Source organism: Pedobacter sp. GW821-FHT01D05, from assembly GCF_059422505.1.
The window spans coordinates 979,542-1,037,212 of sequence record NZ_JBWKXA010000001.1 but is presented as its reverse complement, the minus strand read 5'-3'; the positions used below and the strand labels follow the sequence as shown (position 1 = coordinate 1,037,212).

47 protein-coding genes (1 of these 47 only partly in view) are annotated in these 57,671 nt (G+C 38.7%); 16 read left to right on the top strand and 31 right to left on the bottom strand.

The window, feature by feature from the left end:
- From AC07VK_RS04145 to AC07VK_RS04120, 6 genes are all read right to left on the bottom strand, one after another.
- Window positions 1-999, bottom strand: the 5' portion of a protein-coding gene (locus AC07VK_RS04145) for a SusE domain-containing protein (protein ID WP_492958551.1). The gene continues 135 nt to the left of window position 1, outside the view; only the first 999 of its 1,134 coding nucleotides appear in the window; the start codon lies at window positions 997-999; its stop codon lies off the left edge, out of view.
- Between the two features lie 22 nt (window positions 1,000-1,021).
- Complete coding sequence (locus AC07VK_RS04140) at window positions 1,022-2,830, bottom strand: RagB/SusD family nutrient uptake outer membrane protein (RefSeq protein ID WP_492953400.1); 1,809 nt, start codon at window positions 2,828-2,830, stop codon at window positions 1,022-1,024.
- Between the two features lie 18 nt (window positions 2,831-2,848).
- Window positions 2,849-6,154, bottom strand: a complete 3,306-nt coding sequence (locus AC07VK_RS04135; protein WP_492958549.1) for a SusC/RagA family TonB-linked outer membrane protein — start codon at window positions 6,152-6,154, stop codon at window positions 2,849-2,851.
- Between the two features lie 194 nt (window positions 6,155-6,348).
- On the bottom strand, window positions 6,349-7,485 hold the full coding sequence (locus tag AC07VK_RS04130; RefSeq protein ID WP_492958547.1) for a FecR family protein: 1,137 nt from the start codon (window positions 7,483-7,485) through the stop codon (window positions 6,349-6,351).
- Between the two features lie 76 nt (window positions 7,486-7,561).
- Complete coding sequence (locus AC07VK_RS04125) at window positions 7,562-8,140, bottom strand: RNA polymerase sigma factor (protein WP_492958545.1); 579 nt, start codon at window positions 8,138-8,140, stop codon at window positions 7,562-7,564.
- 112 nt (window positions 8,141-8,252) lie between these two features.
- Window positions 8,253-8,936 carry a DUF4142 domain-containing protein gene (locus tag AC07VK_RS04120; RefSeq protein ID WP_492958543.1) on the bottom strand — a complete coding sequence of 228 codons (684 nt, stop codon included), beginning with the start codon at window positions 8,934-8,936 and terminating at the stop codon, window positions 8,253-8,255.
- 167 nt (window positions 8,937-9,103) lie between these two features.
- Here AC07VK_RS04120 and AC07VK_RS04115 point away from each other — a divergent pair, with 167 nt between their 5' ends.
- Window positions 9,104-9,415, top strand: coding sequence for a hypothetical protein (locus AC07VK_RS04115; RefSeq protein WP_492958541.1), 312 nt, complete (start codon window positions 9,104-9,106; stop codon window positions 9,413-9,415).
- Window positions 9,416-9,469: 54 nt separating this feature from the next.
- Here the strand turns inward: AC07VK_RS04115 and AC07VK_RS04110 are convergent, their stop codons facing one another.
- Window positions 9,470-10,294, bottom strand: a complete 825-nt coding sequence (locus tag AC07VK_RS04110) for an ion transporter (RefSeq protein ID WP_492958539.1) — start codon at window positions 10,292-10,294, stop codon at window positions 9,470-9,472.
- A gap of 35 nt (window positions 10,295-10,329) precedes the next feature.
- Entirely contained in the window at window positions 10,330-11,181 is an 852-nt protein-coding gene (locus AC07VK_RS04105; RefSeq protein WP_492958537.1) for an SDR family oxidoreductase, read from the bottom strand.
- 194 nt (window positions 11,182-11,375) lie between these two features.
- Here AC07VK_RS04105 and AC07VK_RS04100 point away from each other — a divergent pair, with 194 nt between their 5' ends.
- Window positions 11,376-12,725, top strand: a complete 1,350-nt coding sequence (locus tag AC07VK_RS04100) for an alpha-L-fucosidase (RefSeq protein ID WP_492958535.1) — start codon at window positions 11,376-11,378, stop codon at window positions 12,723-12,725.
- A gap of 196 nt (window positions 12,726-12,921) precedes the next feature.
- Here the strand turns inward: AC07VK_RS04100 and cobA are convergent, their stop codons facing one another.
- Window positions 12,922-13,686 (bottom strand): uroporphyrinogen-III C-methyltransferase, encoded by a 765-nt coding sequence (gene cobA / locus AC07VK_RS04095; RefSeq protein WP_492958533.1) that lies wholly within the window; start codon window positions 13,684-13,686, stop codon window positions 12,922-12,924.
- A 242-nt stretch (window positions 13,687-13,928) separates the two neighbouring features.
- On the opposite strand from cobA, the gene nirB reads away from it, so the two are divergent.
- The 7 genes from nirB to AC07VK_RS04060 all read left to right on the top strand — a co-directional run bounded on the left by nirB (window position 13,929) and on the right by AC07VK_RS04060 (window position 24,567).
- A complete protein-coding gene (gene nirB, locus AC07VK_RS04090) occupies window positions 13,929-16,442 on the top strand; it encodes a nitrite reductase large subunit NirB (RefSeq protein WP_492958531.1) in 2,514 nt (837 codons plus the stop codon).
- A 37-nt stretch (window positions 16,443-16,479) separates the two neighbouring features.
- The gene (gene nirD, locus AC07VK_RS04085; protein ID WP_029276048.1) at window positions 16,480-16,827 is read left to right on the top strand and encodes a nitrite reductase small subunit NirD; all 348 of its coding nucleotides are present in this window, start codon (window positions 16,480-16,482) and stop codon (window positions 16,825-16,827) included.
- A 60-nt stretch (window positions 16,828-16,887) separates the two neighbouring features.
- Entirely contained in the window at window positions 16,888-17,283 is a 396-nt protein-coding gene (locus AC07VK_RS04080; RefSeq protein WP_492958529.1) for a hypothetical protein, read from the top strand.
- 38 nt (window positions 17,284-17,321) lie between these two features.
- Window positions 17,322-18,689: an MFS transporter gene (locus AC07VK_RS04075; RefSeq protein WP_492958527.1), complete on the top strand. Its 1,368-nt coding sequence runs from the start codon at window positions 17,322-17,324 to the stop codon at window positions 18,687-18,689.
- Between the two features lie 43 nt (window positions 18,690-18,732).
- Window positions 18,733-22,284 (top strand): molybdopterin-dependent oxidoreductase, encoded by a 3,552-nt coding sequence (locus AC07VK_RS04070; protein WP_492958525.1) that lies wholly within the window; start codon window positions 18,733-18,735, stop codon window positions 22,282-22,284.
- A 294-nt stretch (window positions 22,285-22,578) separates the two neighbouring features.
- Complete coding sequence (locus AC07VK_RS04065; protein WP_492959842.1) at window positions 22,579-23,082, top strand: nitrate reductase associated protein; 504 nt, start codon at window positions 22,579-22,581, stop codon at window positions 23,080-23,082.
- 3 nt (window positions 23,083-23,085) lie between these two features.
- Window positions 23,086-24,567: a rubredoxin gene (locus AC07VK_RS04060; RefSeq protein WP_492958523.1), complete on the top strand. Its 1,482-nt coding sequence runs from the start codon at window positions 23,086-23,088 to the stop codon at window positions 24,565-24,567.
- Between the two features lie 258 nt (window positions 24,568-24,825).
- Here the strand turns inward: AC07VK_RS04060 and AC07VK_RS04055 are convergent, their stop codons facing one another.
- Entirely contained in the window at window positions 24,826-25,410 is a 585-nt protein-coding gene (locus AC07VK_RS04055) for a molybdenum cofactor guanylyltransferase (protein ID WP_492958521.1), read from the bottom strand.
- Window positions 25,411-25,536: 126 nt separating this feature from the next.
- Complete coding sequence (locus AC07VK_RS04050) at window positions 25,537-26,220, bottom strand: Crp/Fnr family transcriptional regulator (protein WP_492958519.1); 684 nt, start codon at window positions 26,218-26,220, stop codon at window positions 25,537-25,539.
- Between the two features lie 198 nt (window positions 26,221-26,418).
- Here AC07VK_RS04050 and AC07VK_RS04045 point away from each other — a divergent pair, with 198 nt between their 5' ends.
- Window positions 26,419-26,619: a hypothetical protein gene (locus AC07VK_RS04045; protein WP_492953385.1), complete on the top strand. Its 201-nt coding sequence runs from the start codon at window positions 26,419-26,421 to the stop codon at window positions 26,617-26,619.
- 161 nt (window positions 26,620-26,780) lie between these two features.
- On the opposite strand, the gene AC07VK_RS04040 is transcribed toward AC07VK_RS04045, so the two are convergent.
- Genes AC07VK_RS04040 through AC07VK_RS04030 form a run of 3 tightly spaced genes read right to left on the bottom strand, consistent with a single transcriptional unit; the run spans window position 26,781 to window position 31,755 of the window.
- Entirely contained in the window at window positions 26,781-28,079 is a 1,299-nt protein-coding gene (locus tag AC07VK_RS04040) for a PepSY-associated TM helix domain-containing protein (RefSeq protein WP_492953384.1), read from the bottom strand.
- A gap of 40 nt (window positions 28,080-28,119) precedes the next feature.
- A complete protein-coding gene (locus tag AC07VK_RS04035; protein WP_492958517.1) occupies window positions 28,120-29,367 on the bottom strand; it encodes a DUF4374 domain-containing protein in 1,248 nt (415 codons plus the stop codon).
- 30 nt (window positions 29,368-29,397) lie between these two features.
- Entirely contained in the window at window positions 29,398-31,755 is a 2,358-nt protein-coding gene (locus AC07VK_RS04030) for a TonB-dependent receptor (protein WP_492953382.1), read from the bottom strand.
- A gap of 271 nt (window positions 31,756-32,026) precedes the next feature.
- Between AC07VK_RS04030 and AC07VK_RS04025 the strand changes: the two genes are divergently transcribed.
- Complete coding sequence (locus AC07VK_RS04025; RefSeq protein WP_492958515.1) at window positions 32,027-32,608, top strand: DUF4142 domain-containing protein; 582 nt, start codon at window positions 32,027-32,029, stop codon at window positions 32,606-32,608.
- Between the two features lie 119 nt (window positions 32,609-32,727).
- On the opposite strand, the gene AC07VK_RS04020 is transcribed toward AC07VK_RS04025, so the two are convergent.
- Complete coding sequence (locus tag AC07VK_RS04020; protein ID WP_492958513.1) at window positions 32,728-33,405, bottom strand: competence protein CoiA family protein; 678 nt, start codon at window positions 33,403-33,405, stop codon at window positions 32,728-32,730.
- Between the two features lie 190 nt (window positions 33,406-33,595).
- Between AC07VK_RS04020 and AC07VK_RS04015 the strand changes: the two genes are divergently transcribed.
- The 3 genes from AC07VK_RS04015 to AC07VK_RS04005 all read left to right on the top strand — a co-directional run bounded on the left by AC07VK_RS04015 (window position 33,596) and on the right by AC07VK_RS04005 (window position 37,276).
- On the top strand, window positions 33,596-33,814 hold the full coding sequence (locus tag AC07VK_RS04015; protein ID WP_029276033.1) for a DUF6965 family protein: 219 nt from the start codon (window positions 33,596-33,598) through the stop codon (window positions 33,812-33,814).
- Window positions 33,815-33,990: 176 nt separating this feature from the next.
- On the top strand, window positions 33,991-36,078 hold the full coding sequence (gene pta / locus AC07VK_RS04010; RefSeq protein WP_492953379.1) for a phosphate acetyltransferase: 2,088 nt from the start codon (window positions 33,991-33,993) through the stop codon (window positions 36,076-36,078).
- Between the two features lies 1 nt (window position 36,079).
- Window positions 36,080-37,276, top strand: coding sequence for an acetate/propionate family kinase (locus AC07VK_RS04005; protein ID WP_492953378.1), 1,197 nt, complete (start codon window positions 36,080-36,082; stop codon window positions 37,274-37,276).
- A 66-nt stretch (window positions 37,277-37,342) separates the two neighbouring features.
- Here the strand turns inward: AC07VK_RS04005 and AC07VK_RS04000 are convergent, their stop codons facing one another.
- Both AC07VK_RS04000 and AC07VK_RS03995 read right to left on the bottom strand, forming a co-directional pair.
- Window positions 37,343-37,726, bottom strand: a complete 384-nt coding sequence (locus AC07VK_RS04000; protein WP_492958511.1) for a VOC family protein — start codon at window positions 37,724-37,726, stop codon at window positions 37,343-37,345.
- A 115-nt stretch (window positions 37,727-37,841) separates the two neighbouring features.
- Window positions 37,842-38,318, bottom strand: a complete 477-nt coding sequence (locus AC07VK_RS03995) for a DinB family protein (protein WP_492958509.1) — start codon at window positions 38,316-38,318, stop codon at window positions 37,842-37,844.
- A 115-nt stretch (window positions 38,319-38,433) separates the two neighbouring features.
- On the opposite strand from AC07VK_RS03995, the gene AC07VK_RS03990 reads away from it, so the two are divergent.
- The gene (locus AC07VK_RS03990; RefSeq protein ID WP_492953375.1) at window positions 38,434-39,507 is read left to right on the top strand and encodes an aminotransferase class V-fold PLP-dependent enzyme; all 1,074 of its coding nucleotides are present in this window, start codon (window positions 38,434-38,436) and stop codon (window positions 39,505-39,507) included.
- On the opposite strand, the gene AC07VK_RS03985 is transcribed toward AC07VK_RS03990, so the two are convergent.
- Genes AC07VK_RS03985 through AC07VK_RS03965 form a run of 5 tightly spaced genes read right to left on the bottom strand, consistent with a single transcriptional unit; the run spans window position 39,504 to window position 45,545 of the window.
- Window positions 39,504-40,478 (bottom strand): L-histidine N(alpha)-methyltransferase, encoded by a 975-nt coding sequence (locus AC07VK_RS03985; protein ID WP_492958507.1) that lies wholly within the window; start codon window positions 40,476-40,478, stop codon window positions 39,504-39,506. The two genes, AC07VK_RS03990 and AC07VK_RS03985, sit on opposite strands and share 4 nt — an antisense overlap.
- Before the next feature lie 7 nt (window positions 40,479-40,485).
- A complete protein-coding gene (gene egtB / locus AC07VK_RS03980) occupies window positions 40,486-41,637 on the bottom strand; it encodes an ergothioneine biosynthesis protein EgtB (protein WP_492958505.1) in 1,152 nt (383 codons plus the stop codon).
- Entirely contained in the window at window positions 41,637-43,208 is a 1,572-nt protein-coding gene (locus tag AC07VK_RS03975; protein WP_492958503.1) for an ABC transporter permease/substrate-binding protein, read from the bottom strand. Before AC07VK_RS03975 ends, egtB begins: the two co-directional genes overlap by 1 nt.
- Entirely contained in the window at window positions 43,201-44,160 is a 960-nt protein-coding gene (locus tag AC07VK_RS03970) for an ABC transporter ATP-binding protein (RefSeq protein ID WP_492958501.1), read from the bottom strand. The genes AC07VK_RS03975 and AC07VK_RS03970 overlap by 8 nt, the downstream gene beginning before the upstream one ends.
- A 2-nt stretch (window positions 44,161-44,162) precedes the next feature.
- Window positions 44,163-45,545, bottom strand: a complete 1,383-nt coding sequence (locus AC07VK_RS03965; protein WP_492958499.1) for a mercuric reductase — start codon at window positions 45,543-45,545, stop codon at window positions 44,163-44,165.
- A gap of 196 nt (window positions 45,546-45,741) precedes the next feature.
- On the opposite strand from AC07VK_RS03965, the gene AC07VK_RS03960 reads away from it, so the two are divergent.
- Window positions 45,742-45,876 carry a hypothetical protein gene (locus tag AC07VK_RS03960; protein ID WP_280739890.1) on the top strand — a complete coding sequence of 45 codons (135 nt, stop codon included), beginning with the start codon at window positions 45,742-45,744 and terminating at the stop codon, window positions 45,874-45,876.
- Between the two features lie 311 nt (window positions 45,877-46,187).
- Here AC07VK_RS03960 and AC07VK_RS03955 read toward each other — a convergent pair whose 3' ends face one another.
- The 9 genes from AC07VK_RS03955 to AC07VK_RS03915 form a co-directional block, all read right to left on the bottom strand.
- Window positions 46,188-48,749 (bottom strand): M1 family aminopeptidase, encoded by a 2,562-nt coding sequence (locus tag AC07VK_RS03955; protein ID WP_492958497.1) that lies wholly within the window; start codon window positions 48,747-48,749, stop codon window positions 46,188-46,190.
- Between the two features lie 11 nt (window positions 48,750-48,760).
- Window positions 48,761-49,945, bottom strand: coding sequence for an NRAMP family divalent metal transporter (locus AC07VK_RS03950; protein WP_492958495.1), 1,185 nt, complete (start codon window positions 49,943-49,945; stop codon window positions 48,761-48,763).
- Entirely contained in the window at window positions 49,942-50,703 is a 762-nt protein-coding gene (locus tag AC07VK_RS03945; RefSeq protein WP_492958493.1) for a 5-oxoprolinase subunit PxpA, read from the bottom strand. The genes AC07VK_RS03950 and AC07VK_RS03945 overlap by 4 nt, the downstream gene beginning before the upstream one ends.
- A complete protein-coding gene (locus tag AC07VK_RS03940; RefSeq protein ID WP_493052996.1) occupies window positions 50,700-51,698 on the bottom strand; it encodes a 5-oxoprolinase subunit C family protein in 999 nt (332 codons plus the stop codon). The genes AC07VK_RS03945 and AC07VK_RS03940 overlap by 4 nt, the downstream gene beginning before the upstream one ends.
- Before the next feature lie 2 nt (window positions 51,699-51,700).
- Window positions 51,701-52,441, bottom strand: coding sequence for a 5-oxoprolinase subunit PxpB (pxpB, locus tag AC07VK_RS03935; protein WP_492958489.1), 741 nt, complete (start codon window positions 52,439-52,441; stop codon window positions 51,701-51,703).
- A gap of 305 nt (window positions 52,442-52,746) precedes the next feature.
- Window positions 52,747-53,520, bottom strand: a complete 774-nt coding sequence (locus tag AC07VK_RS03930) for a GDSL-type esterase/lipase family protein (RefSeq protein ID WP_492958487.1) — start codon at window positions 53,518-53,520, stop codon at window positions 52,747-52,749.
- Between the two features lie 52 nt (window positions 53,521-53,572).
- Window positions 53,573-54,886, bottom strand: coding sequence for an ATP-binding protein (locus tag AC07VK_RS03925; RefSeq protein ID WP_492958485.1), 1,314 nt, complete (start codon window positions 54,884-54,886; stop codon window positions 53,573-53,575).
- A 63-nt stretch (window positions 54,887-54,949) separates the two neighbouring features.
- Complete coding sequence (locus AC07VK_RS03920) at window positions 54,950-55,804, bottom strand: FimB/Mfa2 family fimbrial subunit (RefSeq protein WP_494939779.1); 855 nt, start codon at window positions 55,802-55,804, stop codon at window positions 54,950-54,952.
- A 195-nt stretch (window positions 55,805-55,999) separates the two neighbouring features.
- Complete coding sequence (locus tag AC07VK_RS03915) at window positions 56,000-57,616, bottom strand: Na+/H+ antiporter (RefSeq protein ID WP_492958481.1); 1,617 nt, start codon at window positions 57,614-57,616, stop codon at window positions 56,000-56,002.
- Window positions 57,617-57,671 lie beyond the last annotated feature (55 nt).

The window sequence follows — 57,671 nt, the reverse complement described above, 5'->3', positions numbered from 1 at the left end:
ACTTGCCGGACTAGAAGATGTTGCCCTTACATTATCCTTAACCGAGCTACCCCAGTTTTTAACCGTTACTGTGCCAGCTGCATCTTTTTCAGTAACCCTAAATTTATAGCGTTCATCTTTACCCCAGGATTCTGTTTTCCAAACAATGGGTACATCTGTCGCTTTCCAAACTCCTGCGGCATCGTAAGTTAAAGTGTTCTGAATTTTATTATAACCCGAAAACCATAACCCAACCGACTGAATTTCGGTAAAGGTTGCTGCTGATTTATTGAAATCGAGATTGATGCGGTACACTGTTTTAGCGGTAGCCGGACTGACCACTTCTGTTCCTTGTTTTATCACACCGGCATCGATAACGAAAGTTAATGCTGATCCCGTAATCTTATCAACCAATTTATAACTGCCGGCATTTAAGGCTGTATAGATTTCGAACACACCATCTGATATTTTTTTGAAAGGCTGTGCTTTGGTTAAATCTGTTCCTCCCTCACTTGCGGCACCCGATATAAAAACAGTAGCAGGGTTTTCTGCAAAACCAGCCGGACGTTTCAGTTCGATTATACCAGCACCAGAAGTAGCTGCAATAACACCATTAGAAGCGATAACCTGCCATTTAACCTTACCGCTGGCTAATTCGACAATACCAGCCGCAGCCGCAATTTTGTTCATTTCTTTGTGAGATAATGACAATTTATTATCGACGCCTACCTTTGCGGGAATCCCTGTATAAACTGGTTTTGAAAAATCGCCGCTTTCTTTATCGAAAACAACTTTATAAAATGCTAAGGTATAATTCCCCGTTGTTGCCGCGTTCCATTCAAACGTAACTACCGCATTGCTCGAGGGACTCAGGTTTATTACCATATTATTTGCTGGCGCACTAAGTGTTGGCTGTGTGATGGTTGTGGTTACATTATCTATCCGATCCTTTTTACAAGAGAATAAGAATAACAGGCAAAGCATGCCCATAGCATATTTGTTTTTAAATATTCTGTTCATTTTATGATCTATTAAAATTGGATTACCAGCCTGGGTTGCCTACAAGTTTTTTGTCTTTGTTCAATTCTGATTGAATGATGTTCCATAGGTAGTTTTTCTTCAAGAAGACCCTATTCTCAAATACTACTCTTTTTTGAAAATCAGCAGAGGTTGTGGCATTAACATCCATTCCATAAAAAGGTCCGCCATCTGTTTGATCCGCTATTTTCCACCTACGGGTATCAAAATACCGAAAACTCTCAAAAGCGAGTTCAACCCTTCTTTCTTTCCGAATGGCATCTCGCCAGGCCGCCTGGTTTGTAGGTTCCGGCACCTGATTGGCTGCCGAACCATATTGAGGAATTCCTGCACGTTCTCTGATTAAGTTAATGTATTTTTTAATATCGGCATTTCCTGGGGTATACTCGTTCAGTGCTTCAGCATAATTAAGGTAGATTTCGCCTAACCTGAAAATGATTTCTGCTCTGTCCGCAATTTGATCGGGTCCTACTTTGCTGTTTGGATTAACCATCTTACGAACAACATAACCTGTTCTAGACCAGTTACGCCCTGTGTACTGACCACTATTCCCTCCTTTATACAATTGAATCGTTATTGGCGATGGTCCCGTTCCGCTATTGTTATTACTGGCATTATTGATCCATTTGCTCAAGTTGAAAGTAATGTTGACATAAAAACGAGGTTCTCTGTTCACATACATGTTTGAAGTGCCTGCTGCATAGTAATTATTCGCAGTGGAAGTAGTTCCAACTTCGGTATAACCTGAAGCCGGATCATCTATCGATCTTCCGTTTGCTGTAAAAAATGCATCAACCGCCTGTTGTGTGGCTCCCCAGGACGACCATCCGCCCAGAATATAAGGCGAACCGTTTTTATCAATAGAATACAGTTTATCATCTACCAACCGGCAAAGGATAACTTCCGAATTCCAATCTTTAAGCCAAAGATTTTTAAGCGATTCGTAAGGTTTAATATTTCCACCTGCATCCAGTTCTTTATACAAACTATAATCAGGCATATCTATTAGCTCTTTTGATGCATCAGCAGCTCTTTTCCATTTATTCGCATCAAATGTCTGGTTGATCAACACCTTTCCATCCAAATTCTTAAAACCGGCATAATCGGTATTCCCATTATACAAAGGGCTTGCTGCATACAACAGGGTACGTGATTTAACAGCCAGGGCCATTCCTTTTTTCCATCGACCAAACTCGCGGGTATTGCCCTGCGAAACGGGTAAATCTGCAATGGCTTTATCCAGTTCTGAAACAATATAATTGACACATTCATCATAGCTATTTCTTGGAAAACTAAAATCTTCGATAGATGCATCTGGTGGAATAGGCAGATCTGGTAATATGATTACAGGCCCATATTGAGCAATGAGACAAGAATAAAAATAGGCCCTTAATGCCCTTGCTTCGGCTACATACTGTTTAATTAATTGTGGTTCGATTTCGGGATTTTCGGGTACACGTTGCATAAAATAAGATGCCCTGCGGATCCCCTGATAATAATAGATCCATAAATTATAATCTCCACGGTTTTTATCCCAGTTGCCCAAATTCATCGAATAAGTTGGATAATCGTTGTAGGTTACATCAGCCTCATCCGATAAACCTTCCCATGGACTTCCTAGATTCCAATCACTGTTTGATTTGATATAGGTGTAAATTCCAGCCAGATATTTCTCAGATTCAATTTTCTTTTTGAAAACATCATCAATGGTCTGTTTGTCATCAGGTACCTGATCGAGGAATTTTTTACAGGCGGTTAAAGAGCAGATCAACACTAAAATGAGAGCTGCTTTTAAAAATATATTTCTTTTCATATCCTAAGGATTTTAAAATTAAAAAGTAGCACTTACACCTAAACTGTAGGTTTTGATATTGGGATAGGAAGTCCCAGAACTTCTGGGTCCGGAATCTGTACCACCTCCTAACTCAGGGTCCCAGTATTTAAAAGGACTTATGGTAAAGAGGTTATAACCGATGAAATACAGCCTGAGTTTCTGCAAGCCCATAAATGAAATGGCTTCCTTTTTAAAGGTATAGCCGAAATCCAGGGTTTTAAGTCTGAGGAAACGTCCATTGATTAAAAAGTGGCTGTTTGTAGCATAATTTTGGTTGATATCTGCACCGTATGAAAGACGCGGGTAAAAAGCATCTTGCCTTGGGTTTTGAGGGGTCCAGCGATCTAATACATTGGCATACAAACTTCCTTTTGCCGAACCGTTTCTAAATGGCATAAACTCATTCGCGAAATAAAAATCAACTGATCCCGTACCCTGAAAAAACGCGCCTAACGAAAAGCCTTTATAGCCAAATGTTCCACCAAAACCATATAATATCTGAGGCACCTGATCTTTACCAATGAATGTCCGATCGTCGGCATTGATGGCCCCATCACCATTTAAATCTCTGAATTTCAGATCACCGGCTTGCACTACGCCAGTAGTTCTGGCTACTGCAGGGTTATCTATTTCTGCTTGTGTATAAAATCCATCGGCAATGTATCCTGTTCTTGTAAAAACAGATCGGCCTCTTGATTCCTGCCAAGGAAATGCTGGGACAGGCGAATCATCTTCGATCACTTTATTTTTATTATAGGTAAACGTACCTTGCAAAGACATTGAAAAAACACCGAAATTTTTATCAAAATTCCCTGTAAAATCGATTCCTTTTGCCTCTGTTTTACCTAAATTACCCAACAGGTTATTTCTAACGCCCACAAAATCAGGAACACCTTTTCTCACGGTAAAAATATTATCACGTTTACGGCTAAATACGTCAAACTGTAGGCTCAGCGCATTGTTCCAGGTTTTAAGTTCTAAGCCCAGATTTAAATCTTTTTCAGTTTCCCAGGTGGCATCTACCGGGTAATCGGCAATATCTATTCCCTGAAGCACATTATCCCCTCTAACCTGACCATATTGATATGCACCAGTTGTATTACCTACTGTTCCTATGTAAGAAAAACGCCTTCCTCCAATGTTACTGCTTCCTACAGTTCCATAAGAAGCTCTCAGTTTTATCAATTGGAAGATCTGGTTAGCATTACCATAAAACTTTTCGTTAGAAATTACCCATCCAACCGCATAAGAAGGAAAGAAACCATAACGTTTATCAGGAGCAAAATTTTCGGCTCCGTTATAACCAAAGGTAACTTCGGCCAAATAACGGTCATCATAAGAATAAGTGGCCCTTCCCACTCCTCCTAAACTCCGGTAAGGGATAGAGCCGATTAAATCTCCAGCCGTAGCACTCACCTTATCACTTTGGTAATACAGGGCAAGTCCACCTAATTTATGTTTTCCAAAAGTACGGGCATAATTTATAGCGCCTTCCAAATAGAACTGGCGACTACCCCCATTTGATCTTGAAAACGAAAGATAATCCTGACCAGGGTTAATGCTGCTATAAACCAGATCACCAGCTGCATTTCTTGAAGTTGCATAATAAGTTGTCGGCGTTTTCCCCCTGGCAAGTGTATTGGTGTTGGTCGCATCAAATGAGTATAATAAATGCGACGACAAACCCTTAACAAGGCTACCCAAATCCTGCGTAACTCTAATATCAGACATGATCTGATTCTCATAGGTGGTAGAATAACCTCTGTTGGTAAGTAACCCGTATGAACTGTATAATCCACCACCAGTAGATAAAAAGGGTTCTCTATTATCCGGATACATTACCGGATACAAAATTGGATATGTTCTTAGCGAATTCGCAAAAATATCACTAGTACCTGTACCAGGATAATTCCCGTTAGATAACCAGCCTTTAATTCCTAAATCAATCGTGGTGCTCTTGGTTGCTTTTAAGGTTAAAGCTGAACTGAAATTCACCCTCGAATATTTAATAGAAGAGTTGTATTGCTGTAATCCATCTGTTTTAAACAAACCTGTTTCATCATAATAACCTGCAGAAACATAATAGGTAGATTTTTCTCCTCCGCCTCTAATACTCAAGTTTGCTTTGCGGTTGTGGCCAAAATCATTAAAAATTTCGTCAAACCAGTTCACATTTGGATATAAATAGGGATCTACCTGTGTAAACGTTTTGTTGATGAGGTCTTCAGAATAAATGGGATTTCCACCTCTCGTAGTATTGGCCTCATTGGCCATTTGCATATAGGTTACACCATCTGCTGTTTCTGGTACACGCGTAAATTGGGTAAGTCCCTGGTAATAATCTAAATTAATATCTGTGCGTCCGGCTTTACCTCTTTTGGTTGTGATTAAAATTACGCCGTTTGCACCCCTAACACCATAAACAGATGTAGAAGATGCATCCTTCAGAATGGAAAAGCTCTCTATATCATTCGGATCGATATTGCTAAAAGCCCTTTCTACACCATCAACCAAAATAAGCGGCGTATTATTGCCCGTTGTAATTACGCCCCTGATCCATAAATCGGCCCCATCTCTGCCTGGCTCCCCACTTCTTTGAACACCTACCAGGCCTGAAACACGGCCTGCTAAAACGGTAGAGATATTGGCTACGGGCTGCTTTAAAGATTCAACATCTAAGGTAGACTGGGCACCCAAGGTTTCAATCTTTCTCTGTTTCTGTCCGAAAGCTACTACCACAACCTCATTTAAAGAATTGTTTACAGGCTTTAAGATAATTGTTAAATTTTTTCTTTTTTCGACGGGCACTTCTTGCGAATCGTAACCAATAAAACTGATCAGCAAAGTTGCATCTTCCTGCGCTTTGATTGTAAATTCTCCATTTGGATTGGTAGCAACTGTTAGTGTACCGCCTTTAATTTTTACCGTAGCACCCGGAATGGCCTGATTGGTTTCATCCAATACCTTACCTTTTATGATAATTTCATCTTTTTCGGCTAGCGGATTCGCATTTCTTTTACGTAATACGATTGTTCTTTGTTCGATTACATACGTAAAAGGCTGTCCTGCAAAACATTTCTCCAAAACTTTTAAAAAAGGTTCGTTTATGGCGGTTAGCGTAATGGGATTGGCAGATTTAATCAGCGCATCTTCGTAATAAAAATTATAATTGCTCTGCAAATGCAGGGCCTTTAAAACTTTATCGATAGAGGCATTATTTACGCTTAAATTGATGTTTTGAGCATGGGTACTTGCATTGAGCTGTACCGCAAAAGCAAACATTAAAATCAATATAAATTTCATGCGGATGAGAAATTTAAATGACATGAGGGGTTGCCCACAGCATGTAGTTGTGTTAAAAAATTTATACATTTGGTTAGTAAGTTAAATGTAACTTGTGTCGAAATAGGTTTATTTGATTTGCATTTTTGGCTTGTCCAATCGACCTGAAGTGGCTCAAAACACTTCGGGTCTTTTTTAAGCCGGTTAAGTATGGCTTATTTCATAACAACGACCCTCCTCCCTACAATTTTAAATTTCACTGAACCGGTTAATTCCATTGTTCTTAGTACATCGGTAACTTTTCCAAACCGCGAAATCGTTCCGCTATAATATTGCTTGTTAAAATCCCCCTCATAATCAACTTCGATATCGTACCACCTCGAAATCTGGTTCATTATGGAGTATAAGTTATTATGATTGAACAAAAACAAACCGTTTTTCCAGGCGATACTTTCAGCAGCATCCGTCATTGTACTCAGCTCTAAAATCCTCGATTGATTAAAGTTGACCACCTGCTCGCCCGGTTTCATCATTTTACTTTCAGCACCTTTGCTCACCAATACCTTTCCTTCTAATAAGGTGGTTTTAGTTTCTGTTTCATCAGGGTAAGCATTGATATTAAAATGCGTTCCCAATACCTGAACATCTTGTGTTTGGGTATGCACCACAAAAGGCATTTCTTTATTTTTATAAACTTCGAAATAAGCTTCACCACTTAGTTCTACATTTCTTTTCTTACCATCAAAAATTACAGGATATTTTAAAGATGATGATGCGTTTAACCAAACATTAGTACCATCAGGCAGTATAATCTTGTACTGACTGCCACGCGGCGTTTCTATCGTGTTAAAGGCATTTAAATTGGTTTCGTTTTTTTCAACATCCAACACTTCGTAAACCAGTTCTCCTTTGGCTGTTTTTTTGATGCGTATCCCAGCAAGGCTATCTAAAACTAATGTGGATGCATTTTTATCGAGAATAATCTTACGCCCATCGGCCAAGGTTAAAATCGCTTTATCGGTACCTGGCAAAATCTTTTCCGCAGGATCGGCTATTTTCGCAGTAAATTCATTTTTTGGGCGGATAGCAAAATAAATTGCAACAGATGCCACAATTACCAATACTGCCGCCGCAGCAATCATCTTTTTAAATAATGAAAAGACTTTGGGTTGCTTCTCTTTTGGCAGGTTGGCTGCTATTGCCGCCAAATCATCAGCTATTTCATGTTCAGTTAAAGGAAAGCCATCGGCATGATAATCCAGATAGGAACTTTCTACCAAGGCTTTTTCTTCTTCGGTACATTCCCCTGCGAGATATCTTTTAAGTAAATCTTGAATTTGGTTAGTTTGCATTGGTTTATTGAACACCTTTCTTATGCTCATTAAACTATAGACGGGCGACTAAACCCTATGGGGTAGAAAAAAACAATTATTTTTCGAATAAAAAAATTAAAGCCAAAATAACGCTTAGTTTAGGGCGCATAATTTTAAGTGCGTTCTGGATCTGTTTCCGCACCGTTTGCTCTGAAATACCGAGTTCGGCCGCAATTTCTTTATGGCTTAAATGTTCTTTCCTGCTCAATTCGAAAACCTGACGCATTTTTTCTGGCAAGGCAGCAATTTCTTGCTCAATAAGCTGCATTAATTGTTTATGCCTGATTAAATGATCAGTTAAATCATTTGTTTCGAGTGTGTAGTTTTCTAAATAAGATACATAGCCAGAAGCAACATTTTGATGTGCAACATGATCCAAAACGCGGTTTCTAAGCGCAGTATATAGGTACGCCGATGGAGCAGTTTTTATGATAATATCATGCCGTTTTACCCAAAGCGTAGTAAATAAATCCTGCACTAAATCTTTGGCCAATTCTCTATCGCCTACCTTTTTATAAGCATGTGTATATAATAATCTGCTGTACTTACCATAAATTTCTGCGTATGCGGCATGGTCATCCTGTTGTAAACGGATGAACAATTCTACATCTGCATCATGGTTTATTGGAGACATATATTTGGTTAGGGATAAGCAAATATATTAATTATTTAAACTTATCAAACCAATATAAATCGATTTAGAAGAATATAAAGGCAAGTTTACAATGCTAAATAGCGTAAAGCTATTATTTAGCCAGGGCTTTAATATGTTTTAAATGTTTTTTCAATATTGGTAAATATTTATTTGCATATGCTTTAACATCACTATCGGTAGATTTCGATGCTTTCTCAAATAGTGCAACTGCATTTTGATGATCAATAACCATCATCTCGATATAAGCTTTATCAAATGAGGCCCCGCTTAAATTATTTAATTTTTCAATCGCATTCGTCACGCCAGTTTCAGTAGCACCATTCGCATTTTTTTTAGCCAGACCAGTATTACCTGCCTCACCTTCGGCATTTTTGGTTCGCGAGGTATCTTTCATGTTTTCTGGTGATGAATCTACCCTGCCATCTGGTCGTATTTCACCTTCCGGCATACTCATTGGCAAGTTTACTTTCTTAAGTTTCGCCAATGACCTTAATTCTTCATTGGCCTTTGTATGATCATCAACCATTATCTGGCCAAACGCCTTTATCTTTAGATCTGTTGCTTGCTCTGCCGCAAGTTTCCCGGTCGATACCTCTTTCATTCCGGCAATAGCCGCCTGTTGCAAAAATTGCGGAGTGGTTAAACTATCTTGTTGATTAATGTAATCAAATGATCTTGCATAATGCCAGTCTGCTTTTGCAACAGCATTAAAGGAAGCAGCCGAAATAATCATTCCCACTATTGCTATTTTCCTGGTATTGCCATGGTTTTTCATAATAAGTAATTAAGGTAAATGCATTAGTAAAACCCCTCTAACATTTAAAAAGTTTGAGCAAATCATATCCATCTTTTAAAAATCTTACAACACCAGTGGTTTAAGATTTAAAATTTTCTCTAAACTTAATCTGATCTGAATCTGTTCTACTATAAAAGACTTTTACTATGGAAAATCTAGAAAACAATCAACCAGAAGAAGAAATTCAAAACATCGAACAGTTCCAGATCAACCGTTCTGAAGGAAATGCGGCAGATGGTCACGCTACTCCTGAGCCATCTGAAGACGATGAATATACAGATGATGAAGTGCAATATGCTGATGGCGAAGGCACACAATTAAATGAGGAAATAGAAGGTCCGGAAGACGAAGAAGATGAGGATGATGAAACAGAAACCGATGACTATAACGAATCGGATATAGAAGAACTGGATAAAGATCCGAATGCATACGATGATGAAGATAGCGAAATGTTATAAGCCAATTTATTTCCGTTATATAAAGATGCCAGGTTAATAATTATCTGGCATTTTTTATTTAAACAAAGAAGACCCACAATATTTACAAAACAAGGCATCGCTATCATGCCCCTCCCTACTACAGCTCGGACAAGATTCTGGTAATTCTTTTTTCTGCCTGGCCGCAACAGCAATATCGTGGGTAATGATCCCGGTAGGAACAGCGATAATGGCATAACCGATCAGCATCACTACAGAGGCCACAAACTTACCCAATGGCGTGATGGGCGAAATATCACCGTAACCAACGGTTGTTATGGTAACGATGGCCCAATAAATGCTTTCGGGGATGTTCGAAAATCCATTTTCGCGCTTTTCTACCAAATACATAATGGAGCCAAGAATTACAGTGATGGTTAAAACGGTTAACAGGAATATGCTGATTTTTCTTACACTGTTTTTTAACGCCTGGGTTAAAAAATTAATCTCTGTTAAAAAATGTCCGAGTTTGAATATCCTGAAAACGCGAAGTAGCCTTAGTGCCCTAAAAACCAGTAAAGATTGAGCGCCAATAAAAAAGATGCTCAAGTAAGACGGTAACAATGCAATCAGATCGATAATGCCTAATGGACTGATCACATAACTGATCGGTTTTCTGATACTCACCAATCTTAAAATATATTCGACTGTGAAAAGCGCAGCGAAAATCCATTCCATAATATTAAACAGTTTGCCATATTGCTGATGGATACCAATCACACTATCGAGCATTACTACAATGATGCTCGAAAATATGGCAATCAATAAACCGACATCAAATGCTTTACCAGCAGGTGTATTCGATTCGTAAATAACTTCGTGAAGCTTAAAACGCCAATCTTTAGGTTGATCTGATGCCATGGAAATGGTTTAATATGATTACGAAGGTAAAGAAATTAACCATTTACCACTTCTCCACCATTTACATGGATTACCTGTCCGGTAATAAATGAAGCATCGTCTGAAGCCAGGAATACATAAGATGGCCCAAGTTCTGAGGGTTGCCCTGCCCTTTCCATGGCCGTTTCAGATCCAAATGACTTAATCTTTTTTTCGTCAAAAGTAGATACGATGAGAGGTGTCCACACGGGGCCGGGTGCCACAGCGTTCACCCGGATACCAGTTTTGGCTAAATTTGTAGCGAGCGAACGTGTAAAAGAAGTTATTGCTCCTTTTGTTGAAGAGTAATCGATCAGATTTGGCGAAGAACGATAAGCCGTTACCGAGGTGGTATTGATAATGGTATCACCTGCGTGAAAATACTCCAATACCTCGTGCGCAAAATAAAAATAGCCAAATATGTTAGTACGGAAGGTATCTTCCAACTGTTTATCGTCGATCTTTTTTGGATCTTTCTGCGGAACCTGCATGCCGGCATTATTTATCAAAATATTGATCTTTCCAAACTTTTTAACCGTTGTTTTTACTGCTTTTCTACAAAATGAAGGCTTTTTAACATCCCCTTTGATCAACAAACAAGTTTTACCTTCAGCTTCAACCATTTTCTGTGTTTCTTTTGCATCAATATCTTCATCCAGATAAACAATAGCAACGTTGGCACCTTCCCTTGCAAAATGAACTGCTACCGAACGTCCAATGCCACTATCTCCACCGGTAATCAGGGCAACCTTATCATTCAGTTTCCCTGCTCCCTTATAGTTTGCTTTGATTACTTCAGGCCTTGGATTCATCTTCGCCTCTATCCCTGGTTGTTTGTTTTGTTTGGCAGGAGTTTTTTGAGTTTTCATCGTTTCTTTATAAAATTAAGTTTTACAACACTACCAATTAAACAAGAATAATATCTTCAAAGTTTTAATCCCCTCGACCTTGTCCGTTAAAAACTTAAACCAATTTAACTTAATATTTTGCTCATATTCCACCATTTTACAAGGATATACCTCAGTAAATTAGCATATTATATACTAACCAAAAGAAACCGAAAATGAGAAAAACAATTTTATCAGCTTTGTTCATACTGGGCATAACCTTGCCTGGTTTTGCTCAAAAACGCTTAGGCAATGAAACCGCTGCCCAAAAAACCAAAAGAATGGAATGGTGGACTGATGCACGCTTCGGCATGTTTATCCACTGGGGCCTGTATGCATTGCCAGCCCGTCACGAGTGGGTTAAAAGCAATGAACACATTACCAGCGAAAACTATCAGAAATACTTCGATCAGTTTAATCCTGATTTATTTAACCCTAAAAAATGGGCCAGAGAAGCTAAAGAAGCAGGCATGAAATATGCCGTGCTAACTACCAAACACCACGAAGGTTTTACTTTATTTGATAGTAAATTCACTGATTATAAGGCAACCAATACACAAGCTAAAAGAGATTTGGTTAAAGAATTTGTTGAGGCTTTCCGTGCCGAGGGTATAAAAGTAGGCTTTTATTATTCGCTAATTGATTGGCACCACCCCGATTTTCCCGTTGATAGGTACCATCCTCTAAGACCTGATAAAGACGATGAGGATCAATATGCGGTATTGAATAAAAACAGGGATATGGCCAAATACCGCAAGTACCTATACGATCAGGTAACTGAGCTACTTACTAAATATGGCAAAATCGACATTCTTTGGGCAGATTTCTCTTATCCGGGCAAACATGGTAAAGGTCGTGATGATTGGGGTTCGGTAGCACTACTTAAGCAGATTAGAAAGCTACAGCCGCAAATTATTGTAGATAACCGCCTGGATCTTAATGATTATGAAGATGGCACAGATTTCGAAACACCAGAACAGGTTAGTCCGAAGGAATTGGAAAAATACCGCGGTAAAGTTTGGGAAACCTGCCAAACCTTTTCAGGCTCGTGGGGCTACCACAGGGATGAAAACACCTGGAAAAGCAACAGGAAGTTATTAGATCTGTTGATTACTTCAGTAGCCAATGGAGGAAATTTACTGTTAAATGTTGGGCCCACTGCGCGTGGTGAGTTTGATAACAGAGCAAATATTGCTTTAGATAGTCTAGGCCTTTGGATGCACGCCAATTCGAAATCCATTTACCACTGTACTTTCGCTCCAACCGAATTTAAAGCGCCTGAAGGAGTAAAACTCACTTACAATAACGACACCAAAAAACTGTATGTGCATTTGTTCGAATATCCAAATACAGGCTACATTACACTGGATGGATATAAAGACAAGGCAAAATACGCGCAGTTTTTATATGACAACTCTGAAATACAGATTGATGCCCAAAAATCGACCGGTAATACCCTGGTATTAAAACTACCAAAGAAAAAACCCGACTTCGAAATCCCGGTAATCGAATTGACCTTAAATTAATCTACCCATATTAATTATTGGCCTGCAAGTTAAACCTTGTGGGCTTTTTTTTTACGTTTAGACAGTAATCTATTTGGCTGACGATTAAGATTTAAGGGAGTTAAGATTTTAGTTATCGCATATGCAATCAACTGTGAATCTATAAACTATTAACCAATGCAGTAATGATCAGGGACCAATGAACTAATGAACCCTTCTACGCTGATAAAAGTTCTCCTTGATTTAAGTTCGCATAAGCTTTAGCCTGCACTACATTACCTATAATAATAATAGCAGGATAAGTTAAGCCAGCTTGTTCAGCAGATTCCTGTAAATTTTGCACTGAACATACTACTTGTTTTTGGTTTGGCAGGGTAGCGTGCTGAATAACTGCCGCAGGCATATTACCCAGGCCTGCATCACAATAAGCTTTGGAGATTTCGCCAACTTTTTTCATACCCATATATATAACTACTGTGGCCGAACTTTTCATGGCACACTTTAAATCATTGGTTAAATTTCCATCCTTCTTGGTTCCGGTAAGTATCCAAACACTTTCACTGATTCCACGGTGTGTTAAAGGAACATCAATAAAACCTGCGCCCTGCATACTACTTATACCTGGAATATAATGACATTTAATACCTCTAGCTTCCGCATAAATCAATTCTTCGAAGCCTCTGCCAAAAATAAAAGGATCTCCACCCTTTAAACGCACCACTACCTGATAATTTTGGGCATTTTCGACAATTAATTCATTTATTTTCTCTTGTGGCGTGTATTTTCCATAAGGTTGCTTGCCAACATAGATCATTTTGCAATTTTTCGGTGCAATTTCCAGCAACTTCTCATTACTTAAGTTATCATACAGAATAACTTCTGCTCTTTTTAGCACATTAAAAGCTTTCATAGTGATCAATTCTGGATCTCCAGGACCTCCACCCATTATAAAAAGTCCAAAATCGTTAGTTTTTTGATTCATAATTTTAATGATTTAACTATTTAAACATAAAAGTGATGAAAATTTATTAAAAAATTAAATTTTTTATGATAAAAATCACACAATAGCAACTTTTAATTTAATTATAACCTATATTTGAATATCAAAAATCATATAAATATTAAAAAATGTATTTTTGAATCGATTATTATCAAGAAAAAACAACAAAACAAATAATTCGAAACAAAAAACAACCAACAAAACACAAAATACCTTTAAGATTTATGAAAGAACCACAAATAATCGTAATAGGAAATGGAATGGTGGGATATAAATTCTGCGAAAAGCTGAGATCAAAAACCTCTTCTTTTAATCTTATCGTTTTTGGCGAAGAACCCCGTAGAGCTTATGACCGCGTTCATTTAAGTGAATATTTTAACGGAAAAACTGCAGATGATCTTTCTCTTTCAACTGAAAACTGGTATCAAGAGCAAAACATTACACTTTTCTTAAATAATCCAATCGTTAAAATAGATCGCGAACTTCAAAAAGTTTACACCGCCAATGGCCTTGATTATCATTACGATATTCTTGTATTTGCAACCGGCTCTGGTGCTTTCGTACCCAACATCCCTGGTATCGAAAAAGAAGGTGTTTTTGTCTACCGTACCATTGAAGATCTTGACCTAATTAGCGGTTATGCCAAAAAAGCCAAAACAGCGTCAGTTATCGGCGGTGGTTTACTCGGATTGGAAGCTGCCAAAGCATTAATAGATCTAGGTATCGAAAAAACGAGCATTATCGAATTTGCACCGCGCTTAATGCCAAGACAAATTGACGCTGCAGGTAGCGATATGCTTAAATCTAAACTCGCAGATCTTGGTTTACAGATCTACTTAAATAAAAACACGACAAGTATTGAAGGCGATGGCCGTATTACCGCACTAAAGTTTAGCGATGATACTGCGTTAGATGTAGATATGCTGGTTATCTCTGCTGGTATAAAACCACGTGATGAACTGGCAAAAGCCTGCGGTATTGAGGTTGGTCCTCGGGGCGGTATTGTTGTTGATGAAAAAATGCAGACCAACGATCCAGCTATTTTTGCCATCGGTGAATGCGCTTTGTACGATGGAATGATTTATGGGCTAATCGCCCCTGGGTACGAAATGGCCGAAGTATTGGCTGCAAACCTTTGCGAAGGCGATAAAACCTTCACAGGATTTGATATGAGTACTAAACTGAAGCTGATCGGTATCGATGTAGCCAGTTTTGGTGATAATTTTATTACCGAACCCGACTGCCGCACCATCATCTTCGAAAACAAACACAAAGGCGTTTATAAAAGAATAAATGTTAGTAATGACGGGCAATACCTTTTAGGAGGTATATTAATTGGAGATGCAACAGCTTATAACCTGCTGTTGCAGACCTCTAATAACCGGATTGTATTACCAGAAAACCCTGAAGAACTGATTCTGGGTGCACGTGGTGGAAGCGAACCTGCTGGCGGAGCCGGAATTACAAGTTTACCTGACGGCGCATTGATCTGTAGCTGTGAAGGCGTTAGCAAAGGCGATATCTGCTCGGCAGTTGCAGATGGCTCTTGCGAAAACATTGATGACTTAAAAAAATGTACCAAAGCAGGCACAGGCTGTGGTGGCTGTTTACCAATGGTTAAAGACTTGATGACATATACCTTAAAATCACAAGGTAAGTATATCAAAAATGTAATTTGCGAACACTTTAACTATAGCCGACAAGAGCTTTTTGACCTTATTCATATCCACGAACTAAAAAGTTACGATGAAGTATTAGATGCCTTAGGCAAAAACGACGGTTGTGAGGTATGTAAACCATTGGTATCATCGATTCTGGCAAGTCTTTGGAACGAAATGATCCTTAAAAAAGGAAATGACGTAGCTCAAGATAGTAACGACCGTTTTCTGGCCAACATTCAAAAAGGCGGCTCATACTCCGTGGTACCAAGGGTTCCGGGTGGCGAAATTACACCCGATAAATTGATCGTAATTGGCGAAGTAGCTAAAAAATATAACCTCTACACCAAAATTACCGGAGGTCAGCGTATTGATATGTTCGGTGCACATCTTAACGATCTTCCTATTATCTGGGAGGAATTAATTGCTGCAGGTTTTGAAAGTGGGCATGCTTACGGAAAAGGATTAAGAACAGTTAAAAGCTGTGTTGGGAGTACCTGGTGCAGATTTGGCTTGCATGACAGCGTAAGTTTCGCCATCCAGATTGAAGAAAGATACAGGGGCATCCGTGCACCGCACAAGTTCAAATCAGCTGTAAGTGGCTGTATCAGAGAATGTGCAGAAGCACAGAGTAAAGACTTCGGCATTATAGCTACCGAAAAAGGCTGGAACTTATATGTATGTGGCAATGGAGGTAGCAAACCTCAACATGCCCTTTTACTGGCAACAGACTTAGATAGCGAAACCTGCATTAAATACATCGATAGATTTTTGATGTTTTACATCCGTACTGCTGATCCACTTACCAGAACAGCAACCTGGCTGAACAAAATGGAAGGCGGAATAGATTACCTGCGGAATGTGATCATCAACGATAGTTTAGGAATGGCCGCCCAATGGGAAAACGAAATTGAAAACTTAATTGCCTCTTACAAATGCGAATGGAAGGAAGCTGTAGAAAATCCTGCGATCAGAAAACGCTTCTCTCATTTTGTAAATGCACCAGAAGACAAAGATCCAACCATAGAATTTGTTGAGATGCGCGGACAAAAAAGAACCGCCGAATGGAAAACAGTTTAATCAATAATCTTTACAAACCTTATAAAACCCAAAAATCATGAACGAACAATCAAATTGGCTAGCAGCCTGCCGAGTCGAGGATGCCATTGAGAACGGTGGCGTTTGCGTAAAACATGGTGAAGATCAGATTGCACTTTTCTATTTCACCAGAAGAAATGAGTGGTACGCCACACAAAATGAATGCCCGCATAAAAAACAGATGGCATTAAGCCGTGGAATGATTGGATCCACTACCGATGAACCTAAGGTAGCCTGCCCTTTCCACAAAAAAACATTCTCATTGAGCACTGGCGAATGTTTAAGCGGCGATGAATGCGCAATAAAAACCTATCCTGTAAAGATAGAAAACGGAACTGTTTATATTGGTACAACACCAAAATCTTAACCTGACCCAGTAAGATTTAAACTTTTCCTGATTAAAAAATTTAACCCAAACCAAACCGACATGAAGATTTCTAATTATGTAGCCGCAACAGGCTGCCTTGTACTTACCTTGTTCTTTTTTTCAGCTAAATCGCAAACTAAAGCCGTTTTATTCGATGGCACTATCGTTGCCGGATATGTTGATCACGGCGCTTTTATAAACTGTACAGGCCCGAGCATCAAATTCAGCAAAAAACCTTACTCCGTTTTATTGGGATTGTTACCCAGTTTAAGAATCAAAGAAGATAAAGTTGCTGCCGGAGCGCCAAAAAATGCAGCCCTCACCCCTAACCTTGGTTTTGGTTTAACAACAGCCTTTCGCCATGTAGCCTTACAGGTACCGCTATACTACAACCCTAAAACCGCAGTCAAAAATGGCGAATGGAACGTCGGCGTAGGCTTAGGCTATAAATTTTAAAAGAACCCATTTATTTATTTACGCTTAAACAGACCGTTATGACACTAAACTCCATTACTAAACCGCTAGATAAATTAAATATATTTTCGCTCAAAGGTGTTCAGATGAAAACCTTTCACATCACCTGGCTAACTTTTTTCTTTTGCTTTTTCGCCTGGTTCGGCATGGCCCCCTTAATGAAAATTGCAAGAGAACAATTACACCTTACTAAAGATCAGGTGGGCAACATTCAGATTGCATCTGTATCAGCCACCATAATTGCCCGTTTACTCATCGGAAGATTGATTGATAAATTTGGTCCAAAACTCATTTATACCTGGCTTTTGGTATTATGTGCCATACCGGTACTGTTAATCGGAACCAGCCATTCTTATACTTCATTTTTGCTTTTCCGCTTGGCCATTGGCGTAATCGGCGCTTCATTTGTAATTACCCAATTCCACACCTCCATTATGTTTGCTTCTAACATTAAAGGAACCGCAAATGCAACAGCAGGTGGCTTTGGTAATGCAGGTGGCGGTGCTGCCAATTTATTTATGCCATTAATTGCATCTGGCATTACCGCTTTGGGCTTTTGTAGTACTGAAGACAGCTGGCGTTATGCTATGATTTTTCCTGGTGTTATGCTTTTGGTCTGTGCTTTTTTATATCACCGTTATACTTTAGATACCCCACAGGGAGATTTTAAGGATTTAAAAGACGAAAACATAAAAAGCAACAAAAACACATTTTTAATCGCCGCAAAAGATTACCGCACCTGGATTTTAACCATTGCTTACGCTGCTTGTTTTGGTGTAGAAATTACTGTAGATAACTTCGCACCGATCTTTTTTACCGATTCATTCGGCGCAACAATTGCCATAGCCGGAATGGTTGCAGGTATTTTTGGCTGGATTAATGTTTTCGCCAGACCGTTGGGCGGAATTGTTGCTGATAAAATCGGCAAAACCTGGGGATTTGATGGCAAAACACTTTTACTTGCACTGTTACTTTTGATAGAAGGAATCGGTCTGATCTGGTTCGCAAAATCGGGCAATATTGGAATGGCTATTTTTATGATGTTCATTTTTGGTCTAAGTTTAAAAATGGCCAACGGAGCAACTTACAGCCTTGTTCCTTTCATTAATCCACTTGCGGTTGGCAGCGTGGCAGGCATTGTAGGTGCCGGTGGAAATATCGGCGCCATGCTTATTGCATTTATGTTTAAAGCCAAAGCTGGTCATGCTACTAAAAATGTAATCGAAAATGGGCATTCTATTCAAAAAGACCTGATCGATTATACCAGTGCATTTACCTTTCTAGGCTTTATCATTCTCGGAATTGGCATTGCTGTCTTTATTTTCAGAACCGTCATGGCACAGAAAAGCGCAGAAATAGAAGATCTTGTACTTACACCAAGCAAATAGTCAATACAAAAAGTAAAAATCTACCTACAATACCGTTGATCATTTGAAAGAAGAAAAGAATATATCGCTAAATAATACAACAACATGCTGCTATTGCGGCGTAGGTTGCGGTATTGTGGTAAATAAAGATATCCATGAGCGGATAACTGTTGAAGGAGACAAAAGCCACCCTGTAAACAAAGGCATGTTGTGCAGTAAAGGCATGAATCTTCATTACACAGCGAATGACAAAAGCGACAGACTGCTTTACCCCGAAATGCGTTACAACAAAAACATGCCACTCCAAAGGGTAAGTTGGGATACCGCACTAGAAAGAACAGCGGCCGTTTTCAAAGCACTGATTAAAAAACATGGACCCGATAGTGTGGCTTTTTATGCAAGCGGACAATGTTTAACGGAAGAGTATTATGTAGTAAACAAACTGATTAAAGGTTTTATCGGTAGCAATAATATCGATACCAACAGCCGCTTATGTATGAGCAGTGCGGTTGTTGGTTATAAAATGAGCTTAGGTGAAGATACCGTGCCCATTAGTTACGATGATATTGAAATTGCCGATTGTATTTTTGTTGCGGGCGCAAATCCAGCATGGTGCCATCCTATCCTTTGGCGCCGTGTTGAAGCCGCAAAGCAAAAAAATCCAGACCTAAAAATCATTGTAAGCGACCCTCGAAAAACGCAGACCTGCTCCCTTGCCAATGTCCATCTGCAGCTCAATCCGGGCACCGATATTACCCTTCACCACGCCATCGGCAGATGTTTAATTGAAGATGGAAAAATCGATGCTGATTTTATCATCAACAGTACCAATGGTTATGAAAAATACCATGCGGCCGTTTTCAAAACCTCAGTAGCCGAAGCAGCAGTAATTTGTGGCATCGAAGAAAGTGATATCCGCTTGGCTGCATCTTACATTGGCAATGCAAAAGGTTTTATCAGCATGTGGACTATGGGGCTTAACCAAAGTGTGGTAGGTACCAATAAAAATCTTTCATTAATCAACTTAAACCTGATTACCGGCCATATTGGCAAACCTGGGAGCGGACCATTTTCACTCACCGGGCAACCAAATGCCATGGGTGGACGAGAAGTTGGCGGTTTAAGTAATTTATTGCCTGCACACCGTGTTTTAGCTAACGAAGGCCACCGGAATGAGGTCGAAAAATTTTGGCAGATCCCATTGGGTACCATACAATCTAAACCGGGCTTAACCGCAACAGAGATGTTCGATAAACTGAATACCGGAAAGCTCAAAGCGGTATGGATTTTATGCACCAATCCGTTGATCAGCCTGCCAGATGTCCGTGTAGCCGAAGAAGGATTAAAAAAAGCGAAGTTTGTGGTTGTTCAGGACATTAGCAACAAAGTAGAAACCTTAAAATACGCTGATGTGGTTTTACCTGCAGCTGCCTGGGTAGAAAAAGAGGGCACTATGACCAATGCAGGCCGCTATATTTCCTATCTCAGTAAAGTAACCGACGCACCTGGAGAAGCCTTACCAGATTCGGAAATTATCTGCCGGTTTGCAAAAAAAATGGGCTATCACGGTTTCGATTTCAAAAGCGCTTCCGAAATATACAACGAGCATGCAGCCCTTACCGAAGGAACCAATATCGATATCAGCGGGCTTAATTACGAGATTTTAAAAGAAAAAAGAGCCGTTCAATGGCCTTATCCGAAGCAAGAAAAAGCATTCGGAACAGTCAGGTTATTTACCGATCATCAGTTTTATACACTAGATAAAAAAGCCAATATTTTATCATTTGATGATCAAAACCAATCGGAAGCTCTAACACCGGAACATCCATTGATTTTAACCACCGGAAGAATCAGAGATCAATGGCATACCCGAAGCAAAACAGGCAAGGTAAATAAATTGAACCAGCATATTAGCGAATCTTTTTTAGAGATTAACCCGATTGATGCCGAAGCTAGGAATATTAAGGACAACGATATTATTGAAATTTCCAGTTTACGTGGAAATGTTCGTGTAAAAGCAAAATTTTCGGAAGATATTAAACCTGGTGTGGTTTTTATGCCGATGCATTGGGGCAAAATCTTAAAAAGCGATCTAAACCGGGTGAATAACCTCACCAATAACCTGGTTGACCCACAAAGCAAAGAACCCGATTTTAAATTTAGTGCTGTAGAAGTAAAACTACATCAAAAATCCCGGCAAAAGATCATTGTTATTGGTGCTGGCGCTGGTGCCTGTGGTTTTGTTAAAAGTTACAGGGCTTTAAATACCGAAGATGATATTGAGATCTTTAGCAAAGAGAATTTCCCTTTTTATAACAGGGTACTTCTCCCCGATTATATTATTGGCACTTTACCCTGGCATAACCTCATTAAAATGAGCGACAGTGAGGAAAACGATTATAGAATTAAATTGCACCGTGGGTTAGGTATCGAAAAAATAAACAAAGAAAACAAAACCGTTACCGATAGTAATGGAGAAACCCACCATTACGATGTTCTGCTCCTGGCCACCGGAAGCAGGGCTTTTATGCTTAAAGATATCCCGAAACTAAACGGCATATTTACTATGCGCAGCCGTAATGATGCCGACAGTTTTAAAAAACATGTGGATACCACAAATGGGAAAGTAGTAATTGTTGGGGGCGGTTTATTGGGAATCGAATTGGCTACATCTTTAGCTGAAACAGGATCAAAAGTGACGATTATCCAACGGATATCGAGATTAATGGGCCGCCAGCTGGATGCATTGGGCAGTCAATTACTACATGAAGAACTGACCAGCAAAGGTATTGAGGTTTTTTACAATGATGAAGTAGACCGGATTATCGGAGAAAAAAGCATTTCGGGCATCCGTTTAAAAAGTGGTTTATTGATCGATTGCGAATCTTTGGTGATCGCAATAGGCACCGTTCCGAATACCGAACTGATTAAAGAAGCAGGTATAGAATGTAAAAGAGGTGTTGTAGTTGATGAGTACCTGAGAACCAGCGAAAAAGACATTTATGCCATTGGCGAAATTGCCGAATTTAAAGGTCAGATGTATGGCATTACCGCAGCTGCAGAACAACAGGCCGAAATAGTAGCGAGATTTCTTTGCGGAGATATTGCTAAATTTTACCAGGGCAGCCTGCTCATGAATATCCTTAAAATGCACAGTTTAGAGCTCTGTTCATTAGGCTTGGCCGAAATACCGAACAACGACCCTACTTATGAGGAAATTGTTTTTATAGATAAAGCCAAACGTTACTACAAAAAATGCATTGTACACAACGATAAATTGGTTGGAGCCATATTAATTGGCGATAAAAGTGAGTTTTTGGAGTTCCGCAATCTGATCGAAAACAAAATGGAGTTGAGCGAAAAGCGGCTTCAATTGCTAAGAAGTGGCAAAACAACCGAACCTATTATAGGCAAAACCGTATGCAGCTGCAACAATGTTGGCGAAGGCAACCTGATTAACAAAATTAAAGATGGCTGTAAAGATCATTTGCAGCTTTGCCAGCTCACAGGTGCCGGAATGGGTTGTGGTAGCTGCAGACCTGAGGTGAAAGCCATATTAGATTCTTTTGTAAATGTATTAAAAACGGAACCTAAACAGGTTTTAGTAGAGAAATGATAGATTTCTGCAGTTAGTGATCCCTTGCAGTCAGTTTTAAGAAAAAGATAAAGGGCTTCTGATGACAGGTTTTTCTAGGGAGGTCGTCATTGCGAGAAGGCTTTTTCAGCCGACGAAGCAATCTTTATCGTAGGTTGGCAAGATTGCTTCGTCGTTCCTCCTAGCAATGAAGATCGATTTTTGAAAATTGTTATTAGTAAACGACCAGGAATCGTAATACAATAAGCTTTAAGATTCCCGCCTGCGCGGGAATGACGACAGATTGCTAAAGAACATTTAAAATTAAACAAAGTGATGAAAGTAAAAATGGAGCCTTCAGAATTTAAAAACCTTAAAGGGATTGAATATTTTAAGTTCGAAGAAGATTTTATTGAAGAAAATATGCGCTGCATCCCCATGATCGTACGTTTTAAAATGGATGCAGCAGGAATAAAACTAAAATTGGCAGAATGGAGCAAATTTCATCAATCAGAAAGAATCCAATTGGCTTTACTACCGGTTTCAACTCAGGAACAAACAGATAAGTACCATCAATTTCTGATTGGCCTGATTACCAAATATACCGGAAATCAAGCTACCACGCTGGCAATCGACCCCCTGCCTGATTGGGGAAACTTACATCAAATCCCTACGATGCTAAAAGAAAAGGCCACAGAATTAGCATTACAGCTCTCCATAAACCAGTGGCGAAAACTCACTAATATCCAAAGGTTTGCGCTTTTAAAATTATGCAGACCAGGGCATGAAAACAAAAACTTTCCAAAGGCAGTAGTAGAATTTGGACTTCTAAATAGCTAAACCATGTATCAAACCATCATCATTAACTTTCCAGGCGGAATCATATCACCGGGCAACCTGTATAACATCTTGGTTGCAGCAACAAAAGCACGGATCCAATATGTTCGTTTTGGCCTCCGCCAGCAGTTATTGATTGATACCACAACCTACAATATTGCCATATTTACAGGTGAAATGGACAAGCTTGGGATCGATTATGAAGTAGATACCAATAATTTTCCGAATATTATCAGCTCTTATCCTGCTGAAGAGATTTTTATCCGCAAAACCTGGCTTACTGAAGGGGTATACAAAGATGTTTTAGGCGATATCGACTTTAAACCTTCCGTTAAAGTCAATATCTGCGATAGCGATCAAAGTTTTACCCCCATGTTAACGGGTAATATCAACTGGATTGCCTCTTCACAATCCGAACATTATTGGCATTTGATTATCCGGTTTCCAAAAACAAATGTAACCTATGAATGGAATCAGCTTTGTTACACCAACCATATTGCGCAGGTTACCAAAGTGCTGGAGGGTATTATCAAAAACAATCAGTCACAGTTTGTAGATAATCCACAAGCCAATGGTGAAGAACTCTTTGCATTTTTAGATCAGGACAATTTCATTCTTAAGCCTGCAGAAAACACCGTATCGCTATCTTCATTTAACCTACCTTATTACGAAGGCTTAAACCGTTATAACAACAAATATTGGTTGGGTATATACAGGCGTGATGAATTGTTCAGCATTCCATTTTTAAAGAAACTCTGCCAGCTTTGTTTAGATACCAAACTTGGTCAGCTGTGCTGTACCTCCTGGAAAACCATTATTATAAAAGGAATTGATGAAAAAGATAAAAACCTTTGGAATGGCCTGCTCGAAGAATTTGAGATCAATATGCGGCATGCGGCCAACGAACTTAACTTTCAGGTGGAAGACAATTGTAACGAGGGTTTAGCGTTAAAAAATTTCCTTGTTAAACATTTAAGCATTGATGATACCAGGACGTTTGGAATCTGCTTTGGCATTAAAACACGCAAAAAAAGTGAGGTTTTCAGTAGTATCCTGATCCAAAAACGCCACTTGATTAATATTTTGGGTTTAAAAATACTCCCCGTTTACGATATCCTTTGTGCTAAGGATTTTAACCCCAACGAGCGTACCGGCGAAATTTTTAGCAGGAGTAATCCTAGTTTTTTATTACCAGAACAAGTAAGGCGTTCGATATTTAAGTTTTACAAATACCGTTTAAATGCGATAAAAACCGGTAATCAAAAACAGAGCTTTCAGACTGAAGAAACAATAAAAAAAGATGGTGAGTTTTTATACCAGTGTAACAATTGTTTAACGGTGTACAACGAGCGCATTGGCGAAATTGAAAATAACATTAACCCAGGTACGGCATTTAAAGATTTACCTGAAAGTTATTGTTGCGTGCTTTGTGAAGGAGAAAAAGACAATTTCACTAAGATTGATCAATCGGCATTACAGCTTTTGTAAATCTGAATTTGATGACTTATATTGACTGTTTAAGTTCAATGTTAGGTTAGTGTGGTCGTCACCCTGAACCGAGCCTTAGCGAGCTCACCGAAGGTAATTTATTTTATTAGCAGTTTTTATATTATTAAAGGCCTAATAGCTACTTCGTGGTCAGGGCCTTTCCTGCCAAAAACAATGCTAAAAAAAGTTCAGCATGACGATGAGATTTAAGAATAACCTGAAATCTTCAATCTTTACAACTCACTTGTCGAGCGCCGATTATAAGCCATTTATTTCGGCATGGGAGTTAAAATTACTGAAATAACGATAATCCTGGTCTTCAAGGGCAATTTCGCAAACCCGCAAATTACTTAAAACGTATTTCATGCTGTGTTTGGCCAAACCATTGGTTTTCAGCAGGTGTACAATTTTTTTCAAACCCTCAATTTTATAAATCCCGCATAGGGGTTCTTGCTGACCATCTTTGGTAAAAATATAAGCTTCGAAAGCATCATCAGCTTTAAACGAATGCATTAGCTTTTCCAACAACCTGGTTTCCATCAACAACATATCGCAGGCCAATAAGAAAAGATCCTCCTCAGGATTTGATAAATGAGTAGAAAGCACCCCTAATGATGGCCCTTTGATATCAAGCGAAGGATTGTCGATAATCAATTGCTCATTCCCGAAATAACTCGCATAGATTTCTTGCTGCGATGGATTAACTGAGAATTTTACCTGGAGATCGAGCGCACTTAATTTGTCAGCCGCCACCTGCACCCATAGTTTATCCTGATGGCTGAGCAAAGCTTTGTCAGTGCCCATCCGTAAACTCTGCCCTCCACATAAAACGATTCCTAACATATAATATCAATAATTAAAAAACTATTTATCAGTTAAGCCGAGCGAAATATATGTTTTGAAAAGACACTTCGACTACGCTCAGTGTGACAACAACAAATTTTAAATAATTAAAATTATAAACCTTAATTATTTACTACTCAAATCTGTTAGTCCGGCCTCGTTTAAAATACCAATTTGCTTTCCTTTCACGATTATTAACTTTTCTGTTAACAGCTCGTTCATCGTCCTGAAGACCGTTTCATAAGTGGCACCGGTAAAAGCGGCCAGATCCTGACGGCTTAGTGCTAAATTTAAAAATCCTTCGGCATCTAATCCAAACTGATCTCTCAATCCTAAAATAGCCACGGCAAGTCTTCCTTTAACCGACATTAAAGCTAAATTACGCATTTTCTTTTCCGAGGCGTGCAACTCGTCGGCATAAAACATTAATAAACCGTAAGCAAATTCCTGGTTTACTTTTATCGTGGATTTAAAAAAATCGATATCTACAAAACAAAGTTTAGTGGTTTCTAAAGCAGTTGCCGATATTGGATAAGTAGAAATACTGCTGCTGATTCCCCTATGTCCAATGATGGCTCCGTCGTTAGCAAAACGTAAAATCAATTCTTTATCGCCCCATTGTTTATGCACTTTTACATTGCCCGAAGTAACAAAATAAACACCACTAACCGGGTCGCCCTCTCTAATAATTACTTCCCCTTTTTTAGCGATAAAATTTCGTTTATGGCTCTCGATAGCAGGGTGCCACTCTTTTAGTGTGAGTTGGCACATAAAACAGGTTTTAAGATCGCAGGTATTATTTTTCTTCATCTTTTATTGGGGATCTTGGGTAAAAATAGCAAATCATTGCACAATTATCTGGTATCGTAAGCAAATTCGGTGATTCTTCACTATTGTTGAAAATTTCACAAGAATAAAACTCACTGAAAGAGAACACATAACGTTTTTTACAGGCATTCTTATCGCAAAGAAGTTTAAAGATATGCCATCAAATCATAATTTTGCGTTATGGCAAATACAAACGTTAGAAAATCAATCCAGAATAAGATCGAATCATTAGGCAAGGAAATTGAAAACCTACAGGCAGAATTAAAAAGATGGGAAAAAATTGCATCCGATTATGAAACCAACTCGGAAAGCATTGATTTGATTTTATCGATACAATTACCTGAAAAACCAGAACCAAAAACTAAAAAGGTAAAATTGTAAGGCATTTAAACGAAAAAAACCGAGCAATGTCCGGTTTTTTTCGTTTAATAAAATCGTCGTCATCTCGACTGAAGCTTAGCTGAACGGAGAGATCTATCTCGAGATAGATTTAGCTTCGCTGAGCACTACGTGGTTCTCGACTTCGCTCGAAATGACGAACTTTAGAAAACTTCTTCCACTTTTTTTACCGGAATTTTAGCGCTCGGCTTAAAACCAGCAGGCTTATTATTGCCTTCGGTTAAAACGGGCGCCTTTTTTGCCGCTTTCTTCTTGAATTTCCTACCATACCAGATTAGAAAGCCAGTTATAGGTAAACTTGCCCCTATTAGTGACGCTAAAAAAGCCATCACTTTACCAGGGAAACCCAAAATACTCCCAACATGGATATCGTAATTCATTTTGCGAAGTTTACCACCAAAACCAGCCGCTTCATAAGCAATGGAATAAACACCTTCGCGTTTAAATTCTTTTAAAGTATGCTGATCGAAGGTATACCCTTGGTTATTGTAAAACTGACCTGTATTGGGATAAACCGTAATGTTGATCGTGGCTTTTGCTTTTGAAGTATCGGGGAAATTATAGTAAAAACCCTGCGATTTTGGATGACGGCGAATTACTTTTTGCCAGGCCAGATCCATCGCTTTTTGTGGCGTATAGAATTTTCCAACAGCTAAAGAATCTGATTCCAAACGTTGGAAATCGCCTAATTTATCACCACCAGAGGTTACCCAATATAAACCTTCGCTGTACCATTTAATGCCATAAACCATTCCTGTCAAGGCGATAAAAAGCAAAAAGATTAAAGAATAAAAGCCCAGTACATTGTGTAAATCGAGATTTACCCTTTTAAATGAAGCACCCCATTTAATTTTGAAACTCTTATCGCGGGTTGATTTGTTCCATTTTTTAGGATACCACCAGATTAATCCCGTAATCAACAAAACCACAAATATCATGGTTCCGTAGTTTACAATTGGTCTTCCGATGGCATAAGGTAACCACAAGAAACGGTGACCGTTGAGGATAAACCTAAAAAAATCGACCTCTCCTTTTTTATGTACCACTTTACTGATTACCTCTCCTGTATAAGGATTAATTTTTAAAATGGTTCCTCCTCCACGCCGTCCTTCATCCTTTTTTCCCCTTAAGTTTAAACTGATCGCCCTTCCCTGTTGGTATTGTGCATACGAAGGAATCTTTTCCGGATAAAGCTTAAACGCAATTGCACCCAGTTGCGATGGTGTAATCACAGGTTTATCCTGCTTTTCAATTTTGGTCTCAGGCTCCAATAAGCCTGTAATTTCTTCATTAAAAACCCAGATACAGCCGGTTATACAAACAATAAGAACAATGACGCCCGATATTAGGCCGAGCCAGAGGTGAAGCCATTTATTGATGCTGTTAAACAGCGAATCTTTATTTTTTTTCTTTACTGGAGTAGTTCTATTTACCGTTGCCATTGTTCTGTTTTGCTTAGTTTTTTGAGGTGATAATTTGTTGTTATTTTAAATGCTGAACGGCAGTGATTACTCCGCCCTCTACTTTTAAGCCTCTTGTAGCCGTTGCTGTAGCAGCATCAATTTTATACACGTAGCTTGTACCATCACTTAAATTGAAGCCCAGGTAAGCCAACTTTCCATCTTTTGGCGTATAGTTATTTGTAGTGATGCTAGAGATAGCAGTTTCGGCAGGAAGCCCGGTAACTTTTTTGAAGGTTTTATCAACTACATTTAATACGCCTATGGTTTTACCTACTGTGTAAGCGCCTTTGTTGGCTTTTAATATCGCATTTACAATGAAATTATTACCACCGATATAAATCCAATTGGTAATTACATAACCACCGGATACAGATTCAAAATCTAGAAAATAAGTTAAATCGAATTCGGTTGTGCCTGCTTTGATTTTGGTAATTGCTGAAGGTTTGGTAGAGGTTATTTTCGAATCGGTAAGCACATCAGTGGTTTCAGTATTATCGTCAACAGCTACTGAGCTCGAGAATGCATAAACGTCTCCATTTTCTACTACGCCCAACCCATCAGTAAAATACCTTCCGATAAAACTTGTACGGTCATCTTTAATTACTTTCTCTAATTTCATTTCTGGATAAGAATAAACGGCTATCCAGGCGGTGTTAGGATATTTTGTCCAGAACCTGCTGCCGTTGATACAGAAAAACGGCGCATACACTTTATTTCCTACCTGTTTAATCCAGCTGAAGTGCGCGATTTCTCCATTGTCTGCAGGAGCTGTGGCATCTAACGTTCCTTCTCCGGAGATTAAAAGGCTATTGGTATTTACTTTATACCAGCTTGCTGTTGGAGCAGCTAAATTTCTCGGGATTTTAATCAATAACAGATCGTCGTTAACTGGCGCAAAAGCCTGAACGGTTTCAGTCTGAAAATTAGAAACCTTATTTAGTTTGCCGGCTAAAATATTGTAGGTAGTTACCGCACCTGGATTTCCCTGCCCGTAAAGCATGCTGAAAAACTTATTGTTGTGCGTAACATAATAGCGATAAGTTCCATCTTGTTCTACTCCGTTTCCAGCGGTAGAGATTGTGCCTTTATCCAGATCACTGGCAGTAAGCAAATAATCGGCAACACCTGTAGAAGCTACTGGCGTAACGGCGAGGATAAAGTTTCCTGGATTTTCCGGAACACTTTCGCCTTCTTCTTTTTTCGAACACGAGGTTAGTACTGCAGCGAAAGCTAAAGCTATAAACGCTTTGGTAAAGTTTGTTTTCATATTACTTTTTTTATGTATTAATTATTGATTTTAATTGATGAAATACCTCAGGTTTAGGTAGAAAGCCCTACCTGGTTTTTGAAGGCTAAAGTTGTCGAAGAGGTCAGCATTGGTGATATTTTTGGCTTCAAATCCAATATTGTAGCGACCTTGTTTTAAGCTGTAAACGAAGTTTAAATCGTGATTGAACTGCTGTGGAATCACCTTTTTATCTCCAACTGCGCCCTGACTTGGCCAGTACAACCAAAAAGCATGCACATACAACAAGTTATAACCAATAGATAAATTATTGCCTTTACGGCCCAGATCTTTTAATGAAACCGAAACATCTCCATTGCCATATAGGTATGGAATATTAGGCATCTGATCCAGGTATACATTGCTTACATTGGTGAATTTTTCGCCCGTACTTGGATTAACTTCATATTTCTGAAGATTTTTGAGATTCTGATAGGTAACTGTGGTACCAACACTTAACCAATTTTTATACGAATACCTGATTTCGGCATCACCACCTATTGTTCTTACCCCATCGCGGTTATCGGCAACAAGTTTCGATTGATTTTGGTTCAATCTGTTATAGATAAAATTGGTCGCATTGCGGTAAATACCATTGGCCGTAAAAGAGAAATTATGTTCCCGGTTAATAGAAAAACCGTAGCTAAGGCCTAAATTAAAATTGTTGCTTTTTTCCGGCTTTAAGCTTGGGTTGGCATCCTGGTTTTCTACATCACCAAAAATCTCCTGAGCCTCAGGCATACGGTTGGTAAGCTCGTATGAAGCTTTTAACTGCGTGTTCCGGTTAATAAAATAAGTAGCTGCAGCGCCATAACCCAACCTATCGATACTATTTTTACCGGCAGTGCTGCCACTTCCGTTAACATTGCCCTGATTGATATATTTCCCGAAAACTGTTGCGCTCCATCGGTCTTTTACATCGAAATTATAACCTAGCCCCAAAACATTTTTATTGGTCTTCTTTGGCCTTTCGTAATCTGCATTGGTAGGATTTAATTCATCGCTCCCTTTTCGGTTAAAAGTGGTAAATACATTACTTACCGCTACCGATTGATTGTCGTCTATTTTGTAGTTCAACATGGTTGTTGCCAAGCCATTGTTGTTTTTGTATTTGTACAAACTCCTGGAGCGTTCGCCATTCGTTCCATTCGGTTTACTGTTTCCGTACCAGTCGTACCGAACGTTTAAAGTATCTATATTCTGCTCGTTACCTAAATTGTAGTTTGCATTAATGGTTACATCTAAACCTTTGATCAGGTTTTCTTTCTTATATTTTAAGGTGGGCATTAAGATGTTACCCCTACGGTGCCAGCCTCCGAAAACCGAAACCATCCTGGCACCGGTTTGTATTTCTTTATAATTCTGACCAACAGTAATCCCAAACAAAAGTTTATCGGCATAACTTTTATCCACCACACCCACATTTGCGATTAAAGTTTCATTGTGATATTTATCGTTAAATCTCCTTAAAGATGCGATAGGCGCATAAGCTCCGGTGTAAATATCAGAAGCTTCTACATTTACCCTATAATCATTGTCCGAATAATTCTGAAAGGCATTTAATTGAAAGGTTAGCCCATTTGCTGAAGTAGCCGCTGCATTGATTACACTTCTATGTGTATTAAATGATCCGAATGAATAAGAGACGTCAACGTAATTGCGGTAACGATCGCCAGTTACAATGTTGATTGCACCGCCTAAGGCATCAGAGCCCAGCCACATGGGTACCACACCTTTATACACTTCGATCCTATCGGCAATGTTGATGGGAATATTGTTGATCTGAAACGATGATCCAAAATTATCCATCGGGATACCATCAATAAAATACCTCACGTGATTACCTGAAAAACCATTTAAAGAAAGGTTAAAGTTTGAGCCAACCCCTCCCGACTCCCTTACCCTAATGCCCGCTACCCGATCTAAAGCACCAGAAATATCAAGAGTTGTATTGTAAAGTTTCTTGGCATCAACTGAAGTTACATTAAAAGCCTGCCGGTTAACTTCCTGATTGGCCGTTCTCCCAATTACATTAACGGTTTCCATCTCTTCAGAAGATTCTGACAAGTTGAAGTTTAAATTTCCAATCTGACCATCAGCAACATTGATTTCCTTTTTCTGTGTTTTAAAACCAATTGCAGATACCTGTATGGTATATTTTCCCAGAGGAATATTGGAGAGTTTAAAATTTCCACTTTGGTCTGTTGATGTACCATAATTGGTTTTGTGGATTTTAATGGTAGCCCCGGGAAGAGGATTTCCATCATTGGATTTGATTTGCCCCGAGATGCTCAACAATCGGTTTTGGGCAGAAGTAAAAATTACACAGGCACATAGCATGCCCAATAGCAAAATTTTCTTAATTTGCATGGCTTTTAATGGAGATTAAAGGTGAGCCGGATTTCCGGTTTAGCCACACGGGTCCGAACCGTGTGGCATTTTTATTTTCGGCAAATATAGCCTCTATTTAGATCAAGTCCAAATAAGAATTAGTAAATCTTAAACCTGATCCATCGCTTCTATCACCATAACCGGCTTACTCAGCTGAGCATCTGGCCTTTACTACACCCGATTATTTTAAAAGCTTAAAACCCTTTTAGTTTAAAACATGTTTAAGTAGATACAACAAAAAACAAAGTATATGAAAAAGTTAATCTATTTATTGGCCATTTCTGCATTAGCATTCCAAGCCTGCAGCGGAGGAAATAAGGATGCCAAAGAAAGTGCCGACAGTTTAAACATGGCTAAAGACAGTTCTACTAATGCGGTTGCCACCGGTGGAATTGCAGTAGATGAAGCTGATGCGAAGTTTACTACCCAAGCAGCGGTTGGGGGGATGGCTGAAGTAGAACTAGGAAAACTGGCCCTCGAAAAAAGCAGTAATCCGCAGGTTAAAGAATTTGCAACCATGATGGTAAAAGACCACGGCATGGCAAACACCGAATTAATGGCCATTGCAAAACAAAAAAACATTACCCTACCAAGCACTGTAGACGATGAGCACAAGAAAAAAATGGATGACCTGAGTAAAAAAACAGGTGCAGATTTTGACAAAGCTTATGTTGATGCCATGGTAAATGGCCATAAATCTACGCTAAAATTAATGGAAGATGAATTAAGAGATGCTAAAGATGCAGATCTTAAGGCATTTGCCACTAAAACAGCACCAATAGTTCAAAGCCATTTGGTGATGATCAACAAAATTAACGACAGTATGAAATAATGCAGTTAGCGTATTAAATTTCTTAAGATAAAGGGATTTAATACGCTACTTTTTCTTTCACTTTTGACTTCTCCTGATCTTATCCTTAATTACCGAATTTATTTTTTCGAAGGTCATAATTAAAGCTCTGGCGGGGTATGCCAATCGATAAAAGTTTTCCTACTTAACGTTTTCAGGTATGGATAATTTCCGTTTAATTGTTTACGCTGCTTTAACTCATATAAAAAATGCCCTCCCAAGTCTACAATTATTTTTGCGGTAGCTAAATACCATACACTATGTGGCTGTTTCCAACAAAAAGAATAAAGGTTTGAGGTAAGATTAACACCCTGAAGTTCAGGATGATAAAAATTAAGTATTTTTGGATTGGGCAGCCCCTGCATTACCTCTGATTTCCTAACCATTGAAAGGTGATCGGAATGACAAAATTCATAATCCTTGAGCTTTGGATCATCCACATCAGGCAAATGTTTCAATATTTTAAATCCCTTAAATTTTTTGCCATTCAATACCCATACTAAATTTGGATAAAATGCCTCTCTGCTATTAAGCTCGGCCAATGTGATCGGAGAATTTTGAAATTCGATGGTATAACCGGATGGGGTAAATACATCAGCACGATGGATCTCGGCATTGGCTGCATCATAAAAAGCAACTTCTCTAAATGATGGCGGGAAAGCCAATTTCCAATCCCGGTGCCACGCAGTCTCTTTTCGGCAATATTCTTTTTTAAGTGATGAAATACCCTGAATCATATCTGAACGGGAGATATCTCTTTTTATTTCACTATTGTTCATGCTCGTTCAATGCGATTAGAATACTAAAACAATTATTAGGGAAAACAAATTTAAACTAAAATTCTTAGTAAAGGAATAAATTTGAGATAAACGGACAATTTTAAAAATCATTATGATTGAGCATTAGGCAGATACCAACTGCTAAAAAAATTATTTCAATCTGCTCAAAATAGAATGATAACTTTGCGGTATGACCATCCAAGAAATACAGCAGTTAGAAGATTTTTTTACTCAGGCCGGAAAACAAGAGGTTCCAATTTATCTGAATCAGGCTACCGTAATTACCGATTATGCCCATTTTCTGGAAAGTCATTTTATGCCTTTAAAGCTTAATCCTGATGCAAAAGTGAACCTGCCACTTATACACAGGCTAAAAATGTTAAAGTTATTGATTGAATCAAATGCGTAAAAACGATTCAGTTTGTGATACATCCAATTCATACCCTTCCTATTTATGGCTGTCGAAATAGCCGACTCCGGTTTTCTAATCAGGCAATTAAAAACTTAACCTCTTTTAGTTTTTAAAATAGATATTTCCAACTATATTGGGCGCAATTGGTTATTCGTATACATTGCCCCTTATTTATGACTAAAAATATATTCATTGCTTCAGCCGAACCCTATACCGGAAAATCAGTAATTGCTTTCGGAATGATCAATATGTTATTGGCTAAAACCCAAAAAGTAGGTTACTTTAAACCCATTATTGCGCAAGACGATCAGAATAAAAAAGATGAACATGTAGAAGCCATGTTGGATTATTTCTCACTCCCTGTTAAGTATGAGGATGCTTTTGCCTTTACCCGGCAAGAAATGCTGCACCAAGCAGAAGATAGTGGCGCAATTATCAATACCATTATCAGTAAATATAAAAAACTGGAAGATAATTACGATTTCACGGTAATTGAAGGAAGCGATTTTTTAGGTGAAGGCATGGCATTTGAGTTCGAATCGAATGCCTTAATGGCCAAAAACTTAGGTGCACCTGTTTTAATAGTGGTATCGGGAAAGAACAAAACAGCAAGTCAGCTTTTTAAATCGGCCATCAACATTTACCGTAACTTCCTGTTGCGAGATGTACAGGTATTAGGCGTGGTGGCCAATATGGTGAATCCAGAGGAGGCAGACCGTATTAAACAAGCTTTAACAAATCAATTGCCACCCGAATTACTTATCGCCGTTATCCCTACTGAAACAGGCCTGCAAAGTCCAACCATGAAAGAAATTACTTTGGCACTAGGTGGTGAGGTACTTTTTGGATCCGAACTATTGGATAACCAGGTTGATAATTTTGTGACCGGCGCTATGATGCTTCCTAATTTTTTAAGGCACATAAAAGATAACCTGCTTATTGTTACCCCCGGCGATCGTGGTGATATCATTATTGGCGCACTACAGGCCAACTTATCGGCCAATTACCCAAAAATTGCAGGTATTGTTTTAACCGCAGGCAGTTTACCTGATGAGCCTATTATTAAATTGATTGAAGGTTTGCAAACCATTATTCCAATAATAGCGGTTAAAAAAGGAACTTTCGAAACCACAACAACCATTGGTGGTATCCACTCCAAAATTACAATCGAAAACAAGAAGAAAATTGCAGTCGCAATAGAACTTTTCGAAAAATATGTCGACATTAAAGCGCTTGATGATAAAATTATCACTTTTAGCTATCAGGGAATTACGCCACATATGTTTCAATACCAACTGGTTAAATGGGCCAAGCGTGATAAAAAACATATTGTTTTACCGGAAGGAAATGACGAACGCATTTTAAAGGCTGTAGAGAAACTCATTACCCAGGATATTGTAGACATCACGCTCTTAGGCGATCCAGCCGAAATTACCAACACGATTAAAAGACTTGGATTAAATCTGGATACCAATACTTTAAAAATACATAATCCAGGCCAATCGGCTCATTACAATGACTATGTAAATACCTTACATGAACTGCGGAAAGCCAAAAATGTAAACCTCGAAATGGCCAGAGATATGATGACCGATGTTTCTTATTTCGGAACCATGATGGTATATAAAGGCGATGCCGATGGGATGGTTTCGGGTGCGGTTCATACCACTCAGCACACCATCAGACCTGCTTTACAGTTTGTTAAAACCAAACCAGGTGTATCAGTGGTTTCATCCATTTTCTTTATGTGCCTGCCAGAGCGGGTGGCCATATTTGGAGATTGTGCGGTTAACCCCAATCCTACTGCCCAACAACTGGCAGAAATAGCAATTTCATCAGCAGAAAGCAGCGCCAAATTCGGCATTGAGCCACGCATTGCCATGTTATCTTATTCTTCTGGTACATCAGGCGAAGGTGAAGATGTAGAGCGCGTAAGAGAAGCCACTGCCATCGTTAAAGCAAGGCATCCGGAATTAAAAATTGAAGGGCCGATACAATATGATGCTGCTGTAGATCCACTTGTAGGTAAACAAAAATTACCAGGCTCTGAGGTAGCAGGAAGAGCAAGTGTATTGATCTTCCCGGATTTAAATACCGGCAACAACACCTATAAAGCCGTACAGCGCGAAACCGGCGCACTGGCCATTGGCCCAATGTTACAGGGCTTAAACAAACCTATAAATGATTTAAGCCGTGGTTGTACAGTAGATGATATTTTTAATACCGTTGTAATTACAGCGATCCAATGCCAAGACATTTAATATGAACATTTTAGTAATCAACTCAGGAAGCAGTTCCTTAAAATACCAGCTTTTTAACATGCCAGAAAAAGCTCCTGTTTGCAGCGGTCTGGTAGAGCGTATTGGCATTGAAGGCTCCTTTATTAAACATACCGTTTATCGCAACAACGAAAAGTATAACATTGAACAATCAGGTTTTATTGCTAACCATGGCGAAGGCTTAAAACAGGTTTTAGTTTTACTAACTGAGGGAGAATACGCGGTAATAGCCAGCCCTGAAGATATTGCAGCTGTTGGCCATAGAGTAGTACATGGAGGTGAACATTTTTCCGGGCCGACTATTATTACCGATGATGTAAAACATCAGATCAAAAAGCTGTTTTCCCTTGCCCCACTACATAATCCGGTTAATTATAAATGTATTGAAGTAGCCGAACAGACTTTTGTAAACGCTAAACAAATTGCCGTTTTCGATACGGCATTTCATCAAACCATACCAGAACAGGCCTATCGTTATGCCATTCCGGAATGGTATTACAAAGAACATGGTATCAGGGTGTATGGATTTCATGGCACCAGCCACAAATATGTAAGTGAGCAGGCCAACAAATGGTTAAATAAAGTTGATACAAAAATCATTAGCATCCACCTGGGCAACGGTTGCAGCATTACTGCCATTAAAAATGGTAAATCGATCGATACCAGTATGGGATTTGGTCCCTTAAGCGGATTAATGATGGGCACACGTTCTGGAGATATCGATCCATCAGTTATTTTCCATTTAATGGAGCATTCTGGATATACCTTAGAGCAGTTGAGTACCCTGGTTAACAAACAATCAGGACTGTTAGGTGTAGGTGGTTCGAGCGATATGCGCGACATCAGAAAAATGGTAAGCGAAGGCAATGCGGCTGCAATTTTAGCACTAAAACTGTATGCCTACAGGATCAAGAAATTTATTGGTGCTTATGCGGCCATTTTAAATGGTATAGATGCAATCATATTTACCGCTGGTGTAGGCGAAAACGACAGTAATATGCGTGAATCTGTATGTTCGGAGCTGAATTATCTGGGTATTGAATTAGATCCAAATCAAAATACAGCCTATAATGGAGAATTGAAAGAAATTAACAAGGCAAGCGCTAAAGTAAAAATCCTCGTTATTCCAACCAACGAAGAATATGAAATTGCCTATCAATGTTTTGAGCTTTTAAGCTAATAGCAAAACTTCCGAAGTTTGCGCCAATGGCAATACGCCTGGCTAACTTCGGAAGTATTGCACGGCCTAATTGGTTTCCAAAATAGACAGAATATTGCCTGCAGGATCTCTAAACCAGGCAATGTTTGGCCCTCCGTTTCCCCGGGAGATGCCTTTACTATCCGTTTTGAAGTATTCTTCATTGTAAATCTCAAACTTTATTCCTTTAGCAATAAGTTCGTCGGCCGCTTGATCTATATTTTCAACAGGAAAATTAAGTACTGTAAAAGTTGCCGGAACATGATTTGGCTTTGGGTAAAGTAATACATTTGCTGATCCGGAAATAACCAATTCTATTACGCCCATCGGGTTATCTTTAACTTCGATACCCAATATGCCTTGATAAAAATCTTTTGCTTTCTGTACATCGTCTACAGAAAATGAGCTGAATGCTTTTGAGTTTTGTAACATAATTTCTTTATTTTAATCAATTATCATAAGAACGCATAGTTAAATTTAGCGGATTAAAACAATAGTAACGGGCCGTATAAGCGGCAAAGTACAGGCCCAAATAAGACAACTTCCCTTAACTTTTCCAGGCGCCCAATAAACGCCTGATGACTACAATTTCGGCAATGTGGTAAGCATTATGATCGGCAATCTGTAAGGCTTCGCGTAATATACTTTGTCCATCGCCATGGGGAATGGGCACATATAAATCTGAAGAATCTAACAAAGCAATAAATTCTTTCAAATCAGCATCAATCTGTTTTAGTGTATTGTTCCAGGCAAGTTCATCCTTAGGCGCCAGTTCTTTAGGCCAATATTCGTCTGGCCATTTTGGCGATCGATGTGATCCATCTTTACTAAATTCGAGCATATCCCACTGGGCAATTTTGATGTGTTCTACTAATTGCCAAATACTATAGGGTAAATTATAGGGCTTTTCGCCAAGAAGATTAAACGGCAAATTGGCAACAGCATCTTTAAATGCTACATGTGCTCCACCCCCATTTAATAATTTTTTAAGTTCCGTAACCAGTATTGATGTTTGATTTTCCATAATAACATTAGCAGATTGTATAAATCTAACAAACATGATTCTCATAGGTTTGTATAAAATTCAATTTCGGTGGCAGCATTTATTTTTTTAACGCACAATTCTTTTAAATTTGGACATGAACCTATCTTTTCCGATCCTCACAGCATATACCTATCTCAATACTGCTAATTCCGGCATTTTATCTACCAATCTGGCAGAATGGAGAACTAAACATGATCAAGACTTTATAGCCGGAGGAAGTATTTTCAGAATGGAAAATCTGCCGATCATTACCGACCTCAGAAATAACATTGCTAAACTTTTCATTTCAAAATCCGAGAACACCTATCTGGTTCAGAATTTTTCAGTAGGTTTTAATACTTTATTGAGTGGCTTGGACAAAAACCATCGTTTTCTATTATTGGAAGAGGAATATCCATCTGTGAGTTATCCTGTAATCAGTATGGGTTTTAAATACCATAGCATAGCCATTGATGAAAAGTTAGAAGAAAATATCATCATTGCCATTGAAAAATTCAAACCTACCGTGCTGGCATTTAGTATGGTACAATACATTAGTGGATTAAGGATGGATGATGAATTTATCCAGAAATTAAAAGCTACATATCCTGATCTTTTGTTGATTGGTGATGGCACTCAATTTTTAGGTACAACAAATTTTAACTTTGAAAAATCTGGCCTGGATGCTTTGATCGGAAGCGGTTACAAATGGCTTTTGGCTGGATACGGAAATGGTTATGCATTTCTTTCCGATCGTATGAAAGATGCAATATACAGCAGAAATAAACTGGCCGAGTTGCCTACAGCCCCATTTTTAAAGGGCAAAGACCACCTATCTATGTGTTTCGAACCGGGGCATTTAGACACTTTAAATTTTGGCACATTAAACGAGAGTTTAAATAAGCTTGGCTCAATTGGTTTCGATTGGATTGAAAAAACCACACAGGCAATTTCCAATAAAGCCAGGCTAGCATTAAATTCGAGAGGCTTAATTCCAGATTGGACATTGGAGCGAAAATATCAATCTACCATTATGAGCATGCCATTGGATCAAAAAACAGTAGATAAACTCGCATCAGCCAAAATCCTTTGCTCACCGCGGGGAGCAGGCACAAGGATTTCGTTTCACTTTTATAATACAGAAGAAGATTTAAATCAACTGCTCCAGGTTTTGGATAACCGCAGCTAGTCAACCTTCCAAATGGCATCTACAAAATACTGATGTTGATCGAAGAAACGTTGAAGCGGTTTAAATCCGGTCTTTTCTGCAAGCTGATCGATATCATTAAGCGAATATTTTTGTGATATTTCCATAAAAATATGCTCGTTTTCTGCAAAATGAATGGCATTTTGACCAATATTCACAATCTGTTTTTTTAAACTGATGAGGTAACTTTTACAGGCTCCAGATGCTGGATCGTAACTGGCATAATGCTCAAAATTGTTCAGGTCGAAATTGCCCTCTAATTCTTTATTGATGCGATGAAGCAAATTGAGGTTAAATGATCTGGTAATTCCTCCTTTATCATTATAGGCAGAAAGAATCTGCTGAGGATTTTTTTTCAGGTCGAATCCAATGATCAACAAATCATTAGGAGAAAGCAGTTTTTTTAATGACGAGCAGAATTTTCCGGCATCGGCTATACTCATGTTTCCGATATTTGCGCCCATAAAAAGTACAACCTTTCTGCGGCTGGATAATTCTGTGGCCTTTTTAAGCATATTAAAATAATCGCCATTTAAACCTTTCATATCCAATCCAGGAAGTTTTTTAGGCAAATTTTCTTCCAGATCTGAAATTACATGCGCGGAAATATCAATCGGAAAATAACTAAATTCCAACTGACTATCCAACAGTGATTTTAGCAGGTGAATGGATTTTGTTGCATCTCCGGCACCCAGTTCAATTAAATCAAAAGCGCTTCCATCGGCTGATATCGCCTGAGAAATCTGATTGGCCTGGTATTGCAGAATTTCCATTTCTGCATTGGTTAAATAATATTCCTCCATTTCCATAATCTGCTGAAAAATACGGTCTCCGGTAGCATCGTAAAAATACTTAGAGCGCATAAATTTTGGTTCGGAGTGTAAGCCTGCTAAGGTTTCCTGAAGGAACTGTGTTTTGTTGTCTGTTGTTGTTTCGATAGTGGTGGTGGTCATATCTATACTATTTTACTAATCGGATGCCTGTATATTGCCACCTTAAATGTGGGTGGAAGAAATTTCTATAGGTAATACGTGAATGATTTTCGGGCGTGGCAATTGATGCACCGCGAAGCACTTTTTGGTTAACCATAAACTTACCATTGTACTCGCCAATGGCTCCCGGCGCTTTACTAAAACCGGGATAAGGCAAATAAGCACTTTCAGTCCACTCCCATCGTTCGCCCCAGTTAAAGTGTTCTGCTGCTATCTCCCACTCAAATTCAGTTGGTAAACGCATGCCTTTCCAGCTTGCAAAAGCATAGGCCTCGTAATAGCTGATGTGGCTTACCGGTGCGGTTAAATCAATAGGTAAAAGACCAGCTAAAGTATAATTAAACCATTTTTCGTCTATTAAATGCCAGTACATAGGTGCATTAATGTTATTGTTTTTTACCCAATCCCATCCTTCAGCATGCCAGAAATTAAAATTTTCATAACCGCCTGCACGAATGAATTCGATAAATTCTGCATTATTGACCAATGTTTTACTGATTGAAAAATCGTGTAAGTAAACTTTATGCCTGTTTAATTCATTATCAAAGCTGAAATCTGCTCCATTGTAACCGATCTCATAAATTCCTTCTGAAATTTTAATAAAGCCAGGTTCTGTTTCACGTACGGTTAAAACTTCTTTTTGGTTTTTTGAATAGGCTGGAAAAAGCGGGTTGTTTCCTAAAATGTACTTGATATCGGTAAGTAAAAGTTCCTGGTGCTGCTGTTCGTGGTTAAAACCCAAAATCAACAGTTCTTTTACTTCATCTGTTAGTTTAGTGGCCAGGAATTTCATCATGGCTTCATCTACATAAGCCCTGTACTGGTAAATTTCATTTACGCTCGGTCGACTTAAATTACCACGATCTGTCCGGATTACCCGATTACCAACCGTTTCATAATAACTATTAAAAACGAAATTATACTCATCGTTATATACCTGATAATTAACAGAAAACGGCTTTAATATAAAGGTTTCAAAGAACCAGGTGGTATGTCCCAAATGCCACTTCGGTGGACTTACATCAGCGACAGGCTGTACTACATAATCTTCTGTTTGCAATGGTTCGCAAATTTGTTCAGAGTATTTCCTGATCTGCAAGTATTCTTCTACCAGTGTCATTAATTTTTATCTAGATAGTTTTTAAGATCTGTGATGGTATTAACATTCAGATCTTTTGATTGTTTTTGCCGCATCATTAAAGCATAAGAATTATTAAAACCTATAGGTTTAAGCCATTTGATCTTAAACTTTTTCTCAAATTCGGTGTACACATAATCATAAGTTTTATCTTTATCGTGCGCCATTTCCTTAGCAATTTTTGGATCCGGTTGCAATAAAACCAATAAACCCGTCCCGGTATATTCGGGATAAAAATCGATCTGATCATTCATCAGTGCATCAAAACAGATTTTTGTTCCACCAAGTCCTGTTTTGGTAGATACCTCATAATCGGTATTCCCTTTGATCAACATGCTGTACATTTCGGCCAGAATATATTGCTCACCAAAAATCTTTGAGCCTATCCTCACTACACCGTTATGTCCGTTTTTTGGTGCTTTATACAAACCAGTACTGATAAGAAAATCCTTTGCCACACGTTCTGGTGTTTGGTGGAGGTAATCTGTTCTGTAATTAAGATCGGTCATTACTGAATCAGTTATTTTACCTGCTAACAGATTTAATGTTTCTTCCAGCTTTGGAAATTGTTTAAAAGCTTCATTCCGAACTATTGGTGCAGCGTAGTAAGGCGGAAAAATGACTTTATCGTCTTTTAAAATCTCTAGATCAAAGGCTTTCAAACGTCCATCGGTAGAATAACCGCTAATTACATCCAATTCTTTTGAAAAAGCGGCCTTGTACATTATCGCATCGCTGATTACAATGGTATGGATTTTTAAGCCGTAGATAGATTTCAATCCAAGATCCCCATCTTGTCTGCCCATAAATTCAGGCGTAAATCCGGCGGTTAGAGTAGAACCATAAGCCGATGGAAGTACATAAAAGCCACCTAAAATTAAAATTGCAACTGGCAAAACGTACAATGCTTTTCTCAGCTTTTTAAAATCCATTTTCTGTACCAGGGAAAGTAAAGCATCGAGAATAATGGCCAATAACGCAGCAGGAATAGCGCCAGCTAAGATCATGTTTGTATTATTGAGCGAAATGCCCCCAAAAATAAACTCCCCTAATCCACCCGCGGCAATAAAAGAAGCCAATGTGGCCACGCCAACATTAATTACTGTTGCAGTACGGATACCCGCCAATATAACGGGCATAGCCAATGGCAACTCAACCTTCAGCAAAATCTGACTTTTGCTCATGCCCATTGCCCTGGCCGCTTCTTTAACATGCTGATCGATGCCAATAATGCCTGTATAGGTATTACGGATAATCGGTAACAAGGCATATATCAGCAGCGCCACAATTGCAGGTTTCGCACCAATCCCTAAAACAGGGATCATAAAACCCAATAAGGCAATGCTTGGAACCGTTTGTAATACGCCGGCAATCCCTAAAACCGTTCCTGAAAGTTTTCTTTTTCTGGCAATCAATATGCCCAATGGTAAGCCAATGGCGATGGCAAAAAGTAAGGAAATAAAGGTTAAACCAACATGTTGCAGGGTTTGAGCAAACAATTTATCAGATTGCTCGTGCATAAACTGCCATAAAGTTTGCTGTTGCTCATTCATGTACCTGCGTGTTTTGAAATTGGTTAAATGCTTTGGTTAACTGTTCGAAATTAATGGCTTTGCTTTCTTTATTGGCACCAGAAACCAAAAGTTCACTTCTATCAGAACTTCGCAGCAATTCCATCGCATCCCATACATTCAAATCGGCAGACAGGCTTTTTCCATCCTGTAGTGTTACTTTAGGTAAATAAGACCATATATCCTGTATTTTAACTACTTTAAATTCAAGGGCTAACCTTTGTCCGCTTAAAAATTTCCTTGCAAAATCATTTATCGGTTGATAAAGCAATTCTTTGGGTGTTCCAATCTGGATGATTTTTCCCTTATCCATTAAGCAAATGCGATCTGCCAATTCAAAAGCTTCCTGAACATCGTGGGTAACCATTACGATGGTTTTCCTTTTTAATTCTTCTAATCCTTTAAATTCTTTTTGGATACTGGTTCGGGTAACGTTGTCTAAAGCACCAAAAGGTTCGTCCATTAACAATACAGAAGGGTCTGTAACCAAAGCACGGGCAAGGCCTACACGCTGCTGCTGCCCACCACTAAGCTCATGTGGAAACATAGACAGACTATCTTCAGGAAGATGGAGTTTTTTGATCAGCTCCTGCGTTCGGACTTTAATTTTTTCCTTATCCCATTTTAAAAGCTTCGGCACAACGGCAATATTTTCTGCGACGGTATAGTGTGGAAAAAGCCCAATATTCTGCATTACATAACCAATTCCTGTTCGTAAAATATCAGGATCTTGATTGGTGATATCCTTGCCATTGATAAAAACCCCGCCTGCATCTGGCTCGATTAACCGGTTGATCATTTTTAGCGTGGTGGTTTTGCCACAGCCACTTGTGCCCAACAATACCAGCGTTTCCTTTTCTTCTACCTTAAAAGAGACTTTATTTACCGCTTGGGCATCACCAAATTTCTTACTTATGCCTTTTAATTCGATCATATTTAGATATCGATTTTCATAAATAGATTATTTAACGATTCGGAATAAGTAGGGTGTGCAAATACACAATATCTGATTCTATCGTAAGTAATATCACCTTCCATTGCCATTTGAAGAACAGACATGATTTCTCCACCTTCTGCGGCCAGAATGGCAGCTCCCAGTATCTTTTTACTATCTGCATCGACAATTGCTTTCATCAGCCCTAGAGTTTCGTTTGTTTCAATACCGCGCGCAACATTCGACATTGGCAGAACCGCAACTTTATAATTCAATTTCTTTTCTTTTGCCTCTTTTTCAGAAATACCTATCCGCCCAAGCTGAGGGTCGGTAAACATGCAATAGGGCACCGGCCGATCGTGAATAGAATAATTTGTGCCTTCCATTAGGTTCCGGTAAACGATGGTATAGTCGTTATAAGCAATATGTGTAAATGAAGGCCCACCTTTTACATCACCGAGCGCATAAATCCCTTTAATATTGGTTTCGAGTTTTTCATTAACAAGAATGTGCCCTTTGTCATCCAATTTTACGCCACAGTTTTCAAGGGTTAAATCTGCGGTCTGAGGCGTACGGCCTGCGGCTACCAACACATGGCTCGCAGTTATTTTTTTCTCGATTTTCCCAGACTCCAGCGTAATGCTAATCTGTTTTTTATCCTGCGTTATTTTATTGATTTTAGCATTAGTGATCAGCTCGATATTTTCGTCGGTTAAAATTTTAGTAAGTGCTGATGAGATATCCTGATCTTCTCTAGCTAATATGCCTGATGATTTTTCCAAAATGGTTACTTTACTGCCAAATCGATTAAACATTTGTCCAAACTCAAGCCCGATGTAATTTCCGCCAATAACCAATAGGTGTTCTGGAACAGTTTTAAGATCTAAAATTGTTGTCGATGTAAGATAATCAATTTCTTTTAACCCTTCAATATCCGGTACGGTAGTTTTTGCACCCGTATTGATAAAAATCCATTCGGCGGTTACTTTTTCTTCACCGCCATTGTTTAGCGAAATAGTTAGTTCTTTTTCAGCACTAAATCTGGCCGTTCCAAATATAAGCTCAAGTCCTTTGGTATTTTTAAGGCCCTTTTCTGATGATGACCTGAACTGGTTTACGATATCGTCTTTCCGTTGCTTTATCTTTTCAAAATCAATTTTGATTGCTCCAACTTCTACGCCCAGTTCAGTTGCTTTTTTGGCTTGATACACTGCCCTTGCGGAAGCGACCATTGCTTTTGTTGGTGTACAACCATCATTAATACACGTACCGCCAACATACCTTTTTTCTATAATCGCTGTTTTTTTGCCTGCTTCGGCAAGCCTTTTGGCCAAAGGAGTGCCTGCCTGACCTGCGCCTATAATTATTGCGTCGTAGTGTTTCATCGGTTCTGAGATTAATAGAATTTGTTTTGTCCTGAAAGATATAACCTAAATACTAGCCCAATGTTTGGTCAATATTGATTTATACCATGTCCAATTGAGACACTACAAGTTCGAATAAAAAAGTTACAAACTATATTCGAAAATCGACGTTAGATAATGTAGACATTTAATTGACAAACATAAACCGCAGCCTTATATGCAACCTCAAACAACAGAAAACACGAACCTTACCGTTTTTATCCAGGATGATTCTTCAATTGAAGATAAAAGAGATATTTTATTGAATGGTTTATTGAACGATCTGAATAACGAAACCGAATCTTTTAATTAAAAGGCCGATTGTAGATCTAATTTTAGTTTTTCTATCTTAAAAGACATTTAACCGGCATATAAATGTAAATTCATCTTCTTGCCGTACCGTCACACTGAACCGAGCATTAGCGAGTTCACCGAAGGTAATTCATTCCATGGTCTTTACAGCGGAAAAGATGCTGAAACAAGTTCAGCATGACGTTACGATTAATAGAAGAAGAAAAGGGCAAACAAATTCATGTTTACCCCTTTCAATCTAAATTAACGCTCTCGCGACAAAAGTATAAATTCTTCTTAAACCTCCATGTAACAAATTTATTTATATTAAAGTTAATATACAATAATCTGTGCCCGGCGAAGGTTATCTGTAGTCTGCAAAATTTTATCCTTTAGTTTTGGATTATAGACAGGATGTGATTTTAAGAAATCCTGTACAACTGCATTTGCTTCTTTGTTGTTATAACTCGAAAATGTAGCCGCCAACCACGATTGCGGAAAAAATATATCCCCTGTTTTCTGTATTTCTTCCAATAAGTCTAAACTTTCTTTCAGATAATGGATGGATGTTTTTTGCCTAATGGGATGATGCAGGTAAGATAAAGCCGTAGTTACCCAGGCCTCTTTCTGGCGGTTTTTCCGGTCTTTTAAACCCTTAAAAAAATTATCTCTTTCCTTAACGTCTAATGATAATGCAGGCATTAAATAAATCAGCCGGTTTTTACGGTCTTCGTTTATGGTGCGCGCTAACTGATCTTTTAAGATCGTATTTGCAGTATCTGTTTTAAGGGCCAGTGTTAAAGCTAACGCGCTATAATCATCTTCTAACAATTTAATTCCATTTGGTGCGGTTTGTTTGAGCCAGATATTATACATGCGTTTTCCCGCATCCGCACTCAGATATACATTTTGATAAGCATTGAACAAAATCTTCTTGTTATTTTGCGTTTGTTGTTGCTCCATTGCATTCCATATTGTTTTTTCCATGCTTTCATACATTGCATTCCGTGCTTCAGCGGTAAGAAAAGTCCAGTAAATATTGGAGAGGTATCCAGTAATTGACCTGAGGTTCATCTCGTTTTTCTCAACCGATAATCCTTGTAAAAATACAGCCAAAAGTTCTTCAGGCTTGGTGCTTTTGCCCGAAAGCATATTCTCATAGGCATTGATATAGGCCGATGCCCGTTCTAACGGGTCAGCAAGACCATAAAGATTTGCCATCATCTCTTTGTCAATCGGAAAAAGGCCATACCCCGCACCGTTTGCATTAAATAAAATATACTGTGGTTTTGGAAGACCTTTTGCTTCAATTAAATCTGTCTTAGCAAGCTTAGCATTTACAACCAAAATCTTACTCTCTGTTGGGTAAACCAGCTTAACCGTAAAAGATTGTGGCCATACCCGTGGCTGTCCCATCTCACTGCTTTGGTTTAAACTTAAACCGCTTATTTTATCTCCATGGTATTTAATATCATAGCTAAAAACCGGTCTGCCAGGTTCATTTACCCAAACTTTGTTCCAACTATGAAGATCACTTTTGCTGTATTTACTTAAAATGGCAATCAAATCATTCCATGTAGCGTTGCTATAACTGTATTTTTTCAGATACTCCCTTATACCCTGCTGAAAATTCTGTTTCCCCATCAATAATTCCAATTGACGCATCATAATCGGTGCTTTATGGTAAATTATATTGCCATACATCGATCCAGCTTCCTGTAAGTTATCTAATTGCTGCCGAATGGGATTAGCACCCAGTGTTCTATCTACCCCATAAGCTGCCGGATAATGATCTTGTAAAAACTTAAGGTCGAAAGTATTTTTGCCCATTAATTTTTCGGTTACCTTATCGGCCATAAAATTGGCAAAAACTTCTTTCATCCAAACATCGTTAAACCATTGCATGGTTACCAGATCGCCAAACCACATGTGTGCGGTTTCATGCGAAATCAGGTTAGAGCGCGAAATGAACTGATCTCTGGTTGCACCTTGATCTAAAAACAATGCTGATGCTTTATATTGTACCTCACCAGGGTGCTCCATGCCACCAAACTGAAAATCTGGAATGCTGACAAAACCTATTTTTTGAAAAGGATATTTTATCGCTGTCCAGTCTTCCAAAAAATCAAGCGCATCTCGATGTGCTACAAAAATAGAATCTACACTGAGCTTAATTTTGGCTGAATCAGTTTCACGGTGCAGAAATTCCATTTTATTATTTTTTATGTTCCTATTTACCAGGGTGTATTTACCGGCAGTGAAGGAAAATAAATAAGTGGGTAGTTTATCCGAATTATTGAAATGATAGGTGGTAAAATTCCTTTGCACAAGCGAATCTTTTTTAGCAGCATTAGCCATTACCTTCCAATCAGTTGGAACGGTTAACGAAAGTAAAAAATTAGCTTTTAAATCCGGCTGATCAAAGCAAGGGAATACCGTTCTGGCGTGATCAGGGACAAAAAGTGCATACAAAAAATCTTTGTTTCGGTTTAATGATTCGTTACCTGCAATAAATCCGATCTCGATATGGTTAGTGCCTATTTTTAAATACTCCTGCTTTACTAAAATATGTTCGGCTTTAAAATCAACCGGTATCGTTTTTCCATTAACCGATATTCGTTTGATATGATCTGCATCCTGCTTAAAGTCAACCTGCATACCAATCAACTTATTTAACTTAAAATCGATGCTTTCAGTTGATTCTATTAATGCATTTTGTGCTGCTGGTACAGTAAAGTGAAGCTTATATTGAATATTACTTATAGCTGCACTTCTGGAACTTGCCAGCGCAAGCGAAACTCCAGGTTCAACGGCTACGGGATTTGTACCCTGCTGTGCAAAACAGGTAGCACTTAATAGGAAGAAAAAGCAAAAATATTTGGTAATCGTATCCATTGTATAAAGATTTATTCTCCTTTTATCATTTGTATAATGGTGCCATAACTCATCCAAACCATGGTTAATACCACAGCTAAACCTGTTAAGGTTAACCAAAGCGGTTGTTTATAATTTGCGATAATTTTAGTTCTATAGGCCGCAATAAGCATAATACCTAATGCAATGGGCAAAATAAAACCATTAATGGCGCCTACGGTAAGCAATATTTTGACGGGTTTACCAATGATGATAAAAATAATGCAGGAGATGGATATAAAGGCAATGATAATCTCACGGTTAAACTTTAATATCAGTGGGTGAAAACTCTTAATAAATGAAATGGAGGTATAGGCTGAGCCCACAACCGATGAAATACCCGCAGCCCATATCACTACACCAAAAATCTTGTATCCTATTTCGCCGCTGGCCAATTTAAAAACCGAAGCAGCTGGATTGGATGGGTCTAAAGTAAAACCTTTGCTTACCACTCCCAAAGCAGCAATAAATAACAATAAGCGCATAATAGATGCCAAACCGATGGCACTTAATGCACCTTTATTTACAGCACCTAAGTTCTGGATCCCAGTTTGCCTGGCATCCAATAAGCGGTGAGCGCCCGAAAAAGTGATATAACCGCCCACTGTTCCACCCACTATAGTCAAAACTGCCGTAAAACTAAACTGTGTGGGGTTTACTGCCCTTAATGCGGCTTCTGCCAATGGCGGAGAACTGGTGTAGGCAATAATTAAGGCGAGTATAATTTTAATCAGCCCCATGGTTTTGGCAAAAACATCCATTGCTTTGCCCGCTTCTTTGTAAATAAAGATCCCTATTGCCATAATGGCGCTTATTACAGCCCCCTGCCCAACACTAATACCGAATAATACATTGAGTCCTAAGCCAGCGCCAGCAATATTACCAATATTAAAAGCCAAACCACCCAAAAATACCAGGAAAGAAATAAAGTATCCTAAACCTGGAAATACCTTATTGGCTATATCTTGTGCAGGTTTATCGGCAACAGCAATAATCCGCCAGATGTTTAATTGTGCAATGGCATCTAATATGATGGATAACAATATCACAAACGCAAAACTTGCCCCTAACTGCTGGGTAAAAACTGCAGTTTGTGTTAAAAATCCAGGGCCAATGGCCGATGAAGCCATTAAAAAAGCTGCGCCTAAAAGTACACTCCAATTGTATTTTGGCTTCATATTGCTGGGGCTTTAATTGCGATGCCTTCCTTTTGTAACCGTTCAGCTATTAATTTAGCAAAAGCAACAGCATGTTCGCCATCGCCATGCAAACAAACTGTTTCGGCTTTAACCGCAATGCGGTTTCCATTTGTACTATTTACTTTCTGGTTTAAAGCAAATCCCAATACCTGACTAATGGCATCTTCTTCATTGGTAATTAAAGCATTGCCTGCTGACCGAGGCGTAAGTAAACCATCATCCTGATAAATTCGATCGGCAAAAACTTCTGATGCGGTTACAATACCCTTTTTTTCAGCTTCATCGATCATCTTACTTCCTGCTAAAGCATATAGGATCAAACCCGGATCGAAATCGTAAACGGCCTGTACAATGGCTTTTGCCAGGGCGACATCTTTTGCAGCCATATTATATAGTGCACCATGCGCCTTAACATGATGCAATTTACTCCCCGCAGCTTTTACAAAACCGCTTAATGCACCAATTTGATATAAAGTAAGCTGATAGGCCTCATTCGGGGTAATCTTCATTTCTCTACGACCAAAGCCCTGCAGATCGGGTAAACCAGGGTGTGCACCAATGGTTACTCCTTTTTTTAAGGCTAAAGCTACAGTTTGCTGCATTACAGCCGGATCGCCGGCATGGAAGCCGCAGGCAATATTTGCTGATGAAATATAGTCCATCAGTTTTTCATCGTTGGGCATGGCATAATTCCCAAATGCTTCTCCCATGTCGCAATTAAGATCGATCGTTTTCATGTTTTAATATATTTAAGGCTTATTGCCGTGGTAATCAATGATAAATCGCGTTCCCGTTCAAAGTAAAGCGCTTCTGCCTCATCTCTCGAAATTTCGGAAAAGCGAATGGCATCACCAGGTTTAAGCTGTGCACATAAAGACAAATCGACCGCTGCAACATGTGCAATACGCGGGTAACCACCTGTTGTTTGACAGTCGGCCATGAGTATAACTAAATCGCCACTTCCGGTTACCTGGATAACACCAGGTGTTACTGCCGTGCTGAGCAATTCCTTTTTAACTTTTCTCACCAAAGGCTTTCCCAATAAATGATAGCCCATGCGATTACTCCTTCTATCAATGGTATAAAAATTGGTTAAAAATGAGATAATGGAAGTTGCGTCGAACCAACTGATTTCGTTTGCGAGAACAACTCTAATGGTTTGTCTTTTCTCTGGCAGTAAACTTTCGCGCGAAATGCGCCAATTTGGGTAAGTTAACGACCTATTGATTAATTGTTCTAATATTCTTATTGATACTTCGGTATTAATAGCACCGCCGATCAAAACATCTGCCTTTTGCAATGCCCTCCCCTTAAAGCCCCCAAAAGCAGCAGTAAGATAAGTGCTTTTACTTCCCATTACATCAGGTACATCCCATCCACCAGCAATAGCCAAATAGGTACGCACCCCAATTGCATTATGGATTAACTTTATAACAGAACCTGCCGGAAAAAACAATGGCTTTTCTGCAGGCATTAATTCATTATTGTAAACTAAGCAGGCACCATCGCCAGAATAAGAAATTAGAATAGGTGTTTCAGCTTTAAATGACGCATCGGCATAGGTAAACTCAATGGTAGCATGGTTATCATCGTTACCAACTGCTTTATTCGCTAATCGATGGGCCAGCTCATCCATAGCGCCCGATACAGGTACAGCTTGTGAAAGGTATCGGTACCGCCCCATATCTTGAACGGTGCTTAATAAACCTGGCTTAATGATGCTGATTTTCATACTCATATTTCAGCATAAGCATTAAAATCCTTTATACCAATGGCTTTAAAAGTAACCACATCACCTCCATTTAAAAGTGATGGCTGTAAACGGTTTACATCAAATATCTTTAATGGCGTTCTTCCAATAATCTGCCATCCACCAGGTGTTTCCATAGGATAAATGCCCGTTTGATTCCCTGCAATACCTACAGATCCGGCAGGTATTTTAGCATTAGGAACCTCTTTTCTCGGGGTTGATAATCTGGCATCCATTCCGCCCATATAGGCGAAACCTGGCACAAAGCCGATCATGAAAACAATATATTGCCCGGCAGTATGTATATCAATTACCTCAGTTTCGCTAAGCTTGTTTGTGCGGGCTACCGTTAAAAGATCCTGTCCGAAATCGCCACCATAACATACAGGAATAATCAGCTTATCAGCTGTTATCCTTGATTTTTCTCTTTTTATATGTGCAATTTTATTTAAATGTGCTGATACCTTGTCGAAACAAACCTGTCCCGGAAGATCTGACAACATCACATTTAAGGGATCAAAAAAAACAGTTAATGTAGTATAAGCTGGAACAGTGGTAATTAAACCAGAAAAAGGATTTTGCAACAACAACTGGTTAAAATCAGTAATCAGGCCCAGCAAATCGTTATCGATTGCCGTTCCAAATGTAATTGTTACCGATTTTTCGCTCAGCCCGTAAATTTTTAAGGGAGTGTCTGTTTCAAAATATCCTAGCTGCTCGTTCATAGAAAAACAGTAAGATTTAATAATAAATGATCTTCATAAAATGGGGTAACAACTAAACTGCCGCTATAAAAATGATTATATAATATTAAAATCACAAGTTTTGTGAATAATCGTAACTAATTATGCGCAAAAAACAATAAAGAAGGGGTTTTTAAATGGCTATACGGACATTATTATGCTTATACCAATGGTTTAAATTCAATAATTTTTTAGTTTATCCAATATTTCGAGCTGGCTAAAGGGCTCCACCGAAAAGATTTACTTGATTTTTAGTAATCTATTAAAATGAACAGCAAGGCAGGGACTTAAAAATTCTTTTTCACTACCCGTTCAATTGCCTTGCCCCAAAATTCGCCTAAAGATGCGGCGCCTAATTTATTTGGATGCAGGTAAAAAGTACCCGCTTGCCCCTTTTCAGGAATCAACTCGGTAAGGTGATGCTTTTTAAAATAACCAAATGCTTTTTTATCTCCCACAAAAACATGTTTAGGTTTGGTTAAACTATAACTTGAAACCAGGCTATCAATTTTTGGAATGTAAGTCTGTAATCTCAACAAGCCCTCTTCCATATATTTTGAGCTATTATAGGTGTTGGTGCTATACCATATAGGATGATGCAGCACAACAATGGCCTTAGGAAAATCGGCCAATAGCTTATCCACAATAGTTTTTACATTTTCAATATATCGGTCAGGCGAAACCGGAGCGCCATGCGGTCCTTTTATAGCACTATCGTTGGTACCAAGCTTTAACGAAAAAACCAGCAACGCCTCTTTATCGGTAAATGCATTAGCCGCTTCTTCAACTTTGTTAAAAGTACGGCCAGCACTGGGTAAAAAATCGAGAGTGGTGTAGCCGCTATGTCCCTGATTGCTGAATTTAACTTCGTTTATTCCTTTTTGCTTAAGCAAATAAGCTACGGCTATAGCGGGCGGAGCATCAGCAGCATTGGCAATCTGGACGCCTTGCGTGATACTATTACCGATAAAAACAATATTGAGATTATGCTTTTTATCCTGTGCAGATAATAATGTGATATTAATTAGTAAAATGCCAATCAATAATAGGTATCTTTTCATCTAAAGCTGTTTTTATCGGCAACAAATTACTAAATTACTTACGAGTATCAATCTAATTTTTCGCTGGTTCAAGGTCTTTTATCAATTGCAATAGCTCATCCTGCTCTTCGGCCTCTAATTCGATAATGCCATTGAACATTTCAAAAATCTCATCATGCAGGTTAGCGCGCATTAAAAGATCGATCAGGCGCACAAAAGTTTTCTTCTGATCGGTATTCAAACTACTAAACAATTTAGGTTCTACTTCATATAATGCCTTAATTAAATTAACCAGCGCTGGTTTCCTTAATTCTTTTTCTCTTTCGGTAGCATAAACCGGAAATATTTCATCCTGCTCGTAAGTTTCAATGAGGCGATTGGCATATTCTTTTAAAAATGGTTTACGTTTACTTTTAAGATATTCCGTTAACGCTTTAATTAGAAACCGGTATTCTGGGGAAGATTTAGCCGCACCAAATATGGCCACCTGTCCTTCATTTTCGAAACTCTTAAAATCGAAATCACGAAAAAAATCACTATCGATATATACACTATGGAAATAATCGTCGCTCTTTTTATTTAAGGTAGTGTAATCTTTATAAATTTCTTCACCACCGGCCAAGAAATAATATTTAGACAGTTCCTTATGCAGGTTTTCTTTCCAATGAACGTATTTAATCTTAAAAGTAACGGCTGTATCGGGGTAAAAAAGATTAAACTCTTCTAAAGTTTTAACATTGCTGCTAAAATCCAATGCTTTGCCATTTACAATAACTGAATAGTTTTTATGCCTGTTCAATTCAATAAACCAACAGAATTCGTTTATCAGAAAAGGAAGTATCGTTTCTTCTATATCTTGCTGACTGATTTTCAGATTAGTGAATGAAACAGTTGTTCCAGTCTCGCCAGAACTGCTTGGAGCGGTGGTAAAATCGTGACTATAACTATTTAAACCACCAGTGCTAATGTGTATTTCGCCATAACGAAACCCTTGTTCTGATTGGTAAGTGGTATGCCACACGGCATCATGCGCAAAAGTAAAAAAAGTAAGCCTCCCTACTCCATTACGGCCATGCATTTTTGAGGTATGCTTTGGCGCTACAATCTGAATGGATTTTTCAGATTCGAAGAACGGATCGAATTTTTGTTGTAAGCGATCAGAATTAATTCCATAGCCATTATCAGCAATGGTTAACTGCGCTAAAAGGCCAAGCGAATTGGCTACATAATCTACCCGTATGGTGTTCGCATTGGCATCAAAACCATTCCAAATGTACTCCGCAATGGCTTGCTTTTCATTATAGTTTTTGAGTACCTTTTGTATTCCTTTTGAAGTAATATTAACCTTTACCGACATGCTTACTAAATTAATTAGCAAATATATCATTATATTTTAATCATTTAGGATATTGCGTATTACGAGTTATATACACAACATTAAATGACCGGTTTAGAGTGTTACGAGCGTGGTATCAGCCAGCCATTTATCATTAATGACAAAGCTAAACCCAACTTTGCCAATAGGCGCTAATAATTTGCCCTTTACCACCGTTCTTTTGTTTTTATAAACCGGAACAGAAAGCGATCGTCTTTTTCCGCCTCCGCTCACTTCAATTTCCAAAGGTTTATCGGTACGGAGAATATAAATACTAATTGGGCCTTTTGTGTTATTTACGATATAGCCAAAATCATTTTCAATACTGCCAAATGATGTTTTTGCGGCAAATAGAAAACCTGTTGCTTCGTTATTTACATCAACTTCGTAATTGGCCACATCTTCTACAAGCACTTCCAGCTTACCCACAATCCTATCCATATTTAAATTAATAGTCTGATTGGCATTTATAGTGTTCATAATGGTTGCTACAAACGTATCATCTGTTTTGTATAATTTTTCGGATGGAGATTGATTAGGTTGCCAATATTGCATATTCCCTTCATTAAAAGGCAAAATAACGGTATTGGTAGCACCCTGATAAAATTGATTAATGCCAAATAACGACCTCGAACCGATAGCTACAAAATTATAGGTATTAAGCGGGAGGTCTAAACTAAGCTCCCCAAAATTAGGGTCGGTAGCGAGCTGGGTAACACGGGTATACTCTTGTCCGGTAAAAGATTGATAAACCACAATTGTTAACTGTTTAATCAAATCTTTAAGCGGGGCATTTACCGCAGATCCTGCCGTTCCCAGATCATTATTAGCCCCCGTAACCATAAATTTTACAGTTTGTTTTTTGCCTCCTTCTTCAGGATGTTCATTAATATTTTTCTTACACGAAAGCATTGCCAGGCTAGCAAGCATCAAAAAAATGATTCTTTTTAAAAAATAGTTTGTTTTCATAGCTTTTATTTCATCAGATAAACGACATCCGAAATTACAGCTATGTAGTGTAAACATGCATGTATAACACCGCACAATGTGGGCACATTACGCTACTATTATTATACATTTAATTGCATAAACTGAGCAATGGTACCGTAAAAAAGAACCTGATGGTTATATATCCCGGTGACTAAAATGCCTGCGAAGTTTTTCTTCTTCCAGATCAAGCAGCTCTAATTGTTCCCGAATCAGCTCATCATTAATCTGCTCTTTTTTATTTAGTCCTTTCAATAAAATACGCTGCTCAGCCATAATATCTTCAAGTGCAATGCGATAGTCGTGATAAAAACCGTCAGACCTTGAAATGTTTTCTTCTTTTTCCCAATCTCTCAATAATTCCATTTCTGCCTCAATCCGAATTTTTATCGATCTAATCATATCGTTATGCAACAAGGCATCGTGATACTTTTCATCCAGAATTTTAAGCGATAACATGGATAATTTCTTTCTCACCATTTGTTTTTGTTGCTCGAAAGGAACGGTATAATCCGGATCGGGCATATCTACCCATTTTATCAATGCTGGTAATGTTAAACCTTGCAAAACTAAAGTAACCAATATTACACTAAAAGTGATAAACAAGATTAAGTTACGCTGAGGAAAAGCTTCGCCTGATTTTAATGCTACCGGAATAGAAAGCGCTGCAGCCAAAGAAACTACTCCTCTCATTCCTGCCCAGCCAAAAAGCAAGGGTGCTTTCAAACTTGGATTAGGATCGGCAGTGGTAATATAACGACTAATGAAACGCGTAAAGTATAATGCACCATAGGTACTGGCTAACCTCGTAACAATTAAAACCGTGCAAATAATGGCACTGTAACGGATAGCTGGTAAAAGCCCATCGTTGCCCAAACCACGAATAATCACCGGAAACTCTAGGCCGATTAACAAGAAAACAAAGCCATTCAGCACAAAAGCTACAGCTTCCCAAACATTTATCCCCTGTAACCTGCTCCGGTGGGTAAGAATCTGGTCTCTCCTGGCCGAAAGAAACAAGCCACCGCTCACTACAGCCAATACGCCAGAAAACCCAAACTCCTCTGCAGTTATATACATTACATAGGGCGTTAAAAAAGTAAGGATAATATCAATATTTGTAGTGGTTGGCAACCATCGGTGCAAAGCATAAAAGACTAAGGCTACTACAATTCCTACCAAAATGCCCATTACAATAACAATTACAAAATTACCAGCAGCCTTACTAAACACGAAACTTCCGGTCATTACTGCGGCTAAAGCAAAGCGAAACACCACTAAACTGGATGCATCGTTTAGTAAACTTTCGCCTTCCAATATTGTGGTGAGCCTTTTAGGCACTTTAACATTTTTAAGTATGGCTGATGCCGATACCGCATCTGGTGGAGAAATAATACCACCCAACAAAAAGCCCAGGGCCCATGTAAAACCTGGAATCAGACTTTGAGAAATTAGCGCAACAATACTAGAAGTAAGAATAACAATTGGAAAAGCAAAACTGCTGATTACCCTACGCCACTTCCAGAAATCTTTCCATGAAGTGTTCCAGGCAGCTTCATACAACAATGGAGGTAAAAAGATTACAAATATGAGCTCTGGTTCAATCTCAATATTACGAAGTACTGGTAAAAAACTTAAGGCTAAACCTGCCATTACCAATAAAATAGGATATGCCACACGGATTTTTTGTGCGAGCATTACCACGAACAGAATAATTGCAAGTAAGAAAGCGTATTGTATAATCAGCTGGTGCATATAATTTGGGGCTTGATCTAAAATACAAATTTGAAACGAATGCCAAACCATTAAC

Excerpts from the sequence above, each read along its gene's own strand:
- AC07VK_RS04050 (WP_492958519.1), bottom strand. The coding sequence starts at position 26,220 with ATGAAGAAAAATAATACCTGCGATCTTAAAACCTGTTTTATGTGCCAA.
- egtB (WP_492958505.1), bottom strand. The coding sequence starts at position 41,637 with ATGACACTGGTAGAAGAATACTTGCAGATCAGGAAATACTCTGAACAA.
- nirD (WP_029276048.1), top strand. The coding sequence starts at position 16,480 with ATGAACGAACAATCAAATTGGCTAGCAGCCTGCCGAGTCGAGGATGCC.
- AC07VK_RS03940 (WP_493052996.1), bottom strand. The coding sequence starts at position 51,698 with ATGAAAATCAGCATCATTAAGCCAGGTTTATTAAGCACCGTTCAAGAT.
- AC07VK_RS03930 (WP_492958487.1), bottom strand. The coding sequence starts at position 53,520 with ATGAAAAGATACCTATTATTGATTGGCATTTTACTAATTAATATCACA.
- AC07VK_RS04025 (WP_492958515.1), top strand. The coding sequence starts at position 32,027 with ATGAAAAAGTTAATCTATTTATTGGCCATTTCTGCATTAGCATTCCAA.
- AC07VK_RS04000 (WP_492958511.1), bottom strand. The coding sequence starts at position 37,726 with ATGTTACAAAACTCAAAAGCATTCAGCTCATTTTCTGTAGACGATGTA.
- AC07VK_RS03945 (WP_492958493.1), bottom strand. The coding sequence starts at position 50,703 with ATGAAAACGATCGATCTTAATTGCGACATGGGAGAAGCATTTGGGAAT.
- AC07VK_RS04015 (WP_029276033.1), top strand. The coding sequence starts at position 33,596 with ATGACCATCCAAGAAATACAGCAGTTAGAAGATTTTTTTACTCAGGCC.
- pxpB (WP_492958489.1), bottom strand. The coding sequence starts at position 52,441 with ATGAACGAGCAGCTAGGATATTTTGAAACAGACACTCCCTTAAAAATT.
- AC07VK_RS04115 (WP_492958541.1), top strand. The coding sequence starts at position 9,104 with ATGGAAAATCTAGAAAACAATCAACCAGAAGAAGAAATTCAAAACATC.
- AC07VK_RS04105 (WP_492958537.1), bottom strand. The coding sequence starts at position 11,181 with ATGAAAACTCAAAAAACTCCTGCCAAACAAAACAAACAACCAGGGATA.
- AC07VK_RS04060 (WP_492958523.1), top strand. The coding sequence starts at position 23,086 with ATGTATCAAACCATCATCATTAACTTTCCAGGCGGAATCATATCACCG.
- AC07VK_RS04020 (WP_492958513.1), bottom strand. The coding sequence starts at position 33,405 with ATGAACAATAGTGAAATAAAAAGAGATATCTCCCGTTCAGATATGATT.
- AC07VK_RS04065 (WP_492959842.1), top strand. The coding sequence starts at position 22,579 with ATGAAAGTAAAAATGGAGCCTTCAGAATTTAAAAACCTTAAAGGGATT.
- AC07VK_RS03960 (WP_280739890.1), top strand. The coding sequence starts at position 45,742 with ATGCAACCTCAAACAACAGAAAACACGAACCTTACCGTTTTTATCCAG.
- nirB (WP_492958531.1), top strand. The coding sequence starts at position 13,929 with ATGAAAGAACCACAAATAATCGTAATAGGAAATGGAATGGTGGGATAT.
- AC07VK_RS04110 (WP_492958539.1), bottom strand. The coding sequence starts at position 10,294 with ATGGCATCAGATCAACCTAAAGATTGGCGTTTTAAGCTTCACGAAGTT.
- AC07VK_RS04080 (WP_492958529.1), top strand. The coding sequence starts at position 16,888 with ATGAAGATTTCTAATTATGTAGCCGCAACAGGCTGCCTTGTACTTACC.
- AC07VK_RS04135 (WP_492958549.1), bottom strand. The coding sequence starts at position 6,154 with ATGAAATTTATATTGATTTTAATGTTTGCTTTTGCGGTACAGCTCAAT.
- AC07VK_RS04075 (WP_492958527.1), top strand. The coding sequence starts at position 17,322 with ATGACACTAAACTCCATTACTAAACCGCTAGATAAATTAAATATATTT.
- AC07VK_RS03950 (WP_492958495.1), bottom strand. The coding sequence starts at position 49,945 with ATGAAGCCAAAATACAATTGGAGTGTACTTTTAGGCGCAGCTTTTTTA.
- pta (WP_492953379.1), top strand. The coding sequence starts at position 33,991 with ATGACTAAAAATATATTCATTGCTTCAGCCGAACCCTATACCGGAAAA.
- AC07VK_RS04100 (WP_492958535.1), top strand. The coding sequence starts at position 11,376 with ATGAGAAAAACAATTTTATCAGCTTTGTTCATACTGGGCATAACCTTG.
- AC07VK_RS04005 (WP_492953378.1), top strand. The coding sequence starts at position 36,080 with ATGAACATTTTAGTAATCAACTCAGGAAGCAGTTCCTTAAAATACCAG.
- AC07VK_RS03990 (WP_492953375.1), top strand. The coding sequence starts at position 38,434 with ATGAACCTATCTTTTCCGATCCTCACAGCATATACCTATCTCAATACT.
- AC07VK_RS04045 (WP_492953385.1), top strand. The coding sequence starts at position 26,419 with ATGGCAAATACAAACGTTAGAAAATCAATCCAGAATAAGATCGAATCA.
- cobA (WP_492958533.1), bottom strand. The coding sequence starts at position 13,686 with ATGAATCAAAAAACTAACGATTTTGGACTTTTTATAATGGGTGGAGGT.
- AC07VK_RS04030 (WP_492953382.1), bottom strand. The coding sequence starts at position 31,755 with ATGCAAATTAAGAAAATTTTGCTATTGGGCATGCTATGTGCCTGTGTA.
- AC07VK_RS03970 (WP_492958501.1), bottom strand. The coding sequence starts at position 44,160 with ATGATCGAATTAAAAGGCATAAGTAAGAAATTTGGTGATGCCCAAGCG.
- AC07VK_RS04055 (WP_492958521.1), bottom strand. The coding sequence starts at position 25,410 with ATGTTAGGAATCGTTTTATGTGGAGGGCAGAGTTTACGGATGGGCACT.
- AC07VK_RS03975 (WP_492958503.1), bottom strand. The coding sequence starts at position 43,208 with ATGAATGAGCAACAGCAAACTTTATGGCAGTTTATGCACGAGCAATCT.
- AC07VK_RS04040 (WP_492953384.1), bottom strand. The coding sequence starts at position 28,079 with ATGGCAACGGTAAATAGAACTACTCCAGTAAAGAAAAAAAATAAAGAT.
- AC07VK_RS04140 (WP_492953400.1), bottom strand. The coding sequence starts at position 2,830 with ATGAAAAGAAATATATTTTTAAAAGCAGCTCTCATTTTAGTGTTGATC.
- AC07VK_RS03985 (WP_492958507.1), bottom strand. The coding sequence starts at position 40,478 with ATGACCACCACCACTATCGAAACAACAACAGACAACAAAACACAGTTC.
- AC07VK_RS03955 (WP_492958497.1), bottom strand. The coding sequence starts at position 48,749 with ATGGATACGATTACCAAATATTTTTGCTTTTTCTTCCTATTAAGTGCT.
- AC07VK_RS04125 (WP_492958545.1), bottom strand. The coding sequence starts at position 8,140 with ATGTCTCCAATAAACCATGATGCAGATGTAGAATTGTTCATCCGTTTA.
- AC07VK_RS03915 (WP_492958481.1), bottom strand. The coding sequence starts at position 57,616 with ATGCACCAGCTGATTATACAATACGCTTTCTTACTTGCAATTATTCTG.
- AC07VK_RS04120 (WP_492958543.1), bottom strand. The coding sequence starts at position 8,936 with ATGAAAAACCATGGCAATACCAGGAAAATAGCAATAGTGGGAATGATT.
- AC07VK_RS03965 (WP_492958499.1), bottom strand. The coding sequence starts at position 45,545 with ATGAAACACTACGACGCAATAATTATAGGCGCAGGTCAGGCAGGCACT.
- AC07VK_RS04130 (WP_492958547.1), bottom strand. The coding sequence starts at position 7,485 with ATGCAAACTAACCAAATTCAAGATTTACTTAAAAGATATCTCGCAGGG.
- AC07VK_RS03925 (WP_492958485.1), bottom strand. The coding sequence starts at position 54,886 with ATGATATATTTGCTAATTAATTTAGTAAGCATGTCGGTAAAGGTTAAT.
- AC07VK_RS03995 (WP_492958509.1), bottom strand. The coding sequence starts at position 38,318 with ATGGAAAATCAAACATCAATACTGGTTACGGAACTTAAAAAATTATTA.
- AC07VK_RS03920 (WP_494939779.1), bottom strand. The coding sequence starts at position 55,804 with ATGCTTGCTAGCCTGGCAATGCTTTCGTGTAAGAAAAATATTAATGAA.
- AC07VK_RS04035 (WP_492958517.1), bottom strand. The coding sequence starts at position 29,367 with ATGAAAACAAACTTTACCAAAGCGTTTATAGCTTTAGCTTTCGCTGCA.